The organism is Rhodococcus sp. H-CA8f (assembly GCF_002501585.1).
Classification (GTDB): Bacteria; Actinomycetota; Actinomycetes; order Mycobacteriales; family Mycobacteriaceae; genus Rhodococcus_F; species Rhodococcus_F erythropolis.
The window spans coordinates 4,020,760-4,078,260 of sequence record NZ_CP023720.1; the positions used below are offsets into that span (position 1 = coordinate 4,020,760).

General features: G+C 62.9%; 54 protein-coding genes (2 of these 54 cut by a window edge). 31 read left to right on the top strand and 23 right to left on the bottom strand.

Features of this window, described 5'->3' with window-relative positions:
* Positions 1-217 carry the 3' portion of an FAD binding domain-containing protein gene (locus tag CPI83_RS18745; RefSeq protein ID WP_097388211.1) on the top strand. It extends 593 nt beyond the left edge of the window, so 217 of the gene's 810 nt are visible here — the last part of the coding sequence; its start codon lies beyond the left edge, outside the window; the stop codon is at positions 215-217.
* Positions 214-2,925: a molybdopterin cofactor-binding domain-containing protein gene (locus CPI83_RS18750; protein ID WP_097387544.1), complete on the top strand. Its 2,712-nt coding sequence runs from the start codon at positions 214-216 to the stop codon at positions 2,923-2,925. Before CPI83_RS18745 ends, CPI83_RS18750 begins: the two co-directional genes overlap by 4 nt.
* Here CPI83_RS18750 and lat read toward each other — a convergent pair.
* Together lat and CPI83_RS18760 are read right to left on the bottom strand one after the other, a co-directional pair.
* Positions 2,922-4,250 carry an L-lysine 6-transaminase gene (lat, locus tag CPI83_RS18755; RefSeq protein ID WP_097387545.1) on the bottom strand — a complete coding sequence of 443 codons (1,329 nt, stop codon included), beginning with the start codon at positions 4,248-4,250 and terminating at the stop codon, positions 2,922-2,924. The genes CPI83_RS18750 and lat overlap by 4 nt on opposite strands.
* Before the next feature lie 66 nt (positions 4,251-4,316).
* A complete protein-coding gene (locus CPI83_RS18760; protein WP_019747732.1) occupies positions 4,317-4,781 on the bottom strand; it encodes an Lrp/AsnC family transcriptional regulator in 465 nt (154 codons plus the stop codon).
* A gap of 30 nt (positions 4,782-4,811) precedes the next feature.
* Here CPI83_RS18760 and CPI83_RS18765 point away from each other — a divergent pair, with 30 nt between their 5' ends.
* The gene (locus tag CPI83_RS18765; RefSeq protein WP_097387546.1) at positions 4,812-6,128 is read left to right on the top strand and encodes a VOC family protein; all 1,317 of its coding nucleotides are present in this window, start codon (positions 4,812-4,814) and stop codon (positions 6,126-6,128) included.
* Entirely contained in the window at positions 6,125-7,630 is a 1,506-nt protein-coding gene (locus tag CPI83_RS18770) for an aldehyde dehydrogenase family protein (RefSeq protein WP_097387547.1), read from the top strand. The genes CPI83_RS18765 and CPI83_RS18770 overlap by 4 nt, the downstream gene beginning before the upstream one ends.
* On the opposite strand, the gene CPI83_RS18775 is transcribed toward CPI83_RS18770, so the two are convergent.
* From CPI83_RS18775 to CPI83_RS18785, 3 genes are read right to left on the bottom strand one after another with little or no spacing between them, the layout of a single operon-like run.
* Positions 7,581-8,366 (bottom strand): alpha/beta fold hydrolase, encoded by a 786-nt coding sequence (locus CPI83_RS18775; protein WP_097387548.1) that lies wholly within the window; start codon positions 8,364-8,366, stop codon positions 7,581-7,583. The genes CPI83_RS18770 and CPI83_RS18775 overlap by 50 nt on opposite strands.
* Entirely contained in the window at positions 8,363-9,427 is a 1,065-nt protein-coding gene (locus CPI83_RS18780; RefSeq protein ID WP_097387549.1) for a 2-oxoglutarate and iron-dependent oxygenase domain-containing protein, read from the bottom strand. Before CPI83_RS18780 ends, CPI83_RS18775 begins: the two co-directional genes overlap by 4 nt.
* Positions 9,408-10,784 carry a nucleobase:cation symporter-2 family protein gene (locus tag CPI83_RS18785; protein WP_080909727.1) on the bottom strand — a complete coding sequence of 459 codons (1,377 nt, stop codon included), beginning with the start codon at positions 10,782-10,784 and terminating at the stop codon, positions 9,408-9,410. The genes CPI83_RS18780 and CPI83_RS18785 overlap by 20 nt, the downstream gene beginning before the upstream one ends.
* Before the next feature lie 134 nt (positions 10,785-10,918).
* Between CPI83_RS18785 and CPI83_RS18790 the strand changes: the two genes are divergently transcribed.
* The 3 genes from CPI83_RS18790 to CPI83_RS18800 are packed head-to-tail and all read left to right on the top strand — an operon-like array spanning position 10,919 to position 13,670.
* The gene (locus CPI83_RS18790; protein ID WP_003940980.1) at positions 10,919-11,482 is read left to right on the top strand and encodes a cupin domain-containing protein; all 564 of its coding nucleotides are present in this window, start codon (positions 10,919-10,921) and stop codon (positions 11,480-11,482) included.
* Between the two features lie 57 nt (positions 11,483-11,539).
* The gene (locus CPI83_RS18795) at positions 11,540-12,544 is read left to right on the top strand and encodes an acyl-CoA dehydrogenase family protein (protein WP_060938856.1); all 1,005 of its coding nucleotides are present in this window, start codon (positions 11,540-11,542) and stop codon (positions 12,542-12,544) included.
* A 34-nt stretch (positions 12,545-12,578) separates the two neighbouring features.
* Positions 12,579-13,670: an N-formylglutamate amidohydrolase gene (locus CPI83_RS18800; RefSeq protein ID WP_020907058.1), complete on the top strand. Its 1,092-nt coding sequence runs from the start codon at positions 12,579-12,581 to the stop codon at positions 13,668-13,670.
* A gap of 1 nt (position 13,671) precedes the next feature.
* On the opposite strand, the gene CPI83_RS18805 is transcribed toward CPI83_RS18800, so the two are convergent.
* Entirely contained in the window at positions 13,672-15,003 is a 1,332-nt protein-coding gene (locus CPI83_RS18805) for an anaerobic C4-dicarboxylate transporter family protein (protein ID WP_097387550.1), read from the bottom strand.
* A 106-nt stretch (positions 15,004-15,109) separates the two neighbouring features.
* Here CPI83_RS18805 and CPI83_RS18810 point away from each other — a divergent pair, with 106 nt between their 5' ends.
* Positions 15,110-19,657: an ATP-dependent helicase gene (locus tag CPI83_RS18810; protein WP_097388212.1), complete on the top strand. Its 4,548-nt coding sequence runs from the start codon at positions 15,110-15,112 to the stop codon at positions 19,655-19,657.
* Positions 19,658-19,705: 48 nt separating this feature from the next.
* Entirely contained in the window at positions 19,706-20,497 is a 792-nt protein-coding gene (locus CPI83_RS18815) for a DNA-formamidopyrimidine glycosylase family protein (protein ID WP_069145875.1), read from the top strand.
* On the opposite strand, the gene CPI83_RS18820 is transcribed toward CPI83_RS18815, so the two are convergent.
* Positions 20,484-21,053 (bottom strand): TetR/AcrR family transcriptional regulator, encoded by a 570-nt coding sequence (locus tag CPI83_RS18820; RefSeq protein ID WP_097387551.1) that lies wholly within the window; start codon positions 21,051-21,053, stop codon positions 20,484-20,486. The two genes, CPI83_RS18815 and CPI83_RS18820, sit on opposite strands and share 14 nt — an antisense overlap.
* An 87-nt stretch (positions 21,054-21,140) precedes the next feature.
* On the opposite strand from CPI83_RS18820, the gene CPI83_RS18825 reads away from it, so the two are divergent.
* The 5 genes from CPI83_RS18825 to CPI83_RS18845 all read left to right on the top strand — a co-directional run bounded on the left by CPI83_RS18825 (position 21,141) and on the right by CPI83_RS18845 (position 25,318).
* Positions 21,141-22,082, top strand: coding sequence for an oxygenase MpaB family protein (locus tag CPI83_RS18825; RefSeq protein WP_046378317.1), 942 nt, complete (start codon positions 21,141-21,143; stop codon positions 22,080-22,082).
* 17 nt (positions 22,083-22,099) lie between these two features.
* Complete coding sequence (locus CPI83_RS18830) at positions 22,100-22,636, top strand: hypothetical protein (RefSeq protein ID WP_019747719.1); 537 nt, start codon at positions 22,100-22,102, stop codon at positions 22,634-22,636.
* 147 nt (positions 22,637-22,783) lie between these two features.
* On the top strand, positions 22,784-23,434 hold the full coding sequence (locus tag CPI83_RS18835) for a hypothetical protein (RefSeq protein ID WP_020969177.1): 651 nt from the start codon (positions 22,784-22,786) through the stop codon (positions 23,432-23,434).
* Positions 23,424-24,347 (top strand): hypothetical protein, encoded by a 924-nt coding sequence (locus tag CPI83_RS18840; protein WP_097387552.1) that lies wholly within the window; start codon positions 23,424-23,426, stop codon positions 24,345-24,347. Before CPI83_RS18835 ends, CPI83_RS18840 begins: the two co-directional genes overlap by 11 nt.
* An 86-nt stretch (positions 24,348-24,433) precedes the next feature.
* Positions 24,434-25,318, top strand: coding sequence for an aldo/keto reductase (locus tag CPI83_RS18845; RefSeq protein ID WP_029537905.1), 885 nt, complete (start codon positions 24,434-24,436; stop codon positions 25,316-25,318).
* A 22-nt stretch (positions 25,319-25,340) separates the two neighbouring features.
* Here the strand turns inward: CPI83_RS18845 and CPI83_RS18850 are convergent, their stop codons facing one another.
* Both CPI83_RS18850 and CPI83_RS18855 read right to left on the bottom strand, forming a co-directional pair.
* The gene (locus CPI83_RS18850; RefSeq protein WP_029255017.1) at positions 25,341-26,084 is read right to left on the bottom strand and encodes a 3-hydroxybutyrate dehydrogenase; all 744 of its coding nucleotides are present in this window, start codon (positions 26,082-26,084) and stop codon (positions 25,341-25,343) included.
* On the bottom strand, positions 26,081-27,457 hold the full coding sequence (locus CPI83_RS18855) for an MFS transporter (RefSeq protein ID WP_097387553.1): 1,377 nt from the start codon (positions 27,455-27,457) through the stop codon (positions 26,081-26,083). The genes CPI83_RS18850 and CPI83_RS18855 overlap by 4 nt, the downstream gene beginning before the upstream one ends.
* A gap of 153 nt (positions 27,458-27,610) precedes the next feature.
* Between CPI83_RS18855 and CPI83_RS18860 the strand changes: the two genes are divergently transcribed.
* Positions 27,611-28,558, top strand: coding sequence for a LysR family transcriptional regulator (locus tag CPI83_RS18860; RefSeq protein ID WP_097387554.1), 948 nt, complete (start codon positions 27,611-27,613; stop codon positions 28,556-28,558).
* Here CPI83_RS18860 and CPI83_RS18865 read toward each other — a convergent pair.
* From CPI83_RS18865 to CPI83_RS18875, 3 genes are all read right to left on the bottom strand, one after another.
* Positions 28,527-29,243: a GAF and ANTAR domain-containing protein gene (locus CPI83_RS18865; protein WP_019747714.1), complete on the bottom strand. Its 717-nt coding sequence runs from the start codon at positions 29,241-29,243 to the stop codon at positions 28,527-28,529. The genes CPI83_RS18860 and CPI83_RS18865 overlap by 32 nt on opposite strands.
* Before the next feature lie 50 nt (positions 29,244-29,293).
* Positions 29,294-29,836 (bottom strand): hypothetical protein, encoded by a 543-nt coding sequence (locus CPI83_RS18870; RefSeq protein WP_097387555.1) that lies wholly within the window; start codon positions 29,834-29,836, stop codon positions 29,294-29,296.
* Positions 29,837-29,935: 99 nt separating this feature from the next.
* Positions 29,936-31,678, bottom strand: a complete 1,743-nt coding sequence (locus tag CPI83_RS18875; protein ID WP_047890264.1) for a glycerol-3-phosphate dehydrogenase/oxidase — start codon at positions 31,676-31,678, stop codon at positions 29,936-29,938.
* 108 nt (positions 31,679-31,786) lie between these two features.
* Here CPI83_RS18875 and glpK point away from each other — a divergent pair, with 108 nt between their 5' ends.
* Both glpK and CPI83_RS18885 read left to right on the top strand, forming a co-directional pair.
* The gene (glpK, locus tag CPI83_RS18880; RefSeq protein ID WP_019747711.1) at positions 31,787-33,277 is read left to right on the top strand and encodes a glycerol kinase GlpK; all 1,491 of its coding nucleotides are present in this window, start codon (positions 31,787-31,789) and stop codon (positions 33,275-33,277) included.
* 171 nt (positions 33,278-33,448) lie between these two features.
* Entirely contained in the window at positions 33,449-34,864 is a 1,416-nt protein-coding gene (locus CPI83_RS18885; RefSeq protein ID WP_019747710.1) for an MFS transporter, read from the top strand.
* On the opposite strand, the gene CPI83_RS18890 is transcribed toward CPI83_RS18885, so the two are convergent.
* Positions 34,861-35,757: a LysR substrate-binding domain-containing protein gene (locus CPI83_RS18890; protein ID WP_047890289.1), complete on the bottom strand. Its 897-nt coding sequence runs from the start codon at positions 35,755-35,757 to the stop codon at positions 34,861-34,863. The two genes, CPI83_RS18885 and CPI83_RS18890, sit on opposite strands and share 4 nt — an antisense overlap.
* A gap of 84 nt (positions 35,758-35,841) precedes the next feature.
* Between CPI83_RS18890 and CPI83_RS18895 the strand changes: the two genes are divergently transcribed.
* Positions 35,842-36,756: a CoA-transferase gene (locus CPI83_RS18895; protein ID WP_020907046.1), complete on the top strand. Its 915-nt coding sequence runs from the start codon at positions 35,842-35,844 to the stop codon at positions 36,754-36,756.
* Complete coding sequence (locus tag CPI83_RS18900; RefSeq protein WP_080909722.1) at positions 36,753-37,538, top strand: CoA-transferase; 786 nt, start codon at positions 36,753-36,755, stop codon at positions 37,536-37,538. The genes CPI83_RS18895 and CPI83_RS18900 overlap by 4 nt, the downstream gene beginning before the upstream one ends.
* Here the strand turns inward: CPI83_RS18900 and CPI83_RS18905 are convergent.
* Complete coding sequence (locus CPI83_RS18905) at positions 37,519-38,700, bottom strand: PLP-dependent aminotransferase family protein (protein ID WP_060938877.1); 1,182 nt, start codon at positions 38,698-38,700, stop codon at positions 37,519-37,521. The two genes, CPI83_RS18900 and CPI83_RS18905, sit on opposite strands and share 20 nt — an antisense overlap.
* 180 nt (positions 38,701-38,880) lie before the next feature.
* Entirely contained in the window at positions 38,881-40,284 is a 1,404-nt protein-coding gene (locus CPI83_RS18910; RefSeq protein WP_020969166.1) for an NAD(P)H-quinone dehydrogenase, read from the bottom strand.
* Between the two features lie 154 nt (positions 40,285-40,438).
* Between CPI83_RS18910 and CPI83_RS18915 the strand changes: the two genes are divergently transcribed.
* Positions 40,439-40,909 carry a gamma-glutamylcyclotransferase gene (locus CPI83_RS18915; protein WP_003940753.1) on the top strand — a complete coding sequence of 157 codons (471 nt, stop codon included), beginning with the start codon at positions 40,439-40,441 and terminating at the stop codon, positions 40,907-40,909.
* Positions 40,910-40,922: 13 nt separating this feature from the next.
* Here CPI83_RS18915 and CPI83_RS18920 read toward each other — a convergent pair whose 3' ends face one another.
* From CPI83_RS18920 to CPI83_RS18935, 4 genes are read right to left on the bottom strand one after another with little or no spacing between them, the layout of a single operon-like run.
* Positions 40,923-41,999 (bottom strand): hypothetical protein, encoded by a 1,077-nt coding sequence (locus tag CPI83_RS18920; protein ID WP_020907043.1) that lies wholly within the window; start codon positions 41,997-41,999, stop codon positions 40,923-40,925.
* Positions 42,000-42,054: 55 nt separating this feature from the next.
* Positions 42,055-43,203: a M20 family metallopeptidase gene (locus CPI83_RS18925; RefSeq protein ID WP_003940741.1), complete on the bottom strand. Its 1,149-nt coding sequence runs from the start codon at positions 43,201-43,203 to the stop codon at positions 42,055-42,057.
* The gene (locus CPI83_RS18930) at positions 43,200-44,360 is read right to left on the bottom strand and encodes a M20 family metallopeptidase (RefSeq protein ID WP_020969164.1); all 1,161 of its coding nucleotides are present in this window, start codon (positions 44,358-44,360) and stop codon (positions 43,200-43,202) included. Before CPI83_RS18930 ends, CPI83_RS18925 begins: the two co-directional genes overlap by 4 nt.
* Before the next feature lie 12 nt (positions 44,361-44,372).
* Complete coding sequence (locus CPI83_RS18935) at positions 44,373-45,071, bottom strand: enoyl-CoA hydratase-related protein (RefSeq protein WP_019747702.1); 699 nt, start codon at positions 45,069-45,071, stop codon at positions 44,373-44,375.
* A 67-nt stretch (positions 45,072-45,138) separates the two neighbouring features.
* On the opposite strand from CPI83_RS18935, the gene CPI83_RS18940 reads away from it, so the two are divergent.
* The gene (locus CPI83_RS18940; RefSeq protein WP_097387556.1) at positions 45,139-45,936 is read left to right on the top strand and encodes a purine-nucleoside phosphorylase; all 798 of its coding nucleotides are present in this window, start codon (positions 45,139-45,141) and stop codon (positions 45,934-45,936) included.
* Positions 45,933-47,525 (top strand): phospho-sugar mutase, encoded by a 1,593-nt coding sequence (locus CPI83_RS18945; RefSeq protein ID WP_097387557.1) that lies wholly within the window; start codon positions 45,933-45,935, stop codon positions 47,523-47,525. Before CPI83_RS18940 ends, CPI83_RS18945 begins: the two co-directional genes overlap by 4 nt.
* Here the strand turns inward: CPI83_RS18945 and upp are convergent.
* Positions 47,522-48,145: a uracil phosphoribosyltransferase gene (gene upp, locus CPI83_RS18950; RefSeq protein WP_007727319.1), complete on the bottom strand. Its 624-nt coding sequence runs from the start codon at positions 48,143-48,145 to the stop codon at positions 47,522-47,524. The two genes, CPI83_RS18945 and upp, sit on opposite strands and share 4 nt — an antisense overlap.
* Before the next feature lie 81 nt (positions 48,146-48,226).
* Between upp and CPI83_RS18955 the strand changes: the two genes are divergently transcribed.
* The 5 genes from CPI83_RS18955 to CPI83_RS18975 are packed head-to-tail and all read left to right on the top strand — an operon-like array spanning position 48,227 to position 51,462.
* On the top strand, positions 48,227-48,541 hold the full coding sequence (locus CPI83_RS18955; protein WP_020969162.1) for a type VII secretion target: 315 nt from the start codon (positions 48,227-48,229) through the stop codon (positions 48,539-48,541).
* A complete protein-coding gene (locus CPI83_RS18960) occupies positions 48,538-49,530 on the top strand; it encodes a C40 family peptidase (protein ID WP_097387558.1) in 993 nt (330 codons plus the stop codon). The genes CPI83_RS18955 and CPI83_RS18960 overlap by 4 nt, the downstream gene beginning before the upstream one ends.
* A gap of 8 nt (positions 49,531-49,538) precedes the next feature.
* Positions 49,539-49,880 (top strand): hypothetical protein, encoded by a 342-nt coding sequence (locus tag CPI83_RS18965; RefSeq protein WP_042951376.1) that lies wholly within the window; start codon positions 49,539-49,541, stop codon positions 49,878-49,880.
* Positions 49,877-50,176, top strand: a complete 300-nt coding sequence (locus CPI83_RS18970) for a YbaB/EbfC family nucleoid-associated protein (protein ID WP_029255004.1) — start codon at positions 49,877-49,879, stop codon at positions 50,174-50,176. The genes CPI83_RS18965 and CPI83_RS18970 overlap by 4 nt, the downstream gene beginning before the upstream one ends.
* A 47-nt stretch (positions 50,177-50,223) precedes the next feature.
* Complete coding sequence (locus CPI83_RS18975) at positions 50,224-51,462, top strand: hypothetical protein (RefSeq protein ID WP_020969158.1); 1,239 nt, start codon at positions 50,224-50,226, stop codon at positions 51,460-51,462.
* 15 nt (positions 51,463-51,477) lie between these two features.
* On the opposite strand, the gene CPI83_RS18980 is transcribed toward CPI83_RS18975, so the two are convergent.
* From CPI83_RS18980 to CPI83_RS18990, 3 genes are read right to left on the bottom strand one after another with little or no spacing between them, the layout of a single operon-like run.
* Positions 51,478-52,563 (bottom strand): adenosine deaminase, encoded by a 1,086-nt coding sequence (locus CPI83_RS18980; RefSeq protein WP_097387559.1) that lies wholly within the window; start codon positions 52,561-52,563, stop codon positions 51,478-51,480.
* A gap of 9 nt (positions 52,564-52,572) precedes the next feature.
* The gene (locus tag CPI83_RS18985) at positions 52,573-53,868 is read right to left on the bottom strand and encodes a thymidine phosphorylase (RefSeq protein ID WP_097387560.1); all 1,296 of its coding nucleotides are present in this window, start codon (positions 53,866-53,868) and stop codon (positions 52,573-52,575) included.
* A complete protein-coding gene (locus CPI83_RS18990; protein ID WP_019747693.1) occupies positions 53,861-54,265 on the bottom strand; it encodes a cytidine deaminase in 405 nt (134 codons plus the stop codon). The genes CPI83_RS18985 and CPI83_RS18990 overlap by 8 nt, the downstream gene beginning before the upstream one ends.
* 253 nt (positions 54,266-54,518) lie before the next feature.
* Between CPI83_RS18990 and sdhC the strand changes: the two genes are divergently transcribed.
* The 4 genes in view from sdhC to CPI83_RS19010 are tightly spaced (at most 15 nt apart) and all read left to right on the top strand, a layout consistent with a single transcriptional unit that may run on beyond the window.
* On the top strand, positions 54,519-54,923 hold the full coding sequence (sdhC, locus tag CPI83_RS18995) for a succinate dehydrogenase, cytochrome b556 subunit (protein ID WP_020969155.1): 405 nt from the start codon (positions 54,519-54,521) through the stop codon (positions 54,921-54,923).
* 1 nt (position 54,924) lies between these two features.
* Positions 54,925-55,380, top strand: a complete 456-nt coding sequence (locus CPI83_RS19000; RefSeq protein ID WP_003940699.1) for a succinate dehydrogenase hydrophobic membrane anchor subunit — start codon at positions 54,925-54,927, stop codon at positions 55,378-55,380.
* Between the two features lie 15 nt (positions 55,381-55,395).
* Complete coding sequence (gene sdhA, locus CPI83_RS19005; RefSeq protein ID WP_019747692.1) at positions 55,396-57,147, top strand: succinate dehydrogenase flavoprotein subunit; 1,752 nt, start codon at positions 55,396-55,398, stop codon at positions 57,145-57,147.
* A protein-coding gene (locus CPI83_RS19010) for a succinate dehydrogenase iron-sulfur subunit (protein ID WP_003940925.1) crosses the window boundary here: on the top strand, positions 57,147-57,501 show its 5' end (the start). It continues 413 nt past the right edge of the window; the window shows 355 of its 768 coding nt (coding positions 1-355); its start codon is at positions 57,147-57,149; the stop codon falls past the right edge of the window. The genes sdhA and CPI83_RS19010 overlap by 1 nt, the downstream gene beginning before the upstream one ends.

Genomic DNA, 57,501 nt, shown 5'->3' on the forward strand with positions numbered 1-57,501 from the left:
CTGCGGTGCCGACGGTTTCACACTGGCGATCACCGCCGCGACCCGCCGTCCGTACGCTCTGAAATTCGACAAACTCCCCGACGCCGCTGCACTTGCGGATGCGTTGCACAGCAGGATTCCGGAAGACGCCTACTTCACCGATGTCCATGGAACTGCGCCGTGGCGGAAGGCGATGACTGACCTTCTCGCCGAAGAAATCCGAGGTGAACTGGAATGAAGTACTCGGTGGACGGAGTTCCCCGCGACGATCAGCCCCGCCCAGGACAGTGCCTGCGAACCTTCCTCCGCGAGCACGGAGCGAACTCCGTCAAGAAGGGGTGCGATGCCGGAGACTGCGGCGCCTGCTCGGTTCTGGTCGACGGACACCCCACCCATTCGTGCATATTTCCCGCCCACCGCCTCGGCGGCCGCGACGTCGTCACCGCCGCCGGCCTCGGAACACCGGAGAAACTTCACCCCATTCAACAGGCATTCGTGGACGCCGGTGGGTTCCAATGTGGTTTCTGTACAGCGGGAATGGTAGTCACCGCATCAGCGCTGTCGGTCGAACAAAAATCCGATCTCGCGTGCTCGATGAAAGGTAACCTGTGCCGTTGCACCGGTTATCGGTCCATTCGTGACGCCCTCGCGGGTACATCCAATACCGAGACCGCCAAAACAGGCGGGGCACAAGGGCGTTCCATCGCAGCCCCGGCGTCCGCACGCATCGTCACGGGGACCGAGCAGTACACCATGGACTTCTCCCCGGGTGAGAAGCCGATCGGCCTGCTTCACGTCGCAGTACTCGGCAGTCCGCACGCACACGCACACATAACCCGGATAGACACGGCAGCAGCGGAAGCGGCGCCGGGCGTCGCCGCGGTCCTCACCTTTCAGGACAGTCCGGACGTGCTGTTCTCGACCGCCCGGCACGAGGACCGCAACGACGATCCGGACGATACGCGGGTGTTCGACAGGACCGTCCGTTTCCGCGGCCAGCGCGTCGCCGCGGTCATCGCCGAAACCCCGACGCAGGCGGAACGTGCACTCTCGCTGATCGAAGTCGACTACGAGGTACTCGACGCGGTATTCGAACCAGATCTGGCGCGTTCCCCCGGCGCTCCGCTCCTGCACGGCGACAAAGACGAGAGCTCGCGGATCGCAGAAGTCCCTCGCAACGTGGTTGCCGCGCTTCACGATGGTGTCGGCGATCTGGACCGTGCGCTCGCGGATGCCACTGCAGTCGTCGAAGGTGCGTGGAAAACTGCGCGAGTCCAGCACGTGGCCTTGGAAACTCACGGCGCAGTGGGGTGGCTCGACGAGGACGGCCGTCTCGTCATCAGAAGCAGCACACAGGTGCCGTTTCTGGTTCGGGACGAATTGGCGCACATCTTCGATCTCGATCGCAGCCGAATCCGGGTGTTCGCCAAGCGGGTCGGTGGAGGCTTCGGCGGGAAGCAGGAACTACTCACCGAAGATCTGGTCGCACTCGCCGTCCTGCGAACGGGTAGGCCCGTTGCTTACGAGTTCAGCCGCAGCGATCAGTTCACCATCGCACCGTCACGGCACCCGATGCGAGTTTCGGTTCGCGCCGGCGCCGATGCCGACGGAACTCTCACTGCACTGGCCATCGACGTCCTTTCCGACGCCGGGGCGTACGGGAACCATTCGATCGGAGTCATGTTCCACGGTTGCGCCGAATCCATGGCGGTCTATCGCGCTGCAACCAAACGCGTCGACGCCGAAGCGGTCTACACGAACAACGTTCCGTCCGGCGCCTTCCGTGGTTACGGGCTCGGCCAGATCATCTTCGCCGTCGAGTCGGCCATGGATCAGCTCGCTGATCGTCTCGGCATGGACCCCTTCGAGTTTCGGCGGCGAAACGTCGTCGTACCCGGAGACGATTTTGTCGACTGGCACGTCGAGGACGGTGATCTCGAATTCGGCAGCTACGGACTGGACCAGTGCATCGACCTCGTCGACAGTGCACTGTCGAGCGGACGCGGGGAGGCTGCACCGGCAGGGTCGCGTTGGCAGATCGGCCGGGGCATGGCAATTGCCATGATCGCGACGATCCCGCCGCGTGGTCACTTCTCCGACACCACCGTCGCACTCGAGGCCGACGGTCGGTACGTCGTGAACATCGGCACCGCTGAGTTCGGCAACGGAACCACCACGATTCACCAACAGATCGCGGCCACCGAATTGCGGACGACAGTCGATCGCATCACGATTGTTCAATCCGACACCGATGCCGGCGGATACGACACCGGAGCATTCGGGTCGACGGGAACGGTGGTCGCCGGCAAGGCGCTCCTGATCGCCTGCGAGCGCCTTCGCGAGCGAATACTGACCCGTGCGGTGCGATTGAGTGGCCGCGGCGCGCAGATCGACGATCTTTCGCCGGACGGGGTCGAAACGTCCCACGGTTGCCTCGATTTCGCGACGCTACTCGAAGGTGGCCCGCTCGCCGCTGACGGTCGCCACGACGGAACACCGCGCTCGGTCTCGTTCAACGTTCACGGTTTTCGCGTTGCCGTCGACACGGATACCGGCCGGGTGAAGATCCTGCAGTCGGTTCAGGCCGCCGATGCCGGCACCGTCATGAACCCGGCACAACTGCGAGGGCAGGTGGAAGGCGGTGTGGGACAGGCCCTCGGCGCTGCACTGTCGGAGGAAATCGTCATCGAAGAAGGCCGAGTGATCAATCCTCAGCTACGCAATTACCACGTTCCACAGATCGGAGATTTGCCGATCACCGAAGTACTGTTTGCCGACACGTACGACAAACTCGGGCCTTTCGGCGCAAAATCGATGAGTGAGGCCCCCTTCAATCCGGTAGCACCGGCGTTGGCAAACGCGATAGCCAACGCGTGTGGAGTGCGTATGTACTCCACACCGATGACACCGGATCGAGTGTGGAGCGAACTCCAGGCCAGAGCCTAGACTTCGCGTTCGAGTACTCGCTCTACTGCGTCGACCGCGTCGTCTAACTCACCGGTGGTCACCGTCAGCGCGGGACGGAATCTGATTCCTCTCTTCCCGGTTGGCAGTATCATCACATGCTCGTCTTCTCGCAGTCGCTGGACGACACGATCACGAAGGTCACTGTCCGCCAACGTAATCGCGCACATCAGACCACGACCGCGCGGCTCGGTCGCCGCCGCGTAGCGCCCGCAGACTTCGGTCAACCGGGCAAGGAGATGCGCACCCGTGAATCGCGCGCGGTCGATCAGTCGGTCCTGCTCGATGACTTCGAGTATCCGCCGGGCGCGCACCATGTCGGTGAGGTTGCCACCCCACGTCGAATTGATCCGGGAACTGACGTGAAACACATTGTCGCGCACTTCATCCACTCGACCGCCGGCCATGATGCCGCAGACCTGCGTTTTCTTACCGAAGGCAACCACATCCGGATGCAATCCCAATTGCTGATAGGCCCAAGCGGTTCCGGTGATTCCGCATCCCGTTTGCACCTCGTCGAGAATGAAGAGGGCGTCATTCTCACGACACAGCTCTTGCATCGCCTGCAGGAATTCCGGCCTGAGGTGATGGTCACCGCCTTCGCCTTGGATCGGCTCGGCGATGAAACAGGCTATATCGTCGGGGTTGTCGGAAAACGCTCGGCGCGCTTGCTCGAGAGCTTGCCTCTCCGCAGCTTCGACATCGCGACCGTCTGCGAGATACGGCGAGTCGATCCGGGGCCAGTCGAACTTGGGGAATCTCGCGACCTTGCCCGGTTCGGTATTGGTGAGTGACATCGTGTATCCGCTACGACCGTGGAAGGCCTCGGTCAAATGCAGGACCTTCGCCCCCAGATCGCTTGACAATCCACGGCTTTCGTTCAACCGACTCTTCCAGTCGAAGGCAACCTTGAGCGCATTTTCCACCGCAAGTGCCCCGCCGTCCACGAAGAACAAGTGTGGGAGCGCCGAATCCCCCAGGACCCGAGCGAAAGCCGCAACGAAGCGCGCCATAGGCTCGGTGTAGATGTCGGAATTACTCGGCTTGTTGGAGGCGACAACGGCCAATTCCTGCTGGAATTCCTCGTCGTCGGCGATCGCCGGGTGATTCATCCCCAGGGCGGAAGAGCCGAAGAAACCGAACATGTCCAGAAACTCGGTGCCGTCTCGCAGGTCGCGGAGATACGAACCTTGCGACCTTTGCACATCGAGAATCAGATCGAATCCGTCGACGAGAATGCTGGCCTTCAGCACCTCGTAGACCGGAAAGAGCGCACTGTCACCGAAGTCTCGCATCGCAGTACTCATACTGCGAAGATTATGTCAATTTTACGAAGGTGTCGATAGGAAGCCGTAAAAGTTACGGAACACCCGTCATTCGTCGTAAAAAGTTTGTAGGATGATGGTGCTTCGCGTGTTGACGTTGGCTGCCGTACGGATCTCCTGCAGCAATCGTTCCAACGCGCGAGGTGACGCCACCCGGACCAGGAGGACGTAGCTTTCGCTCCCGGCCACGGAGTGACACGAGACGACGGCCGGTAGATGACGCAAGCGAGCAGGCGCATCGTCGGGCTGCGAAGGATCGAGAGGAGTGATGGCGACAAATGCGGACAGATTATGACCGAGTGCCTCCGGATCGATCTTCGCCGAGTAGCCACGGATCACCTTGCGAGACTCCAATCGACGCACTCTCGACTGGACTGCAGAGATCGAGAGTCCTGCCTTCTCAGCAAGACTCGCGAGAGTGGCACGGCCGTCCAAGACCAATTCACGCATCAAAAGTCGATCGGTTTCGTCGACCGGAACCCCGGCAGCGTCACTGGTTTCTGTTTCTCGCACCTGCGCAGGCTAACGCAATCGGACATTCGTATGGTTGAAACCTGGGAGCTACGTGCACGGTTCGCAGCGGCCCTCGCCAAGATGTATGGGGACGAGGTCCCCGCTTACAACACCTTGGTAGATGTAACGATGCAGGTGAACCGTGATTTTGCCGCCGAGCATCCGCATTCGGCGGAGCGCCTGGGCAGCCTGGCGAGAGTCAGCGCCGAGCGTCACGGCGCCATCAGACTGGGGACTCTCGACGAACTACGTGACGTAGCCACCGTCTTCGGCGGATTCGGTATGTTTCCGGTCGGCTACTACGACCTCCGGCTCACCGACTCCCCCATTCCCGTTGTCTCGACGGCGTTTCGCCCCACCGACCCTGCCGAACTCGCCCGGAACCCGTTCCGTGTTTTCACTTCGGTACTGACCGGCTCCGATTCCAGGTTCTTCGACACCGACCTCGAGCGTCGGATCACCGGGTTCCTGCGTCGCCGCACCCTGTTCTCTCCAGAACTTCTGCAGTGGGCACGGCATGCGAACCGAGAGTGCGGCCTACCGGAGCCCGAGGCGACACAATTCGTCGAAGCGGCGACCTCGGCGTTTCGGCTCGGCACCGATCCCATCGACGCCGGTTGGTATCGCGAACTTGCCACGATCTCACCTGTCGCCGCAGACATCGCCGGCCAGGGCTCGACACATGTCAACCACCTCACCCCGCGAGTGCTCGACATCGACGAGTTGTACCGCCGAATGACCGAGCGCGGCATCATCATGATCGACCGCATCCAAGGCCCACCGAGATGGAATGGACCGCCACTGCTTCTGCGGCAGACGTCGTTTCGCGCACTGGCCGAAGACAGACGTTTTCGGCGGCCGGACGGATCGGTCACCACAGAACCTGTCCGCGTCAGATTCGGCGAGGTGGAGGCACGCGGAATCGCGTTGACCCCCAGCGGGCGTGCGATCTACGACCGACTGATCGCACGGCCCGAGAATGCCGAATGGGGCAGCGAATTTCCGCACACCGAGGACGGACTCGACGACGCGGGGTTGGCGTACTTCACGTACCGAAACGAAGGAACTGTTGTCGTCCGCGACCCGATCGTCTATGAGGACTTCCTACCGGCATCCGCGGCCGGGATCTTCGCGTCCAATCTCGATTCCGTGACCGGATTCGTTTCCGATGCGCCCGGCGCCGAATACGGGCAGGATCGATTGGAGGGCGCCATCGACCGCACCATCGAAGATCCGTTCGAGCTGTACCGCGCACAACAAGAGGCATCACGTGCCCTGCTTTCTCCCGCCAACAACCACTCCCGCCTACAAACACTTCCGCCTTCAAACACAGAGGACTCCCCGTGAACCTGCCTGATCCTTCGAGCCTCGCCGATCGCGCCGAGAGAGCCCTCGCTGCCTGCGGTGTCGAGTGGCCCGCCGGTGATCTGAGCGCGCACACGCCGATCACCGGCACAGAGCTGCGTACGGTCCGGCAGCACTCCGGCCGAGAGGTCGACGACGCCGTCGAGGCGGCTCATCGAGCGTTCCTCACCTGGCGCACCGTCCCCGCTCCGGCGCGCGGCGCGGTGGTGCGGCGGCTGGGCAGCCTACTTACCGAGCACAAGGAGGATCTCGCGGAGATCGTGACGCTGGAGGCAGGCAAGGTCACCTCGGAAGCTCTAGGCGAGGTACAGGAGATGATCGACATCTGTGAGTTCGCGGTCGGTCTCTCCAGGCAGCTCTACGGGCGCACCATGCCGTCCGAACGTCCCGGCCACCGGTTGTCGGAAACGTGGCACCCGCTCGGCGTTGTCGGGGTCATCTCTGCGTTCAACTTTCCGGTAGCGGTGTGGTCGTGGAATACCGCCATTGCTCTGGTCTGCGGCGACTCCGTCGTCTGGAAGCCTTCGGAAACCACTCCGTTGACCGCTCTGGCATGTCATGCGCTCCTGCGGCGTGCGCTCGCGGATTGTGAAGCACCGATCGACGTGCACCAGTTGGTCGTCGGCGGACGAGACGTCGGTGAGGCGCTGGTGGACAACCCACTCGTGGCCTTGGTCAGCGCCACGGGTTCCGTGCGGATGGGCCGCGCCGTGGCTCCGCGGGTCGCCGCGCGCTTCGGACGAAGTCTTCTGGAGTTGGGTGGGAACAACGCCGCGGTCGTCACGCCGTCGGCGGATCTCGAGCTTGCCGTGCGCGGAATTGTCTTCTCCGCCGCGGGAACTGCCGGGCAGCGCTGCACCTCACTGCGCCGACTCATCGTTCACGAGTCGATCGCCGACAAGGTCGTCGACCGCATTGCGTCCGCGTACGCGCAACTCCAGGTCGGTAGTCCCTTCGATTCCGGTGTTCTGGTCGGACCGCTGATCAACGAAGCCGCGTACGAGGCAATGCAGAAGTCCCTCTCGGCCGCGCGCGGCGACGGCGGAACCGTGGTGGGTGGCGGTGATCGCGTCGGCGAATCCGGGTTCTACGTGACACCTGCTCTCGTTCGCATGCCCGCACAGACCGAGGTGGTACGGGCGGAAACATTTGCACCCATCCTCTATGTCTTGACCTACACCGACTTCGACGACGCTATTGCGCTGCACAACGGTGTACCTCAAGGACTTTCATCCTCGATCTTCACACTCGATCAGCGAGAAGCAGAGCGCTTCCTCGCCGCCGACGGCTCCGATTGCGGCATCGCGAACGTGAACATCGGAACGTCCGGTGCGGAGATCGGCGGCGCATTCGGCGGCGAGAAGGAGACGGGCGGCGGACGCGAATCGGGTTCGGATTCATGGAAGGCCTACATGCGCCGAGCCACCAATACCGTCAACTACTCGGACCAGTTGCCGCTGGCTCAAGGCGTCGAGTTCGGCTGAACGCGTTCTGGGCAAAATCGGCGATCGCTTCGATCAACTCCGGGAGCCTCGACAACTGCGGGGCGTGGTCGGTGTCCAGGCTGACCACCTGGGCACCGGGAACAAGTTTCTGCATGGCACGCTGAGCTTCGATCGGCACGGTTCGATCGAGCGTGCATTCGACATACAAACGCGGGACGGTTCCGAATCGTTCTTCCGTCCAGACGGGTGCCATCAGGCGGGCCGACTCCAGTTGTGGAACGAGCATGCGCGCGGCGAAGATCGCATCAGCCACCGGCGCTTCGTGGAAGAACACAGCGGCACCGGCTTCGGGCGGAACGACCGTCGCATTCCCGTCGTCCACGGGGATCAACCAACGTGAGATCCCGACCGGACTTGCCAGACCGACTTCGATGCAGAGCATCCCGAAGTCCATCTGCGATGGAAGCATCATCCCCGCGACGTACACAAGACCCGCTACCCGCGACGGCAGTAACTCAGCCACCTGTGAGGCCACGATGCCTCCGCCGGAGTGACCGACGAGGGTGCACTGCCCGTCCAGGGACGCGACTACTGCCACAACATGTTCGGCAACTGCGTCGAGATCGATCACGTCGTCGGGGTTCCAACTTCCCGAGCCTGGAAGCTCCACCACAACGGGATTGAAGCCGGCCGATTTCAGTGGGCCACACACACGATCCCAGACCCAACCGCCGGCCCACGCTCCGTGGATGAGGACGATGTTCCGTGCACTCACTGCTTGATCTCGAGCTCTGCAGCCGAAAGTACCCGAGCCGCCTCTCGAACTGCGGCGGCGTTGGACTTTCCCTGCCTCGACCCGGCCAATTTGGCCTTGATGTGATCGCGAACGGTAATGGATTCGTACTCCAAGCCGGAGTCGTCCTGAAAACTCGGCAGAGTCGCAATCACCGCGTCGACGTTTCCGTCGTGGAAGAAGGCCGCCGATCGCCGACGCTTGATGGTGCCGTTCACCACCGGAGGCGCAACTCGGTGCAGCGTGGACATCCACCTGTCGTTGGTCAGTCGCGCGGTGAGATCCCCGAGATTGACCAGTAGCGCGCCGTCGACCGGCCAGACATCGTGCCAGCGTCGGTCGCTCCCGAGTACTTGCAAACCTTCGACCTGATCCGCCCACAGCACGGTGACCAGCCCGAAATCGGTATGTTCGCCCATACCCTTCAACTCACCGTCCAATGTCACCGTCCCTTCGGGTAATGCGTAGTTGTTCATCCGCAGTACGTCGATGGAATGGTCGGTGATCGACTCGAAGAATCCTGGGGTCAGACCGAGCGCATCTTCGAAAATAGTTGTCAGTGTGCGTGCCACCCGCTCGCCATGGGCGTAGTAATTCTCCACTCGTTCCGTGAAACCTGGCACTGCGGGCCACAGATTGATTCCGTAATCCTCCTCCGACAGTTCGAGTTCGGTGAATGATCTGGCTTCGGTTCCGACGTTGAAGGCCTCGAAGAAGTCATTCATCCGAGTCGCGGATTCGACGCCGAGGCTCAAGCTCAGCGACTCGCTCTTGGGCGGGCTGTACCCACGGTTCGCGCCCTCGATTCGGTAGCCCGACTTCGTCTCCATCGACAGCCCGAAGAAGTCGTCCATGGCTTCGGCGAGGCCGGAAGAAACATCGGCCGGAACACCGTGGCCCCGAATCTGGATGAAACCGACAGTCCGACAGGCATGGTCGACTTCGGCGGCCACTCGCGCCTTGTCCTGGTCGGCACCACCGAGTACGTAGGGCGAGATGTCGATGACGGGAACTTCGAAGGGATCAGACTGGGACGATGGCACTGGCGTCTCCTGCAGAGCTGGTAGCGGGTTCAGGAAGGCTCTCTCGCGATCGCCTCGCGAGTTCACCGAGTCGGGTGTGATTGAACAGCAGATTGAGTGAAAAGGCAGAGGCCGCAGCCAAGGTGATGCCGCTACCGAGGAGGATCTGAGCCGAGGAGGGGAATCGCTCGAACATCCCCTCCGCAAATTCCGGCAGAATACCGATTCCGACGGACACAGCAGCGATCGTGGTGTTGATCGGGTCACTGAGATCGACCTTGCGCAGTGTGTTGATTCCGACCACGGCGACAGTGGAGAACAAGATGATTCCGACGCCGCCGACCACCGGATCAGGCAGGGCTGCAACCACTTCACCCATTCGCGGGATGAGGCCGAGAACGATCAGAATGGCACCGCTGGTAGCGGTCACGTACCGGCTGTACACCCGGGTCGTGGCAACGGCGCCGACATTCTGCGAGAAAACGGTGTCGACAAAGGCATTGAAGATTCCGCCCAGAACTCCCGACATGCCGTCGGCCACCAGCCCGCGTGCGAGATCTGCTTTTTTCAAAGGCTTTCCGGTGATCTCGCTGACCGCCAGCATGCTCGCCGTCGATTCTGCGAAGACGACTGCCATGACGATACTCATCGCCACCACGGCGGTGACGGGAAACTCCGGAGCGCCGAAGTGGAACGGCATCGGGAAGCCCACCCAGGCCGAGCCGCCCACGCCACTCAGATCGATCAGACCCATCGGGATGGCGATCACGGTACCGATCACCAGTGCCATCAGTACACCGAGTTGCGTCCACATCCCGCGACCGAGGCAGATGAACGCCACCGCGACCACAACGACTGCGGCAGCCAGCGCCAGATTCTTCGGATCGGCGAACGACGGGGAGGTCGGGTCGTTTCCGACGATCAGTCCTCCCGCGACACCGATCAAAGAGATGCCGATGACTGTGAGGACGACGCCGGTGACCAGGGGTGGGAAGTATCGGACGATTTTGGCGAACGGAACGGCCAACGCTATGCCGACCACGCCACCGACCAGCATGGACCCGTACACGGCCTGCAGGCCGTACTCCTTGGCGATCAGAATCATCGGCGTCAGCCCGGCGAACGTCGCACCGCAGACGATCGGCAGGCGGACACCGGCAACCTTGCCGACGCCCAGGCTCTGAATGATCGTGATGATGCCTGCAACGAGCAAGTCCGCACTGATCAGCATCGCGACCGTGCTGCGGTCCAGCCCGACTGCGGCACCGAAAACCAGCGGAACCGTGATGCAACCGGTGTACATGATGAGGACGTGCTGAAGAGCAAAAGCAGACTGGCGGGCAATGGGGAGCCGCTGGTCGACTGGATGGATGGCCATGCGCCGATCTCCGTCCGAAGCTGGAAGTGTTTCGTGTACGGGACTATTCAGCACGTCGATAATTTCTTACCGTGGTCGAATTTGTTTCGTCTGTGTAATCAAAACTTTCACCAGAGCACTGCTATCTTCGGCACATGGACGACGACCAGAGAGCGATAGCGACCGCAATCGGGGCAGCCGTGCGGACAGCGAGAAAAGAAGCCGGTTTGACGTTGCGTGAGGTTGCCGTGAAGTCAGGGTTGTCGCAGCCATTCCTGAGCCAAACCGAAAACGGGCACGCAGTACCCAGCGTCATGAACCTTCACCGCCTCGCGCAATCGCTCGGCACCACGGCGCACTCACTCTTGGCACAGGGCGAGCGAACTCCGTCCAGCCTCGTCCGCGCCGGCGAGGGGCGAACCTTCGAACTGGCACACGATTCGGTGATCCGATTCTGCTCGACCGGCTCACGGACCATGGAACCCAACGAGATCACGGCAGCACCTCACTCCGAGGCAGGTGAGCACACCGAACATGCCGGCGAAGAATTCATTCACGTTCTCGAAGGATCTGTCGAGGTCGAGGTCGGGCTGGACGAGCACCACGTTCTTCATGTCGGCGATACCCTCCTCTACACCTCGACCATCCCGCATCGGTGGTTCAATCGCACCGCTGCAGTTGCGAGATTCCTCATCGTGAGTTCACCGCCGTCCTTCTAGATACGCCACCGCTGCAGTTCCACACCACAACCCCGGCTCGCGGCTTACCCTGACAGCGTGACCAAGTGGCCGGAACTTGCGCGTGAGATCGCCGATACCGTTCTGTTTCCCGTCGCCGACAGCGTCGACGCCGACGGAGAAATCCCCAGCAGCCATTTCGACGCGCTCGCCGCCGACGGCTTCTACGGCATCGCCGCCCTCGGTGACGGTGGCCCCAGCAGCGAAGAACTGGTCGAGGTCCTCGAAACCTTGTGCGGCGGTTGCCTCGCGACGACGTTCACCTGGATGCAGCATCACGGCGTCGTCGGGGCCCTGGCAGCGAGTACCAATACGTCTCTGCGCGAACAATACTGGGACGGTCTGGTTTCCGGCACGATTCGCGGTGGGGTTGCCTATGCCGGCGCCATCCCCCGCCCACCGCTCCTGTGGGCCAAGCGGGTGAACGACGGCTACGTCCTCGACGGGATCGCACCCTTCGTCACCGGTTGGGGCATCGTCGATGTTCTCTTGGTGTCGGCGCGCGACGAGTTCGACAATTCCATCGTTCATTCCGTCGTACCGGTGGGCGAGGCCCCGGGTCTGACGATCGAGGAGCTTCCACTGATCGCGGCGCGCGGGAGCAACACCGTCCGAATCGTGTTCGACGCTTTCGAAATTCCCGATACCGACGTCTGTGCTGTCGTCAGCGACGAACAGTTCCAGAGCACCCAACTCCCCGGCTTGTGGCTCAACGGCGCGATGGCCATGGGCATCACCCGCCGCGCCGTGACCGAACTCGCGGATCTGGGAGTCGACGCCGACGCGTTCGAAGAACAAGCCGCCCGGGCGCGCGCCGATCTCGATGCAGCACTGCGCGGCGGCGGCGACATGTCGGCCGCACGCGCCCGCGCATCGGAACTTGCGATACGAGCATCGGCCGCGCTCGTCACCGCGACCGGAAGCCGCGCCCTCGTCGGCAGCAACACCCCCGAGCGGCTCATGCGAGAAGCCACCTTCACTCTTGTCGCGGCTGGTCGACCGGAGATCAAGACAGCTCTCGTGGAACGACTCAGCGGATACTGAGTCTGCACGGTTGCACTCGATTACGCTGGGGCTCATGACCAGTGGAGAACCAGTACTCATCCCGGCCGGAACCGTGTTCACGCCGGAGGACCTGACGTTCTATGCCGATCGCGACTCCCGCAGTCTCGACGACGCCATCGCCGAAGCCGACCTTCTTGTCAGTTGCCCACACTCGGGTTCCGCGATTCCAGCAGAACTCTCACGTTTTCTCGCACCCGAGTTCACACAGCGGCTGCAATTCGACTTCACCGACATGTCCACCAGTCCCATCGTGCGCCGTTGGGCCGAAATAGATTCGCGCATCGTGTACGTGGAGAATCCGCACCCTCGCATGATTCGCGATCCCAACCGTGCGAAGCCCGAAAACCTGGAAGCGTCACTGCGCGAAGCCTTCGCCCGCGTCCACAAGGCCGGTGCAGGCAACAAAGCAGACCTCACCGGCGTCGACGCAGTTCGCCCTGTCACGTTCTCGTTCTACCCCCTGTTGCTCGAGCCGACCGACGACGCGGGCTGGAAGAACCTCGCCGAGACCTTCACCGAGACAGCCGAACACGGTTTGGGTGTCTACGAAAGAACTCGCGACGCACTGATCGAAGGCATGGTGGAGAAGAGCTTCGAACTCGGTCGATCGTTCACGACGTTGTCGTTCCACGACACGATGAACCACACCACCCGGCGGGACGGCGCCGTCAATGTCGAACGGCCGGAAGCAGATCGACTCCCCGACGTCGTCGCACTCTCCAATCGTGGCGACCACCACGGCAATCGACGCGGCGACAATCCCGTGACGATGGATCCGGAGCTCATTCGCACACTTGCGGTCTCACATCGCAAGGGATTTCAGGTCGACGATCCAGATGCCGTCGCTCTCAATCAGCCGTACCTCGGCAGTTTCGAAATCATCCGAGCCGGAGCCAGATTCGCCGAATTGAGCGCCCGCGCCGCCGAAGCCGGGATCACGTTGAGTGCGGTTCAGGCCGAATTCAAACGAGAATTCCTACTGGGGAACGAACTGGCCGCATACATCATGAAACCCGGCCTCGACTGGCCTACACCCGACGCCGAACGGGTGGACCAGCTCGCCCACGCGTGCAAGGCGAGCTGGGACCACTACCGCAACAGCTGACTCAGCCGAGCACCACTCCGAACACCGCGCCGGCCGCAATCGTCGTGACGGCCAAGATGATGGTCGGCAGGAAGAACGAGTGGTCGACGAGCCTGGAGCCGAGCTTCGTGCTGCCCGAGAGGTCGAAGTTCGCAGCTGCGATCTGCGAACCGTTTGTCGGCAACAGATAGACACCGGCAAACGCTCCGGCCCACATGCCGCTCACCAGGCCGGGTGCAATCCCGGCAGCGAGACCGATCGGCACGATGGTCCTCGTCGCGGTCGACTGGCTGGTCGTCAGGACACAGACCAGGAAGACACCGAGCGCGAAGATCCATGGCGCGGCGTTGACCCAGTCGCCGACGGTGCTCGTGATCAGCTCCGAATGTGCGCTGATGAACGTGTCCGTCAGCCATGCCAGACCGAACAGCGCGATGGCCGAGACCATGCCGGCACGGAACACCGTCGACGAGGGCACGTCGGCAACGTTCGGGCGGCACACCAGCAGGATCAACGTACCCACGACGAACATCAGCATTTCGATGATCGGTGTCATCCCCATCGGGGAACCGTCGGCGGCTTCGGGGCGAATTCCCTTGAACAGGCCGAAGATCACGATGGCCAGAACGCCGGCCAGGAAGATCAGTGCCGCGTTTCGTCCGGTCTTCGTCGAGACGAGTTCGGTCTTGGACGCTGCACCAGGTCCGGCCAATTCGCCCGACTTCATCTTCGCCTGTATGTCCGGGTCGTCGTCGAGATCCTTACCGAGCCTGTTGACCGCGATGGAGGAGAGGACGATGCCGACGACAGCGGCCGGGAAGGTGATCTTGATGATGTCGATGAGTTCGAAATCGTAAGGCGGCACGTCGGTCAGCGTGACCATCGCCGCCATCGCCGCGGACACCGGACTACACGCCAGCGCCACACCGGTCGAGACAACCGACAGCGACAGCGGCCGTGACGGCCGCACACCGTTCTTGTACGAGACGTCGTAGATGACGGGGAGCAGCGGGTAGAGGATGTTGGACGTACCGGCACCGACCGAGAACAGGAATGACACCAACGGCGCGATCAGCGTGATCTGTTTCGGGCGAGATTCGATCAACTTGGCCGCGATGGTGACCATCCAGTCGATACCACCGGCCGCCTGCATCATCGACGACGCGAGGACAACGGACAGGACGATGAGGAGAGCGTCGACCGGCGGACTGCCGACGTCCTCTCCGAAGACGAACACGAGGATGGCAACACCTGCGCCGCCCCACAGACCGAGAGCGACACCGCTCGATCTGGTACCCATGACAATCGCCCCGAGCACTACCGCCAGCTCGAGGACAATCTTGACTGCTTCCATCAGGCACTCGCCTTCTCGATGACAAGAGAATCGCTATAACAGGGCAAATAGTATGCTCTGCACTTCGGCTGCGGGCACGAACACGCTGTCGGTGGGAAGGGGCAATATGGTGGTCGTGACCAACGTCCTCAGTAGGTTCTCGCCCGCCACACGCGAGTGGTTCGGCGGCGCTTTCAGCGCTCCGACTGCTGCGCAGCTCGGTGCCTGGGAATCCATCGCGAGTGGCTCTCACACACTTGTCGTCGCACCCACCGGCTCCGGCAAGACATTGTCGGCGTTCCTGTGGGCCCTCGATCAACTCGCCGCGAAGGACGAAGGCGAACGCGCCACCAAAGTCCTCTACATTTCGCCACTCAAAGCGCTGGGCGTGGACGTCGAACGGAACCTTCGCGCGCCGCTGGTCGGCATCACACAAACTGCGAAACGTCTGGGCCTCACCCCGCCAGAGATCACCGTCGGTGTCCGTTCCGGCGATACGTCCCAGGCCGATCGGCGCTCGTTGATCAAGCGTCCTCCGGACATCCTGATCACGACGCCGGAGTCGTTGTTCCTCATGCTCACCTCCGCTGCCCGGGAAACACTGGTCGGCGTCGACACCGTGATCGTCGACGAGGTTCACGCGGTGGCGGGTACCAAGCGCGGCTCGCACCTTGCGCTCTCTCTGGAACGTCTGGACGGCTTGCTCGAGCGTCCGGCGCAACGCATCGGATTGTCGGCCACTGTCCGTCCCCACGAGGAGATCGGGCGGTTCCTCGCCGGTTCGGCACCGATCCGAATCGTGGCACCGCCTGCCGCCAAGACCTTCGATCTCACGGTCCGTGTCCCCGTCGAGGACATGACCGAATTGGGTATCGCGACGCCCGCCGACGGTTCCGAATCCCCCACCCTGCAAGCCGGTTCGATCTGGCCCCACGTCGAGGAACAGATCGTCGACCTCGTGCTCGATCACCGATCGTCCATCGTGTTCGCCAACTCTCGGCGCCTCGCCGAACGATTGACAGCCAGGCTCAACGAGATTCATGCAGAACGCATCGGTCTGGCCGTCGAGAAAACACCTCGCCCGCCCGCGCAGATCGGAGCTCCCACCGAGGTCAACTACGGCGCAGAACCCCTCCTTGCTCGCGCCCACCACGGATCGGTCAGCAAAGACCAGCGAGCCCTCATCGAAGACGATCTCAAATCGGGTCGATTGCGATGCGTCGTCGCCACCAGCAGTCTCGAACTCGGAATCGACATGGGCGCCGTCGACTTGGTCATCCAGGTGGAGGCGCCGCCCTCGGTTGCCAGCGGCCTGCAACGTGTCGGTCGCGCCGGCCACCAGGTCGGCGAGATCTCACGAGGCGTCGTCTTCCCCAAACATCGCACCGACCTGATTCACTGCGCGGTGACCGTCGAGCGTATGGTCGAAGGCAAGATCGAGGCGATGGCCGTTCCCGCCAATCCCCTCGACATCCTTGCCCAGCAAACTGTTGCGGCCACTGCACTCGAGCCGATCGACGTCGACGACTGGTTCGAGACGGTGCGCCGAAGCGGTTCCTTTGCAACGCTTCCCCGTTCGGCCTACGAGTCGACTCTGGATCTGCTCGCCGGGCGGTACCCCTCGGACGAGTTCGCCGAATTACGTCCGCGCCTGGTCTGGGATCGCGAGTCCAACACTCTGACGGGCCGCCCCGGTTCGCAGCGCTTGGCAGTCACTTCCGGCGGCGCCATCCCCGACCGCGGCCTCTTCACGGTCTACATGGTCGGTGAGAAAGCATCAAGAGTCGGCGAACTCGACGAAGAAATGGTCTACGAATCCCGGGTAGGCGACGTCTTTGCGCTCGGCGCCACCAGTTGGCGGATCGAGGAGATCACCTTCGATCGGGTTCTGGTCAGCCCCGCCTACGGCATGCCCGGTCGTTTGCCCTTCTGGCATGGCGACGGACTCGGTCGTCCTGCCGAACTCGGACAGGCGTTGGGACAATTCGTTCGAGAGACCGCGCTGGGTAACGAAGCCGACGTCGTCGAGCGTTGTCGCGTGGGCGGGCTCGATCACAACGCCACAACCAATCTGATCCAACTCGTCGGTGAGCAGAAGAATGCCACCGGGCAGGTCCCGTCGGATCGAACGCTGGTTGTCGAGCGCTTCCGCGACGAACTCGGCGATTGGCGTCTGGTGCTGCATTCCCCGTACGGCCAACGGGTACACGCACCGTGGGCCCTCGCCATCGGGGCCCGCTTGCAGGAACGATACGGCGTCGATTCCAGTCCGACGGCCTCCGACGACGGCATCATCATCCGTCTCCCCGACACCGAGAACGAACCTCCCGGCGCCGAACTGTTCACCTTCGACGTCGAGGACATCGAAGATCTGGTCACCCAGGAGGTGGGTGGCTCGGCATTGTTCGCCTCCCGATTCCGCGAATGTGCAGCCCGCGCACTGCTTCTCCCACGCCGCAATCCCGGCAAGCGTGCCCCACTGTGGCAGCAACGTCAGCGGTCGGCGCAACTGCTGGACGTCGCTCGCAAGTTCCCGACATTCCCGATCCTGCTCGAGACCGTGCGTGAGTGCTTGCAGGACGTCTACGACCTGCCGGCACTGAAGGAATTGTTCGGCAAGATCGAACGGCGCCAGATTCGAATAGTCGAAGTGGAGACGCCCTCGCCTTCACCGTTCGCAAGTGCGCTCCTGTTCAACTACGTGGGCGCGTTCATGTACGAGGGCGACAGCCCCCTGGCCGAGCGACGCGCCGCCGCACTGTCGTTGGACTCCACGCTGTTGGCCGAACTCCTCGGCCGCGTCGAACTGCGCGAGCTGCTCGACGCCGGAGTGATCGAGCAGGCAGAACGTGAACTGCAACGGCTCGCTCCGGACCGCAAGGCCAAGGACCTCGAGGGCGTCGCCGACCTCCTCCGCATGCTCGGCCCGCTGACCACCGAAGAAGTCACCGAACGCTGTCTCGAAGATCCGGTCTCGTGGCTCGACAAGTTGGTCGCAGACAAACGTGCCCTCCACGTCTCCTATGCGGGCGAGAGTTGGTGGACCGTCGTCGAAGATGCAGCGCGCCTTCGCGATGGACTCGGCGTTCCCCTACCCATCGGGGTTCCGGCCGCGTTCATCGAGCCGGTCGATCAGCCACTCGACGACCTCCTGAGCCGATACGCACGCACCCACGGACCATTCACTCTCACGGATGCGGCTGCACGCTTCGGTATCGGAGTATCCGTCGCGCGTGACGTTCTCGGTCGGCTCGCGCTCGAAAAGCGTGTTCTCGAAGGAGAATTCCGACCGTCTGCAACTGGGAGCGAATGGTGCGACGCCGAAGTCCTGCGCCGCTTGCGGCGTCGCTCGCTCGCCGCGGCACGGCAGGAGGTCGAGCCGGTCAGTACCGCAACGCTCGGACGTTTCCTTCCCGGTTGGCAGCATGTGGGCGGCACGCTGCGCGGAATCGACGGTGTTGCAACGGTAGTCGATCAACTTGCGGGCGTACCGATTCCGGCGTCCGCCCTCGAATCGTTGATCCTGCCGAGCCGAGTCGCCGACTACTCCCCCGCGATGTTGGACGAACTCACCTCGACGGGCGAAGTCCTGTGGTCCGGATCCGGAGCAATCTCCGGCAAAGACGGGTGGGTAGTGCTGCACCCCGCCGACCTGGCACCGATCACGCTCAATTCGCCCGCCGACACCGACGTCTCGGAGTTGCAGAAACGCATCCTCGACCTGCTGTCCGGCGGCGGTGCCTACTTCTTCCGCCAGTTGGTCGACGCGTTGCAAACTACGGAGTCGGCTGCGGACACGGTCGACAGTGCGGTGACGACGGCACTGTGGGAGTTGGTGTGGCTCGGACACATCGGTAACGACACCGTGGCACCGCTGCGCGCACTTCTCTCGGACACCACCAGAACCACCACAAGTCACCGATCGCCTCGACGTGTTCCTCGTGCCCGTCCGTACCGCGGAATGGCGCGCGCTTCCACCCCGGCGCGCACGGGACCGGCAACCGCCTCCGGTCGGTGGTTCCAGCTGCCAGGTATCGAACCTGACCCCACTATCCGGGCGCACGCCACGGCTGATCTGCTGCTCGAACGGTACGGCGTAGTCACCCGCGGTTCTGTGATGAGCGAGAACGTGCCGGGCGGTTTCGCGTTGATCTACAAGGTACTGAGCACGTTCGAGGACAACGGGCGCGCTCGACGCGGATACTTCGTGGACACCCTGGGCGGCGCTCAATTCTCGACGCCTCCCGTGGTCGACCGCTTGCGCACGTTCGGTGATTCCATCGAGGGGCGCCACACCTCCTCGGCTGCAGTCACTCTCGCGGCGTGCGACCCGGCCAATCCATACGGCGCAGCACTGCCGTGGCCGGCGTCGGGGGGCGAAGAGTCACCCGGACACCGGCCCGGGCGTAAGGCGGGAGCACTGGTGGTTCTGGTGGAGGGCGAGTTGGTTCTGTTCGTCGAGCGAGGCGGTCGCACCATCCTGACATTCACCGACGACGGCGGAACTTTGCGCCTGGCAGCGCTGTCGCTTGCCCAGAAGGTGACTTCTCGCGCTGTCGACAAATTGGTAGTGGAGAAGGTCGACGGAGAGACCATCCACGGCAACGATTTTGCTCCCGTCCTGGTCGAAGCCGGCTTCGCCGCCACTCCTCGCGGATTCCGGTTGAGGTCATGAGGATTGAGGTCATGATGGTTGCGATCGTGAAGTGCTGGAGCGGCGACCATGCCTGAGGGCGATACCGTGTGGCGGGCCGCCAACGATCTGCGCGCAGCCCTGGCCGAGAAGGTACTCACCACTTGCGATGTCCGCGTTCCTCGCTATGCCACCGTGGATCTGTCGGGTCATCGTGTGGATTCCGTCGCCAGCCGCGGAAAGCATCTGCTGATCCGCGTGGGCGAAGCGTCCATTCACACGCATCTGAAGATGGAGGGTCAGTGGCAGATTTATCGCCCCGGCGAGCGCTGGCGCAGACCCGCCCACCAAGCGCGCATAATCTTGGCCACCGAAGACTCTGTAGCAGTGGGCTTTTCACTGGGAATCACCGAGATCCTCGAACTGGGGCAGGAACAGGAGGCCGTCGGGCACCTCGGACCAGACCTGCTCGGGACCGATTGGGACAGTTCCGTGGCCGTCGAGAATCTTCGCGCTGCAGACTCCGTACCGATCGGAATCGCGCTCCTGGATCAGCGCGTGATGGCCGGACTGGGCAACGTGTACCGCAACGAGATCTGCTTCCTACGAGGCATTCACCCGAAGACGCCGACACACCGCGCCGGGAACCTCGACGCGATTGTGGATCTGTCATTCCGCACCATCAACGTCAACAAGTCGCGTCGCATCCGGGTCACCACCGGCGACACCCGCCCAGGTAGGCAAACGTGGGTGTACGGCAGACGCGGAAAACCTTGCCGCCGATGTGGAACCCGCATCAGAGAAGACACCCTCGGACCGGATCAGCTCACCGAGCGAAATATCTTCTTCTGCCCCGCGTGCCAGCCGTTCACGCCTGGTTAGCGTTGATCAGCAGCCGGACGCAATGGCGCACAAATCGCTCGCGCTCGACGACGATCGAGCCGTCCAGATAACCGATGAACAGTGTGAACAACGCCCCGACCAGCCCGACTGCCACCAGCTGCTTGTCCACCGGATCAGCAATCTCGGACAACTGGTCGTACACCAGGTCCACGAACGCCGGCATCGATTCGATACCGCGTCCGCTCAGCACCGGCTCCGAGAGCGGAGCGATCAGAAGCACTCGCCCCATTGCCGGGTCGTCGACCATCAGCTTGACGAAAGCGTCGACCGCAGCGGTGGCGACTGCCTCGGATGTCGTCTCGGACTCCACTGCCGTCGCGAGCGCCGACTGCGCGCGCTCGGCGACAAACGTGTGGACCGCGACAACGTACTGATCGCGATCGGTGAAGCTCTCGTAGAAGTACCGCTCGGTCAGACCAGCGGCCTTGCAGACCGCTCGCACGTTGACGGCCGGACCGTCGACCGCACCGAGCAGTGTCACTCCGACGTCGAACAACGTCGCCTTTCGAGTGGCCCTGCGTTCTTCGATGCCCACAACTTCCCCACTTCGCCGACACTTGTTCTTCAATGCACCCGGTATTCGATCCTTGACTACCGCTGTTGTCGATCCTAATCTGACAACATGCGTAGTCAACTTGGCGACAGCAGCACCCCGGTTCCCCTCGGTCCGGATTCCCTGACCTGGAAGTATTTCGGCGACTGGCGCGGGATGCTCCAAGGTGTCTGGGCAGGTTCGATGCAAAACATGCACCCTGGTCTCGGCGCCGGGGTCGAGGAGCACTCGCAGTTCTTCGACGAGCGCTGGGAACGGCTGTACCGCTCGCTGTATCCCATTGCCGGCGTGGTCTTCGACGGCGATCGCGCGCAGCAGACAGCCGAAGAAGTCCGTGGCTATCACACACGGATCAAGGGCATCGACAAGCTGGGACGCCGGTACCACGCCCTTGATCCCGACACCTTCTACTGGGCGCACGCGACATTCTTCATGGGCACCATCGTCACCGCCGAGAACTTCTCCGGTGGCCTGACCGAGGCCCAGAAACGACAACTCTTCACCGAGCACATTCAGTGGTACCGCCTGTACGGGATGAGCATGCGCCCAGTTCCCGAAACCTGGGAGGCGTTTCAGGAGTATTGGGACCACATGTGCCGCAACGTACTCGAAGACAACAAAGCGACCCGCGACGTCTTGGATTTGTCGGGGCTGGGAAAGCCCCCGTACATGACGTGGCTACCCAATCCGTTGTGGCGGCTCACGCGGATTCCCCTCGCCCGCGGATTCGTGTGGCTGACAGTGGGCATGTACGACCAACCGGTTCGCGACCTTCTCGGCTACTCGTGGACCAGTCGCGATCAGAAAATTCACAACGCTGTCGGCCGCACCGTCAACGCCGTCTTCCGCCTGGTGCCGTGGCGATACCGGTATCAACCGCGCGCTCGCGCGGGATGGGACCGAGCCAGCGGCAGAATTCCCGCCGGGGCTCCACTGGTCCACACGCCGGCCCGCAATCTACCGCCGCTCGAGCAGCGAGATAATCCGATGCACTACAGCCCGAGGGTCTGATCTGCCATGCTCTGAGCATGGAGTGGGACCTGCGAACACTGCTGAACCGGCCGATCACGTCTCACGGTGCGCCGCTGGGACAAGAACGTGTGGCGGCGAGAACCACCGCGTACATCTACGGCAACATTCTTGTCCTCGCCGCACTCGTCCCGGTGACAAAATCTCAGGAATCACTGGGTGCCGCGATTGTGGTCGGCACGGCATTGTCGACGTACATCGCCCACACATTTGCCGAGAGCGTCGGCGAGAGCATTCGCAACGACCGCCGTCTCACCACCGCGGAGAGAATCGACTCGCTGCGCGATTCTGTCCCGATCCTCACCTCCGCGGTTGTGCCTGTCGCCATTCTCGCGACGGCGTGGTTCAACTTCCTGGAACCACGGACGGCGCAGTTGATCGCGGAAATCGTCTTGATCCTGCGCATCGGATCCACCAGTTACGTGATCAGCCGTCTTCACGGCGAGAAAGTCAGCACGAACACACATCTGGCAGCCTTCGGCCTCGCTGCCGTCGCCACCCTCATAGTCGGCTTGAAGATAGTGCTCACTCATTGACGAGCCACAAGTGCAAAAGAAGTCAGACCGGTCGTATATAACTAAGACGGGCAATTCGCAGAAACCTAACAATCGGTAATTTCGATGTGCGGTGATCGACGACTAACTCGGCCCACTTCTATCAAGTAGGCAGAGGAGCAGCCCGAAATGACAACACCACAGCCGCCGTATCCCTGGAACAACGACCCCAACCACACGACGCCTCTCCCTCCGCCCCCTCCTCCGCCGCCGGGCATCACACCCGGTCAGGCGCCGTACTCGGGACATCAGCCTGCTTACACCCCGCCCCGGCCCCCATACGGTCAAGGCACTGGATATTCGCCGATGCCTCCCCGCCCGCCGAAATCGTATGCATGGCTGTGGGTCTTACTGGGAGTTGTCACAGTCGCACTCGTCGCCGTCGTGGTCTACGTATGGGTTCTCCCTCTTGTCTTGAACGACAATTCCGACGAGAACTCCGCACGCACGGAAACCGTGGTGATCACCTCACCCGCGGCCGCGCCGCAAAACGGCGTCGTCACACCCGCGCCCAACGAGTCGGTCCCTGCAAGCGCAGCGCGTTGTGGATCGGTGTTCTCGAACAACGAATTCACAACGTCCGCCGTCGGCACCAGCGTGACGTCTTGTGAGTTCGCCGAAGAAGTGCGCTACCAGTACGTGAGCCAGGGCCGACGCGGCGGCCCGGTCTCCATCAGCGCGGTCAGTCCGGTCACGGGAACTCGGTACTCGATGAACTGCGCCGGCAACAAAGTCGTCACGTGTACCGGCGGAAACAACGCGGTGGTCTATGTCTATTGAGCAGTGCGTCGAGGCTCGTAGCGGGACGCGCCGACGACTCCTGGCGGTTGCACTCGCCACTGCTTCTGCAGCAGCCCTCGCGGGCTGCACGATTCCGACGCGAGACGAGTCGTCGGAGAAGGTCGAGACGATCACCGAGATCGTCGTCGTTCCACCGGAGCCGACAGAGACTCCTGCCGCCCCGGGCAACGGTGTCGGCCCGCTCGCCGGATTCGAGGCCCTGGGCAACACCCTCGGCGGCGCCGTGGGTATCGCACTCGTGCCCGTCGGCGGCGGTCAGTCACTCGTTGCCGGCGAGTGGCAGAACGGAGTCGCCTGGTCCACCATCAAAGTCCCACTGTCCATCGCAGCCCTCCACGAAACCGACAACACACAACTCACCACGGTCGAGCAGGCGATCACCACCTCCGACAACGAGTCAGCCGAAGAACTGTGGCGAGGCCTCGGCGATCCGACCACTGCCGCAGCGAAGGTCGAGTCAGTCCTCGTGGCCTCCGGCGATATGTCCACCACCGTGGAATCACGCACGCTACGACCAGAATTCAGCTCGTTCGGTCAAACACAATGGCCACTTGCCGTCCAAGCGCAATTCGCCGCCACTCTGCCATGCCGGAGCGACGCCATCGAAGTCTTCGGGCTCATGGGCAGCATCAGCCCCGACCAACATTGGGGCCTGGGAGTGATCCCAACCGCTCGATTCAAGGGTGGGTGGGGGCCGGACGACGACGGCGGCTATCTGGTCCGCCAATTCGGGATCATCAGCAGCGGCACCGGACAACTCGCTGTCGCCATCGCAGCCAAGCCGGACTCGGGCACTTTCGCCGACGGTACTGCGATGCTCAGCGACATCGGCCGCTGGGTAGGCGAACGAGCGCAGGCTTTACCCATCGGCGGCACCTGCCAACCGAGCTGAAGTACTGCCGGTTGAGGGAGGTACTGCCGTTACCCGGCTGAGCAGTCACTCCCACCGAACCAGTGGCCGCCGCTACCGTGGACGACATGAGCATCCCGAGCCTGAAACTGAACAACGGCGTCGACATCCCCGCGCTGGGCTTCGGCGTCTACCAGACCCCGCCGGACGAAACTGTCGCCGCAGTCGAGTCCGCGCTTTCGGTGGGTTATCGCCATATCGATACGGCTGCGGCCTACGGCAACGAGAAGGGTGTCGGCGAGGCGATCCGGCGATCCGGTCTCGATCGCGGTGAGATCTTCGTCGAAACGAAAGTCTGGATCACCGACTACGGATACGACGAGACCTTGCACGCCTTCGACAAGAGCGCAGGCAAACTCGGAGTCGAGCAACTTGACCTCCTCATCCTTCACCAGGCGTTGCCGAGCGAGTTCGAGCGCACCATCGACGCATACAAGGCCCTGGAAACACTTCTCGCAGACGGCAAGGTTCGTGCCATCGGAGTCAGTAACTTCATGCCGGATCACCTCACCCGACTATTGGACGCAACGTCCGTAGTGCCGGCGGTCAACCAGATCGAGGTCCATCCATACTTCAGGCAGTCGACCTTGCTCGAGGCCGACGCCGATCACGGCATTCTGTCTCAGGCATGGTCACCGATCGGCGGAATCACGTTCTATCGCGACGGCTCTCACGGCTCAACCCTCGAGGACGCCACCATCGGTGCTATCGCTTCCTCTCACGGCAAGTCTCCCGCACAGGTGATGCTCCGCTGGCACCTCCAGCAGGGCCGCCAGGTGATCCCCAAGTCGGTGACTCCCTCACGCATTGCGGAGAACTTCGACGTGTTCGACTTCGAACTCACCGCCGAAGAACTCTCCGCAATCGACGCACTCGACACCGGAGTTCGCGGTGGTCCCGAACCCGAGGTCATCACTCGCGAGAAGTTCGGAATCGAGATCCCCGAAGCGTGAAAAACCCAGCAGCTCGCGTGGTCTAGCTGGCGCTCCACCCTCCGTCGATGGTGTACGACGCCCCCGTCACCATCGACGCCTCGGTCGATGCCAACCAGCCCACCAGCGATGCCACCTCCGCAGGCTCGACCATCCGTTTGATTGCGCTCTCGGTGAGCATCACCTTTTCGACAACCTCGGATTCACTGATTCCGTGAACCTTTGCCTGGTCGGAGATCTGGGATCGCACCAGTGGCGTCAGGACGTAGCCCGGATTGACGCAGTTGCTGGTGACACCGTGTGGGGCGCCTTCGAGCGCAACAACTTTCGACAGTCCTTCGAGTCCGTGCTTAGCCGTGACGTATGCACTCTTGAATGCCGAAGCGCGGAGCCCGTGGACCGAGGAAATGTTCACGATGCGACCGAAACTGTTGCGGTACATGTACGGCAGGGCGGCCCGAGCGAGGAGGAATGGCGCTTCGACCATGAGGCGCTGAATCTTCCGGAAGTCCTCGACGTCGAAATCCTCGATAGGACTGACCCGTTGAATGCCGGCGTTGTTGACGAGTATGTCCGTCTCGAGTGACAGATCCACGAGTTGGTCGGTGTCGAGGAGATCGACGGCCCACGCCGTGCCGTCGATCTCGTCGGCCAGCGACTTCGCGGCGACGTCGTCGAGATCGGCGACGGTCACGTGCGCGCCGCGGGCGGCAAGGAGTCGAGCGCACGCCTCGCCGATCCCGCTGGCACCACCGGTGACCAGAGCAGACTTTCCGGTCAGCGTCATACAGACACACCGGCCCGCTCGTCGGCGAGAACACGGGCGTCAGCGGCGTCGACGGACTCGAGCGAGATTCCCTTGGTCTCCCGCGCGAAAATGACTGCAACGATGGTGACCAGGGATGCCAGCAGGAGATAGATCGCGATGGGGACCGAGGAGTCGAACTTGCTGAGCAATCCGGTCGCGATGATCGGAGCCAGTGAACCCGCCACGATGGACGTGACCTGATAACCCAGGGAGACACCGGAGTAGCGCATCCGAGTCGGGAACATCTCGGCCATGATCGCGGGTTGGCCGGCGTACATGAACGCGTGGAACACGAGCCCGATGATGATTGCCGACAAGATGACTGCATTGTGCCCGCTGTTCATCATCGGGAAGGCGAAGAATCCCCACGTTCCGGCGGTGACGGCGCCGATCATGTACACCGGGCGTCGACCGATCGTGTCGGACAGTTTGCCTACCAACGGAATCACTGCGAAGTGCACGGCATGTGCCATCAGCATCCACCAGAGGATGTGCGCCGTGTCCGCATGAACGACGACCTTGAGGTAAGTGATCGAGAAGGTCACCACGAGGTAGTACATGACGTTTTCGGCGAAACGCAGCCCCATCGCGGTCAACACTCCGCGCGGGTAACGCTTGACGACCTCGAAAACGCTGTACGAGGTTGCCTTGACCAGTTCTGCTTCCTTCTGCGCCGCAATGAAAATGGGAGCATCGGTGACCCTGGTCCGAACGTAGTACCCGACCAGAACGATCACCGCGGAGAGCCAGAAGGCAACGCGCCAGCCCCAACTCATGAAGGATTCGTCCGAGAGCGTCGACGTCAGGATCAACAGCACGACCGTCGCCACCAGGTTGCCCATCGGCACGCCGGCCTGAGGCCACGACGACCAGAATCCGCGCGATCGATTCGGGCTGTGCTCGGCGACCAGGAGTACCGCCCCACCCCATTCGCCGCCGACCGCGAATCCTTGGATGAAGCGCAGCGTGACCAGCATTGCCGGCGCCCAGTAGCCGATCTGACCGTAGGTAGGCAGGCAGCCCATCAAGAACGTTGCGGCGCCGACCAACAGCAAACTGAACTGCAGCAACTGCTTTCGGCCGAATTTGTCTCCGAAGTATCCGAAGACGATTCCGCCGAGTGGCCGGGCGGCGAATCCGACGGCGTAGGTGATGAAAGCCGCGATGATCGCATCCAGCTCGTTGCCGCCGCCGGGGAAGAAGACCTTGCTGAAGACCAGCGTGGCCGCCGTGCCGTACAGAAAGAACTCGTACCACTCGACCACGGTGCCCGCCATCGAGGCGCCGACCACCTTCTTCAGCCCCGATGGTGGGGCTTGGCTCTCGGGTTTCGGCATGTTGTCGACGCTCATCGTGGACTCCCTCGTCTTCAGTTCGCGATTCGCCTGCTCTTCACGATCAGGAATGTGACCGCTCGCACATTTTTTGTGACTCGATGAGTATCAGTGCAGATTGATGGCACGACAATGACAAATCTCGCACCATATAGGTGCAAAAATGCAGATATGACTCTCGGACCGAGCCCGGACGACCTACTGGTGCTTCTCGCGGTCGGTCGCACCGGTCGCTTCAACACCGCCGCCGACGACCTCGGCCTCAATCACACCACCATCTCGCGCCGCATTTCCTCGCTCGAGAAGTGTCTCGGCGGCCGTGTCCTGGTTCGCTCGTCCGGCGGCTGGGAGCTGACCGACCTCGGCAGACAAGCCCTCAGCGCGGCCGAGCGCATCGAGGCCGCGGTGAACGAACTGGCGCTCGACTCCACCGGTCAGCAGCAACTCGACGGCGTCGTGCGAGTCTCGGCGACCGACGGATTCAGCGCATACATCGCGGCGCCCGCCGGCGCCGCGGTTCGCAGACGCCATCCCCGCGTCAGCGTCGAAATTGTTGTCGCAACCAGAAAGGCGTCGCAGATACGCTCGGGCCTCGACATCGAGGTTGTGGTCGGCAAGCCTCACGTTCACCGCGCCGAAGCAGTCCATCTGGCCGACTACGCGCTGGGTTTGTACGCCTCCCGAGAGTATCTACGGCAGAATGCTGTTCCCGAAAATGCCGAAGATCTGGCCGAACACTCGCTCGTGTATTTCATCGACTCGATGCTGCAGGTCGACGAACTCGATCTGGCTCGCAAGCTCACGGTTTCCATGCGCGAGGCCGTCACGTCCACCAACGTGTTCGTCCACATCGAGGCAACGCGCGCGGGTGCCGGCATCGGCCTTCTCCCCTGTTTCATGGCCGAGCAGCACGACGATTTGATTCGCGTTCTACCGGCTCACATCGAAGTCAGACTTTCGTACTGGTTGGTGGCCCGTTCGGAATCCTTGCGACGCCCGGAGGTCGCAGCGGTGGTGACAGCTCTTCGAGAGACGGTGGATCGCAAGCGATCTCAACTCCTCGGCGCTCCCGGGACGAACGAAGCGCTCAGTCCAGAGTCGAACGATGCTGGACGATGACCTTGCGCGCCAATTCGGCGATCTTGACGTTCATGTTTTGTGAGGTTCGCACCAGAATGTCGAAGGCCTCGTCGTCGGACACACGATGCAGTGCCATCAGCAGACCGACGGCCTGACCGATTTCGCGGCTGCTTGCCAGACCACGTCGCAGCGAGTCGGCGTCCTCGCCTCGCGTCAGCGCAGTGACGGCCACGGATGCAAATGACGCCAACATGATCGCGTGGTCGGCAACGGTTTCGGTGAAAGCCCCCGGAGTGTCCGAGAAGAGGTTGAGGGCACCGAACTTCTGACGATCTACCATCAGCCGGAACCCCATCGATCCGCGAATGGGTGTCTCTGCCACTACTTTCCGAGCGAACTCGGGCCACTGATTCGGGGTGCGAAGGTCCGACTCGAGTTGCGGCGCCTCCGTATCGAGGGCGTCGATGCACGGCCCCTCACCGGTGGCACGCTCGAGATCGTCTGCATAATCGGCGATCTCGTCGCTCGCCGCTACGGTGACGTTGGTGTTTCCACGTCGCAGCATCAGACTTGCGTGGTCGCAACCGGGAATCAACTCGACAGCCGCCGAACAGATCGCGGAGTACACCTCGGCGCTGTCTGCCGCGGAGTAGAGGATCTCCGCCAACGCCGCGAACACTGCCTTGGGTTCTGTCAGTGCTTGGTCGCGCTCAGCCATCTCCATACACCTCGGGGTCTACCGTTCATCGAATTCTTCATCGAACGGTACAAACCTTACTTACTCGACCTGATGGGGTCGCCGCCGCTCGCCGATTCCCGCCCGTCCGTCCCCTGAAAAGCCTCCGTAGCTGCGCGGTGATGCAGCGCAGTGACCGTCGTGATCTGCTTGGACACCAGGTCGTTGAGTTCGCGATACTGCTCCTCGGTCTCCCCTGCCGGAATGTCTCGCAGGACCTCCCACATCGCACTCTTGCCGCACAGCGCGGTCCGCATGATCTCGAGCGTTGCCAACTTCACGAGGCGATTACGCCAGATGGCGTCGACATGGACGAGACGTCTGATCCGATTGACCGTCGCGTCGATCTTGGAGTACCGGGGCAGAGATATGCCCTGGGTGTCCTCGATCAGTTGCAGCAGCTGCTCGATCTCGTACTCGAGCTCACGCGGCAACGAGTCCAGCTCACCGTCGGCCCAGACGCCGTACGAGTCCGAGAGTGACCGCGAGAGTTGCAGCCCCACCATCGCTCCGCACAGGTGAGTGACCAGATAGCCGGTAGCTATGTGTTCCTCAGCAGATCGCGACCGATTACCGAACATTGAGATCCTCCTGGGCGACGCTCGACCGGTCTGTGCTGACACGGGTGGTGGTTCGCCATCCGCCTACCCGCGACAGACCGAGAACAAACGACAGGCGACTCAGACCCGATCCGGCACCACGACGACGGGCTCGAGGATCTCGGCCCGCGACTCCGGCGCTGCGGCGCGTAATGCGTCCGCCGACTCGTCGTCCGGCTGGGTCTGAGACTCGATTTCGGCTTCGACACGCGCTCGGTACGTGTCGACCTCGCGTTCGACGGTGGCGGCATCCCAACCGAGAATCGGGGCAACCAATCCGGCGACCTGCTGTGCGCAGTTGACACCACGATGCGGATATTCGATTGCGATACGCGTACGGCGGGCGAGGATGTCGTCGAGGTGCAGTGCCCCCTCGGCCGCGGCGGCGTACACAGCTTCGACCTGAAGGTAATCGGGCGCGTCCGTGATGGGCTGCAACAACTCCGGTGTCTGCCGGCCGAGTTCGAGGACCTCGGTGATGAGCGAACCGTAGCGGTCGAGCAGGTGCTTGACGCGATACGGATGCAAGCCGTACTGCTCGCCCAGTTGCACGGTCTGGTTGATCAACGCGAAGTATCCGTCGGCGCCGACGAGCGGTACCTTCTCCGTGATCGACGACGCAACCCGCGCCGGAATGTCTTCTGCTGCGACGTCGACGGCGTCTTCCGCCATGACCCGGTACGTCGTGTACTTTCCGCCGGCGATGGCGACCAGACCTGGAGCCACACGGGCAACGGCGTGCTCGCGCGAGAGCTTCGACGTCTCGTCGCTTTCACCGGCAAGCAGCGGGCGCAGGCCGGCGTACACACCGTCGATGTCGGCGTGCGTCAACGGCGTGACCAGGACGGAGTTCACGTGGCCGAGGATGTAGTCGATATCTGCTTTGGTTGCCGCCGGATGTGCGAGATCCAGGTTCCAGTCGGTATCAGTGGTGCCGATGATCCAGTGACTGCCCCACGGAATGACGAACAGCACCGACTTCTCGGTACGCAGGATGATGGCGGCTTCACTGACGATGCGATCGCGCGGGACGACGATGTGTACGCCCTTCGACGCTCGCACCCGGAACCGTCCGCGCTGACGTGAGAGCGCTTGGATCTCGTCCGTCCAGACACCGGTCGCATTGATGACGACGTGACCCTTGACCTCGGCGGTACGGCCGTCTTCGCAGTCCCGAACACGAACTCCCGAGACCCGATCCGCTTCCCGCAGAAAGCCGACGACCTGCGTCGACGTTCGGACGACCGCGCCGTAGTGTGCAGCGGTCCGTGCGACGGTCATGGTGTGCCGAGCGTCGTCGACGACGGTGTCGTAGTACTGGATGCCACCGGTCAGCGAACTGCGCTTGAGGCTCGGCGACATGCGTAGCGCGCCCGCCCGCGTCAAGTGCTTCTGGGAGGGGACCGACTTTGCGCCGCCCATTCGGTCGTAGAGGAAGATTCCCGCCGCCATGTACGGGCGCTCCCACACTCGGTGAGCCAGAGGGAACAGGAACTTCAGCGGCTTGACCAGGTGTGGAGCGAGCGTGGTCAGCGAGAGTTCGCGCTCACGCAATGCTTCACGAACGAGGCCGAATTCGAGTTGCTCTAGATAGCGGAGACCGCCGTGGAACATCTTCGACGAGCGACTGGACGTGCCGGATGCGTAGTCACGGGCCTCGACCAACGCAACCTTGAGTCCGCGGGTGGCCGCATCGAGCGCAGCTCCGACACCGACAACACCGCCGCCGACAACGACGACGTCGAATTGCTCGGTCTGAAGCTGTTCCCAAGCAGCTTCACGCTGCTGCGGGCCGAGAAACTGCGCACCTTGCTGCTTACTCAACCCGGTCTCCTGTAAGTCGACGACGAATCCGTTTACAGGCTAGTAGCTTGATCCACATACTGCGACAGCGCACGGATAACTGCGAACGCGCCCGAACATAGGAGCACAGTGAATCAATACATCGCCGCCATCGACCAAGGCACGACGTCGAGCCGCTGCATGATCTTCGATCACGACGGCGCCGTGGTGAGCGTTGCGCAGAAAGAACACGAGCAGATTTTCCCGCGTGCCGGTTGGGTCGAGCACGACCCGGTTGCGCTGTGGATCAACACCCGGGAGGTGGTGGCCGGCGCTCTCGCGAAGGTCGACCTCACGCGGGCCGACATCGCGGCCGTCGGAATCACGAATCAGCGTGAGACGACCGTCGTTTGGGAGCGTTCGACGGGCAAGCCGATCTACAACGCGATCGTGTGGCAGGACACGCGCACGGATCAACTGTGTGTCGAACTGGGCGGCGACGAGGGTCCGGACAAGTACCGAGACAAGACCGGGCTGCCGCTCTCGACCTACTTCGCCGGGCCGAAGATCCGGTGGATTCTCGACAACGTGGACGGCGCGAGAGCCAAAGCGGAGGCCGGAGAATTGTGCTTCGGCACCGTCGACACGTGGATCGTATGGAACCTGACCGACGGTGTTCACGTGACAGATGTCACCAATGCGTCACGCACGATGCTGATGGATCTCGAGACCCTTCAGTGGGACGAATCGATCTGCGCGGACTTCGGAATCCCGATGTCGATGCTCCCGGAAATCCGTAGTTCGTCCGAGGTCTACGGCACCGGCCGTCCTCGCGGCAATCTCGCCGGTGTGCCGGTCGCGGGAATCCTCGGTGACCAGCAGGCAGCCACATTCGGCCAGGCCTGCCTCTCCGAGGGTGAAGCCAAGAACACCTACGGCACCGGCAATTTCATGCTTCTCAACACCGGAACGAAGCCGGTGCACAGCAAACACGGACTGCTGACGACCGTCTGCTACAAACTCGGCGAAGCCCCTGCCGTCTACGCACTCGAAGGTTCCGTCGCGGTGACCGGCTCCTTGGTCCAGTGGCTTCGGGACAATCTCGGAATCATTCAGAACGCCAAGGACATCGAGCCGCTCGCCGCGAGTGTCGACGACAACGGCGGCGCCTACTTCGTACCCGCGTTCTCAGGACTGTTCGCTCCCCGGTGGCGACCGGATGCACGCGGCGTGATCGTCGGCCTGACGCGGTTCGTCAACAAGGGACACCTGGCTCGCGCGGCGCTCGAGGCGACGGCATACCAAACCCGTGAGGTCATCGACGCCATGCGTGCGGATTCGGGAGTCGAACTGTCCGCGCTGAAGGTCGACGGCGGCATGGTGGTCAACGAAACCCTGATGCAGTTCCAGTCGGACATCCTCGGAGTTCCCGTCATCCGTCCGGTGGTCAACGAAACGACAGCACTCGGCGCTGCGTATGCAGCGGGCCTCGCCATCGGTTACTGGGCCGACACCGAAGACATCCGCAACAACTGGGCCGTCGGCCAAACCTGGGAACCGGCGATGGACGAGTCCGAAAGGTCACGGCTGTACGCGGAGTGGAACAAGGCCGTCGAGCGGACGTACAACTGGTCCGAGTAATCACCCCGATCCTTCCATACCGGAAGAGCTGATCATGGCCGCCTATTGATACTCCTGAGGTATCAATAGGCGACCAAGTTGGTATTGGACGTGACCTACACCACTCTGCGAATCTCATTCAGGCGCGCCACGTTTCGGCGCCGCGAATGTTGCAGAGAAAGGTCGCCACGCATGAGTTCACCCACTCGCAGTTCCGAGGAGATCAACGCCAAGGCACGAAGAGCCGGTATCGCTTCATTCATCGGAACCACCATCGAGTGGTACGACTTCTATATCTACGGCACCGCGGCTGCCCTGGTATTCGGCGAGATCTTCTTCTCCGACACGCTGCCGAACGGAGTCGGCACGCTCCTCGCCTTCATCACCCTGTGGGCAGGGTTCCTCGCCAGGCCGATCGGCGGGATCATCTTCGGTCATCTCGGAGACCGGATCGGGCGCAAGAACACTCTGGTCATCACCTTGATGATGATGGGCGTCGCCACTGTCGGGATCGGACTCCTCCCCACCTACGCGCAGGTCGGCATGTGGGCCCCGATCGGTCTGGTCACCCTTCGCGTGATCCAAGGAATTGCGGTCGGTGGTGAGTGGGGTGGCGCGGTACTCATCGCCAGCGAGAACGCACCGAAGGGCAAGAGCATCCTCTACTCCGCGTTCGCTCAGCAGGGCTCCCCCGCGGGAAATCTGTTGGCAACCATCGCATTCTTCCTGCTGTCCTCGATGCCGACGCCGTCATTCCTTCTCTACGGCTGGCGAATCCCTTTTCTCGTTTCGGCAGGCCTGGTCATCCTCGGCATGATCATTCGCCTGAAACTCGAAGAGTCCGACGAGATGAAGGCCGTTCTCGCCCGCAAGAAGGTCGTCAAACTTCCGCTCGCCGAAGTATTGCGCAAGCATTGGGTGCTGGTTCTCCTCGGCGCCGGCGCACTCCCCCTCGCCCAGGTCACCTATTTCAAGAACACCTTCGCATTGTCCTGGGCTACAAAAGAACTCGGATACGACCGCGGCACATTCCTCGCCGCTATCGCGATCGCACTTGTCGTGCAGTTCATCGTCCAACCGTTCGGGGCCGTTCTGGTTTCCAAGATAGACATGCGGAAGGCCATGTGCCTGATGGTGATACCGGAGTTCGTTCTCATGCCCGCGATGTTCTTTGCCATCAGAACCGGAAACTTCACCATCGCAGTCGTTGCGATGTGTCTCGCCACGATCCCGCACTCGATGTTCTACGGCGCCATCGCCGGCGTTCTCGCTCGCGCCTTCCCTGCGAACATCCGTTACACGGGTCTGTCGACGGCGTATCAACTGTGTTCCCTTGTCGTCGGCGGCGGAACTCCGGTACTGGCGCAGTGGATGCTCAACACGTCAGGCAACATCGTCGGGGTCGCGATCGTGTCCGGACTGTACGCACTTGTCTCGCTGATCTGCACCCTTCTCCTGCTCCGACGTACCGGCTACAACGCAAGCGAACTCTCGACGGCCGAGCAAGCGGATTACGACGAGCTCGAACTCGAGAACGCTCTTGCCGATACTGCAAACTCGCCGAAGTCCGAAGCGGGTGAAATTCCTACCGGTCGGGCAACCGTCTAAGCCAGGGACGGCAGCGCCTGCTCGGACAATTTCAACACTTCGAGAAGCGCAGGTCTGTCGTCTCCATCTCGCCAGGCGATACGCAGTTGAAGGGGAGGAGGTGGATCCATGACGGGAACAAAGACAACATCAGGGTTCACGATGCTTTGGGCCACCGACGAAATAGTCAACGAGCATCCGATTTCCGCGGACACCAGCGCGATCAACGACATCGAATCCGGTGCCGTCTGCACGATTCGAGCCAGGAATCCTGCGTTCTTCGACGCAGAGAGCAGAGACTCCCGCAGAATCGAACCCGGCTCCGCCGGAAGCGTCACCCAATTCTCGGACTCCAATTCGATCAACCGAACCGATTCCCTCGACGCCATCGGATGGTCTTTCGACATGGCAACCAGAAAGTTCTCCTCGGCGATCAATCTCGACGTGATCCCGAGCGGCGGGACGGTCCACCGGACCATCCCGATGTCGAGGCGTCGATCGAGCAACATCAACAACGCCTCGTTCGCGAAAGCGGAACTGTCGAGTACAAATTCGATACCGGGATTCGTCTTTCTCACCAATTTCGCCCACCGCCCGACGAGTAGGTGCGACGAGGTTCCCGCGAAGCCCAGGCGAACGCGACCTGTCGTTCCCTGGCCTGCCGCGGATACCGCGATCTCGGCCATCCGGCACGCGTCCAGAATCTCGCGCGCCGGAAGCAGCAGTGCTTCACCGGCAGCAGTCAACCGCACAGTTCGAGTACTTCGATCGAACAACGGCGAACCGAGCTGTTTCTCGAATTGCCTGATGGTTCGACTCAGCGGCGGTTGCGCAATCCGAAGCCGCTGAGCCGCACGGCCGAAATGTAGCTCCTCAGCCACCGCGAGAAATGCGTTGATCTGATGAATTTCCACCCGACATTGTTGCGCCACACCGGCCGACCATGTCAAGTTTCCGAAACCGACCAAGTGCGCGAGAACGTAAGAAGAGGTACACACGTGGACAAGACGCTCTCGATGAAAGAGGCCATCGGTCGATACGTCGGCGACGGAATGACTGTTGCGTTGGAGGGCTTTTCGCATCTCATTCCATTTGCCGCGGCACACGAGATCATCCGGCAGGGCAGGAAGGACCTCACGCTGTGCCGGATGACGCCGGACATCGTTTCCGATCAACTCGTCGCCGCCGGCTGCGTCCGAAAGCTGGTCGCTTCGTTCTTCGCCAGCGGCTCCGCAGGTTCTCTGTACGAGTTACGCAGACGCATCGAGAACCAGGACCCGCTCCCCCTCGAAGTCGAGGAATACAGCCATTACGGCATGGTGTGCCGGTATCAGGCGGGAGCCGCCAGGCTTCCCTTCTTCCCGCTACGGTCGTACGCCGGTAGTGATCTACCCGCACTCAACCCACAACTGAGACTCGTCGAGGACCCGTACGGCGGCGGGAGCGTCTACGTTGTGCCGCCATTGAATCCGGATGTCACGATCATCGGCGCACAGCGAGCGGACACGTCCGGGAACGCGCAGATCTGGGGCATCGCCGGGGTGCAGCAAGAGGCCGTGTACGCCGCGAAGAAGGCAATCGTCGTTGTCGAAGAACTGGTCGACGACGAGGTCATCAGGTCAGACCCGAGCCGAACTCTGATTCCCTCGCATGCAGTCGACGCGGTTGTCGTCTGCCCGCGCGGCGCACACCCGTCGTACGCGCAGGGATACTACGACCGCGATTGCGGCTTCTACCGGCGCTGGACCGAAATCTCCAAAGACCCTTCACGGCTGAGAAATTGGCTCGACGAATGGGTGTACGCACTCGACAGTCACGGCGAGTATCTCGCCAAACTCGGAGCCGACTACTGGTCGGATCTCGAGGTCGGACCAAAACTCTCCACACCAGTCGACTACGGGAGCAGACTATGACCACCACGATCGACACCGGTAACACCACCTCCACCGAAACGATCGTCGCCGTCGCGGCACGCGAATTGGCGGGTAAGCGCCGGGTCTTCGCCGGAGTTGGGCTACCCACGCTCGCAGTCGATCTCGCGCGGCACACGTCGAATCCGGACGTCGAGCTGATCTACGAATCCGGAGTGTGCGGTGCACATCCGTCGGCAATGGCCGAGGGTATCGCGGACTCCGTGGTTGTCTCCGGTGCCGAATCCGTGCTGAGCATGGCCGCGCTCTTCGGTTACGTCCTGCAAGGTGGCAACGTCGACGTCGGATTTCTCGGGGCCGCTCAAATCGATCGAACGGGCAGTCTGAACACAAGTTTCATCGGTGACTGGAAGAACCCGACGGTCAGACTGCCCGGAGCGGGCGGGGCCGTCGAGATCATCGCGAACGCCGCCGAGATCTTCGTCGTGATGCGTCGCCACGATCTCAGTTCCTTTCCGGCCGAGCTCGACTTCTGCACCTCACCCAGCCCCGCCCGCGCCCACGCCAGCGGTAAGGGCATCATGCCGGCAGGTGCAGGAGTGACCAAGGTATTCACCAACCTCGGCGTCCTGACACACCAGGGCCCCGGCGGCGACTTGGAGTTGACCAGCGTCCACGAGGGAATCTCGGTCGATCAAGTCCGAGAGTCGACGGGATGGGACCTCGCCGTCGCCGAGCACGTCACCATCACCACCCCACCATCGAGCACGGAGATCGATCTGCTCCGCAACACTATCGACAAGGTCAGGCTGTACCTGCGGTAACACTCTTCCGGAGCCTGCCGACGGCATCGACCAGCACGGCTTCGGGATACGTCGCGAAACACAGTCGAGCGCTTCGACCGAGGTCAGCTTCGACCGCGAAGGCCGAACCTGGGACAAATGCCACGCCGTGCTCGAGCGCGGCACCCAGGAGTTCGGTGGTGTCGACGTCGTCGACGAAATCCATCCAACAGAACATCCCGCCGCGGACCTCGGAAAAGCGTGCACGCCCACTCAATTCCGTCTCGGCGGCGGTGACCAACGCCTTCGCTCTGGCGCCGTAACCCTCCCGGAGCTTGTCGAGGTGCGTTTCGAACCATTCGACGTCGGAGAAGAGGTCTGCGGCGATCTGCTGGGTGAGCGAAGACCCGCACAGGTCAGCGCCTTGCTTGATCAGTTCGACCGCCTCGCAGACCTTTCGGTCGCCGTGCAGCCAGCCGACGCGCAGCGCCGGTGCCAACACTTTGGAAGCACTGGACAGCCGAATCACCCTGTCCGACAACGCCGCCAGCGGTGCGGGCGGTTTCTCGCCGAAGTACAGTTCGCCGTACGGGTCGTCCTCGAGAACCCAGAACCCGTATCGGTCCGCCAGCGCCGCCAAGTGCGCTCGCCGCTGCGCCGAAAGCACCGCGCCCCGCGGGTTGTGGAAATTGCTCACGGTGTGCACGACTTTGGGCCGAAGACCGGCGGCGAGTTTCGTCTCGAGCGCGTCGGTGTCCATTCCGTCCTCGTCCAGCTGGACGGGAACGAGACGAGCCTGCGCCGTCCGAAAGACCTGCAGCGCACCGGTATATGCCGGTTCCTCCACGACCACAACGTCACCGGCGTCGAGGAGGACCTGCGCGAGCAGGCTCAAACCTTGCTGAGAACCGTGTGTGATCACAACTTCGGACACGTCGAGTGCCCGCCCGATCTTGGAGGATTCGCGCTCGGCGATCACCTCACGGAGGCGCCGCAGGCCTGACGTCTCGCCGTATTGAACGGACGAGGGGTCACCGAGTGCGTCGTGGGCTGCCTTCGAGATTCGTTCCCGCGGAATGAAATCAGGATCGGGTAGTCCGCCGGCCAAGCTGATGACGTCGGGTCGGGCAGTCAAGGTGAGCAGATCGCGAATTGCAGAACTACGGAGTCCGTCCATACGAGCGGACAGCGCGGCGTGTGTCATGTGAAGCTCCCAGGCACGCAGAATGAAGGTCAGAGGAAAACACCCTGAGCCGTCCTGGGTCAACGGGGCGGGAGAGCGCCGAGATACCGACCCTTGATTCGGTCGGTATCTCGACTATCTCACCAATACTTCAGTATGTGAAACAGACTTCTCACATTGTAAGAAGACTCTGGTCCGTTCTCAGTCCAGGTCGTCGTGACGCATGAGCTGACGAGCTGCCTCGGTGATCGATCCGGTCAGCGACGGGTACACCGAGAACGTCTGAGCCAGGTCGTTGACCGTCAGGTTGTTCTGCACGGCGATCGCAATCGGCAGGATGAGTTCCGAAGCGGTGGGTGCGACCACAACACCGCCGATGACCACGCCGGTAGCCGGGCGGCAGAAGATTTTCACGAAGCCGCGGCGCAAACCGGACATCTTGGCTCGCGGGTTGGTGTTGAGCGGCAACATGACGGTGCGAGCAGGCACCTCTCCGTTGTCGATCGCGGCCTGCGAAACACCCACCGTTGCAATTTCGGGGCGCGTGAAGACGGCCGATGCGACGGTCTTCAACTTGATCGGGCTGACGCCTTCACCGAGTGCGTGGTACATCGCGATACGTCCCTGCATCGCAGCCACCGACGCGAGCGGGAGCAGTCCGGTGCAGTCACCGGCGGCGTAGATACCGGAAACCGTGGTGCGCGAGACCCGGTCGACACGCAGGTAGCCGCCCTTGTCCAACTCGATGCCGACCCGCTCCAGGCCGAGACCGTTGGTGTTGGGGACGGAACCGACGGTCATCAGTGCGTGGCTTCCTTCGACCGTGCGGCCGTCGGAGAGCTTGACGATGATGCCCTTCTCGGTGCGCTCGACGGCGTCTGCGCGGGCGTGCTTGACGAGGGTGACACCGCGCTCGGCGAGGGCGTCCTCGAGCACGAGCGCCGCATCGGCATCCTCGCCGGGCAGAACACGGTCACGACTGGACACGAGTGTGACCTTGACGCCCATCTCGGTGTAGGCGGAGACGAACTCGGCACCGGTGACACCGGAACCGACCACGACCAGGTGCTCGGGCAGCTCGTCCAAGTCGTAGAGCTGACGCCACGTCATGATTCGCTCACCGTCGGGCTCGGCTCCCGGGATGATGCGGGGGCTGGCGCCGGTGGCGATCAACACGACGTCTGCGTCGATGGTCTTCTGCTCGCCGCTTCCGAGCGTCGCGCGAACCTGGTGTGCTGCCATACCGAGGAGCGGATCGGTCAGTTCGGCGGTGCCGGAGAGAACCTCGACGCCGACCGTCTGCAACCGTGCGCGAATGTCCGAGGACTGGGACAACGCGAGACTCTTGACTCGGGAGTGGATCTTCGGCAGTGACACCGAAGCCTGCTCCGGATCCAGAGTGATGCCGAGGTCGGATGCACGACGCATGTCGGTGCGGATTCCGGTGGACGCGATGAACGTCTTCGACGGGACACAGTCGAACAGCACACACGCGCCGCCGACGCCGTCCGAATCGACCAGGGTGACCGTGGCCCCGTGCTGCGCGGCTACCAGTGCCGCCTCGTAGCCGGCGGGTCCGCCACCGATGATCACGATCCGGGTCATGTGTCCTCCAAGTCCTCGCGTGGCCGGCAGGGGTCTCCCGTCGACCAGTGTCACGCTATTCGAGCACCACGTGTCGCGCAGTGCTTGTACCAGATTACTTGCGTCCGGTGGTCCGCTTCGCCACACCCTCGGACCACGGTTTAGGCTTGCGCCCGTGTCGATTTATGCCGCCTACGGTTCCAACATGCATCCCGAGCAGATGTTGTTGCGCTGCCCACACTCGCCCATGTCCGGGACAGGGTGGCTGCGAGGCTGGCGCCTGACCTTCAGCGGCGAGGACCTCGGCTGGGAGGGGGCTCTCGCCACCGTGGTCGAAGACCCCGATTCCAGTGTTTTCGTGGTCCTCTACGACGTCCCGGAAGAGGACGAAGTGAGTCTGGACCGCTGGGAAGGTGCCGAACTCGGTCTGCACCGCAAGATCCGCGTGCGGGTCGACACCGCAGGCGATGCGGTGCTCGCTTGGCTCTACGTCATGGATGCGTACGAAGGCGGACTGCCGTCGGCCCGCTACATCGGCGTGATGGCCGACGCCGCCGAGATTGCCGGAGCGCCGGCCGAGTACGTGCGAGAGTTGCGGACGAGAAACAGCCGCAACGTGGGTCCGGGTAACGGTGTTACCGATTAGATAGCTGTCCTGCTCAAAGCAGCAGGAAATACGCGAGCACTGCAAGTGCTGCGAGTACCACCACAATCGTCAGGCCGATGAGCACACGCTTGGAACCGCGTGACTCCGATTCGCCTGCGGCAACTGCAGTTTCCGGCTCGACTGTTGCCACCCCGGTTGCAGTTTCAGCCGCCACCTTCTCACGTCCGAGAGTGTCGAACACCTCCGTCACGTCGTGTGAAGGCGGCAAACCGATCGGAACGATCGTGTGCGACGTCGAGGTGAAACCGGCAGCCAGAATTGCGGCTCCCAGCGCGGCCGACTGCTCCGGTCCGGGCCCGAGTTCACATCTGACACCGAGCTTTTCGGCGATTCCGGCCGCTATGGACATCATGGCTGCTTTGTCTGTCGCCGGTTCTCCGTCACCGGTGACGACTACGGCGTCCAGGTTCTCCGGCATCCAACCGAACGCACCTAGTGCCGTCGCGAGGCGTGAACTCGGTGAACTCCCGTCGCCGGCGAAGCCGAATGCGCGGCCGGCGGCGACGCCCGAACGCACCAGCGTGACCGCTGCCCCGGTGTCGTCGACGTGATAGATGCCGATGAGCGTGCCGGCGAGTGCCGCGATTTCCGACTCGAACCACGCCGAGACCGCCTCGGCGTCCGAGACGAGAGTGACCCGCTCGAGGCCTGCATAGACCAGTGAATCCTGCATGAGGGCCGCTGTGGACGAGTCCCAGCGCGACGGGTAGGTCGCGACGATGTCGGGCGCTCCCCCACTTCGACCACCACGATCGGGCAGCGGCTCGCATTCCTGCAATAGGCAGCGAATCGACGTCGCCACCAAATCCTCGGCGCGGTAACGGGTATCGGCCGTTCCGGAGACGCCACTCGGGTCCCCCACACGGCCGACAAAACCTGACCATGATTCCGAGAATTCACGGCCGGCACCCAATTGCTCGGTACCGCCGAGCACGGTCGTTCCGTCCTTGCGTTGATTGAGAATCGTGTCCCTGACCAACACCACCGGATCGGCCGAACCCGGATCGTTGGACGCAACTACAGCCGTCGACACCAATGTGCCGATTCGCACTCCCACACCTATGGACATGCCCGTACCTTCACTCGAACGACACGAAAAACGGTACCCCCGACGGGAACCGGAACTATCCCAGAACCAGGCTCGTCAGAACCTTCACACCGACGCCGAGTGCACGCTCGTCGAGATCGAAAGTGGGTTGGTGGATGTCGAGCTGATCGCCTTCACCCGACCACACGCCGAGCCGCGCCATGGCACCCGGCACGGTTTCGAGGTACCACGAAAAGTCTTCGCCACCACCGGATTGCGGGGTGTCCGCCAAAGCATCTTGTCCGACGGTCGCGATGGCGTCCTCGAACATCCGAGTGGACACCTCGTCGTTGACGACCGGTGGCACTCCGCGACGATAGTTGAGTTGGTAGCGAACTCCGGTGGGCGCGAGCAGTCCGTGGACGATTTCTTCCACGAGCGGTTCGAGCAACTCCCACGTGTCGTGATCGCCGGTACGTACCGTGCCCGTCATCATGCCGGTCTGCGGAATCGCGTTGGGCGCCTGACCTGCACTGACCGCACCCCACACCATCACGGTGCCGGTACGCGGATCGATACGACGGCTGAGCATTCCCGGCAGCCCGGTCACGACTGTGCCGAGTGCGTAGATGAGGTCCGTGGTCAGGTGCGGCCTCGACGTGTGCCCACCCGGAGAGTCGAGAACGACCTCGATCGTGTCTGCAGCAGAGGTGATCGCGCCAAGACGCATTCCGACCTGGCCCGCCTCGAGTCGCGGATCGCAGTGCAGAGCAAAGATTCTGGACACGCCGTCGAGCGCGCCGGCAGCGATGACGTCGAGTGCACCACCAGGCATGACTTCCTCGGCGGGCTGGAAGATCAGCCGAACCCCGACGGGAAGTTCGGGCAGCGTGGCCAGAGCCAATCCGGCGCCGAGCAGGATGGTGGTGTGGGCGTCGTGCCCGCATGCATGAGACACACCGGGGACCGTGGACGAGTACGTCGCCCCGGTCGCCTCCTGCATCGGCAAAGCGTCCATGTCGGCGCGAAGTGCGATTCGCGGCCCCTCAGGTCCGATGTCGCACGTGAGCCCGGTGCCACCGGGAAGGATCTTCGGCGACAGCCCAGCGGCGGTGAGGCGGGTCGCGACGAATTCGGTGGTCGCGTATTCGCGGCGAGCCAACTCCGGGTTGGCATGGATGTGTCGACGCCACGCGACGAGGTCGTCGGTGTGCGCGTGAATCCACGTGTCGATTGCCGCGTTCACCGGCGATCTACCCCTTCCAACAGACGGGTGCGTTGTTCTGGATCGGACGCTACCCGGACAGCAGTGCGGGCCAACGCAATTGCACCGTCGACTACCGCTCGATCTGCGGAGGTGGTGATACACGCGGCCGCGAACTCCGGCTGATGTGTCACTGCCCCCGATGAATCCAAGCCTATGACCGGGTGAATTCCCGGAATCACATTGGTCACATTACCCATATCCGTACTACCCAGTGGACGGGAGCGCTCCCATTCCGCTGCCAGTGGCACCCGCCCGAGGTCGACGATCTGTTCACGGTACGCCGCCGCCAGCCACGGATCGGGGGTCAACTCGGTGTAAGTGGGCGATACCGTGCGGATTTCGTGGGTGCATCCGGTGCCGAGTGCGCCCGAGGCGAAGCAGGCGTCGGCACGCTCGGACAGATTGGCCAACGATGCGGCCGTCTCGGCACGCAGGTAGTACAGCAGTTCGGACCGAGCCGGAACGATGTTGGGAGCAGTGCCGCCATCACTGACGATTCCGTGAATCTGTTGCCCTGGCTGGAGGTGCTGGCGCAACAATCCGACCGCCACCTGCGCGAGCGTCGCGGCATCGGCGGCATTGCGACCGAATTCCGGCGCAGCAGAGGCGTGCGCTTCGCGACCGTGATAGCTGACGGCGATGTCCGCCAGGGCCAGCGAGGTGGCACCGATGATGTCGATCGGTCCTGGATGAACCATCATGGCCGCGCCGACGCCGTCGAATGCACCACGCTCGAGCATCAGAACTTTGCCGCCACCGGTTTCCTCCGCGGGAGTACCGATCACTCGGACTGTGATCCCCAGTTCGTCGGCCACGGTAGCCAACGCGATGCCGGCCCCGACCGCGGCGGCGGCAATGATGTTGTGCCCACAGGCATGACCGATCTCGGGCAGCGCGTCGTACTCGGCGCAGATCGCGATGACCAACTCTCCACTGCCGTAGGTGGCATCGAAGGCCGTCGGCAGATCGACGATCCCGTGAGTGACCGCGAAACCGTGCTGCGCCAGCAGGTCCGACACTTTGGCAGCGCTGCGGAACTCCTCGAAGGCAAGTTCCGGATCGCTGTGAATCGAATGCGACAGCGCAATCAGATCGGCCTCTACGGACCTGACTGCGCTGTCGACATTCTGGTTCACGCGATCATTGTCTCACCCGAAGGAGAAGTTGCTCTTGTCAGTCACCTGAGCGAGGTCCGCAAGAGCATCGCGGTGGATGCCTGCCTTGATTCCCGCCAAGTTCTTGCCGTGAGTCGACGTCAGTGCCGACGCCTTGGTCACTGCTGCGGCGAGTACTCCGTCGCCGTCGACCGTTTCCTGCACGATGCCGGCAGCAAGCGCGTCGGCGCCGCCGAATCGACGCCCCGTCGTCATCGCGTCGACTGCCGTCTGCTTGGGCAGACGACTGTTCAACAGTGCTGACATGCCGACAGTGAACGGCATGTTCAGTCCGACCTCGGGGAGGCAGTAGAAGCCGCGGTCCGCGCGCATGATCTGGAAATCGTGTGAGGACGCGAGCATGGCGCCGGCGCCGAACGCGTGCCCCTGCACGGCCGCGACCGTGGCCATCGGGAAGGTCAACAAACGGCTGTAGATGGTGTGGACCTTGTCCAGGTAGCCGGGCAGACCGTCGAGATTGCCGAAGATCCACGTCGTGTCCAGGCCGTTCGTGTAGAACTTGCCCGTCGCCGTCGTCACCAGGGCTGCGGGTCCCTCGTGCGCTTCGACTTCGTCCAACTTGCTGTGAACAGCGTCGATCCACTCAGGGCCGAAGCGGTTCTCGTTGTCCGTTTCGCCCTCGTTGCCGAGGTACAGGATGAATACGTCGCCGTCGCGTTCGAGATAAGGCATGGATGGGAGAGTAACGCCCGCCAACTCACCCGGCGAACCGACCCGACTCCTCAGTAGGGTTGCTCACATGGGAACGATCGCCGAGGCCGCCGCCGCTGCTCTGTCCGCCATGACTGGCTCTTCGTCACCGTCAGTCGCCATCGTGCTCGGGTCGGGGTGGACCGATGCCGCAGACGTGTTCGGCGACGCCGGTGCGGACGTGACAGCCGAAGTCTCGATGGCGGATCTTCCTGGCTTCGCCCCACCGTCCGCGCTCGGTCACGCGGGCAGCATTCGTTCGGTGCGCGTCGGAAACACCGAAGTCCTGCTGCTGCTCGGGCGTGCGCACGCATACGAGGGCCACGATCTCGGTACCGTCGTCCACCCGGTCCGGACAGCCATTGCTGCCGGCGCCGACACGGTCATCCTCACCAATGCGGCCGGCGGTATCCGCGAAAACTACACAGTCGGTCAACCGGTGCTGATCAGTGACCACCTGAACCTGACGGCCCGCTCTCCCCTCGTCGGCGCAGAGTTCGTCGACCTGGTCGACGCCTATTCGCCGGAACTGCGTGCGCTGGCTCGCTCGATCGACCCGGACCTTGCCGAGGGTGTTTACGCCGGGCTTCCCGGTCCGCACTACGAGACTCCGGCCGAGATTCGAATGCTTCGTACACTCGGCGCCGATCTGGTCGGCATGTCGACGGTTCACGAGACCATCGCGGCTCGCGCGCTCGGCGCCCGCGTTCTCGGCATCTCCATGGTCACCAATCTGGCCGCCGGAATCACGGGCGCCCCGCTCGACCATCAGGAAGTGCTGGCGGCAGGCAAAGCATCGGCGGCCCGGATGGGAGTGCTGCTGCGTCAACTGGTCGAGCAGCTGTGACACCACTGAACGTCACCGAGTGGATCGACGCCGATCCGGACCCAGTTACCCGCGCAGAATTAGCAGCCCTTTCCGAACATGAACTGGCCGAACGCTTTTCCGCACCACTGACGTTCGGCACTGCTGGGCTTCGCGGGCCGGTGCGCGGCGGGCCCAACGGCATGAACCTCGCGGTCGTCATCCGGACCACGTCCGGTCTGGCGGCCTGGCTGACAGCTCGCTGCCAGGGCGGGTCCCGCGTTGTGGTCGGCCGCGACGCCCGGCTCGGTTCAGAGGCATTTGCTCTCGCCGCCGCCGAGGTCATGGCAGCGGCCGGGTTCGAGGTGACCCTGCTCCCCCGCCCACTGCCGACACCGCTGGTGGCGTTCGCGGTGCGCAGGCTCGGGGCAGCGGCAGGTATCCAGATCACCGCCTCCCACAATCCTGCCGCCGACAACGGTTACAAGGTGTATCTCTCGGGCGGAGCGCAACTCGTCTCCCCCGCCGATCGTGAAATCGAGAGCGAGATCGCCCGCATCGGTGGTGCCGCCGACGTCGCGCGAGCATCGGTGATTCCGGCCGACGATTCTCTGGTCGAGGAGTACATCGCCCGCATCGCGACCCTCCCGCACGGCGACGCCCGCTCGATCCGGATTGCGTTCACGGCAATGCACGGCGTCGGCGGGGAGACTGCGACAGCGGCTCTGCGAGCAGCAGGGTTCGACGATCTGCACGTCGTGGCGGAGCAGTTCGATCCCGACCCCACGTTTCCGACCGTCGAGTTCCCCAATCCCGAAGAGCCCGGTGCCGCAGACCGCCTGCTCGCCCTTGCCCGAAGTGTCGACGCGGATCTGGCGATCGCACTCGACCCGGATGCCGACCGCTGCGCCGTCGGAGTTCGCGACGGTGATCAGTGGCGCATGTTGCGCGGCGACGAAACCGGGGTGCTCCTGGCCGACCACGTACTGCACACGGCGCCCGAAGATTCGTTGGTGGCGACGACGATCGTCTCCTCGACTCTGCTCTCGAAGTTGGCGAAAGCTCGCGGAGCCAGGTTTGCGCAGACACTCACCGGATTCAAGTGGCTCACGCGCGCCGGCGACGGACTCGTCTACGCCTACGAGGAAGCGATCGGGCACTGCGTCGATCCGGATGTGGTGCGGGACAAGGACGGAATCTCAGCTGCCGTCCTGGTGGCCGACTTGGCTGCCACCCTCGCGGGCAGCAACAGAACCCTGTTGGACGTTCTAGGCGACTATGCCGTCGAATTCGGACTGCATCGCGGGGACCAAGTATCCCGCCGCGTCGAGGATTTGAGCGACATCGCCGAAATGATGAAACGACTACGCGCCGATCCTCCTGGCCAACTCGCGGGTGAGCCGGTCACGACCGAGGACTTGTCCCTGGTTCGCGGTGGTATGCGCACCGACGCAGTGATATTCGACGGGCCGTCGATCCGCGTGGTAGTTCGACCGTCCGGAACCGAGCCCAAGCTCAAGTGTTATCTCGAAGTTGTCGTCCCGGTGGCGAACCGCGACGACCTCGCGAACGCACTAGAGCAGGCGAAGGCCCGGCTGGCCGAACTCCGAACCTTCGCCCTTTCGCTCTAGCGGGGTCCGAACTGCCGATCGCCGGCGTCACCGAGACCGGGGACGATGAAAGCGTTCTCGTCGAGTCCGTCATCGATGCTCGCGATGACCAGACGAACCGGGTGGCCGGACGCTGCCAGCGCGTCGACGCCGGCCGGAGCGGCCACGACGCACACTGCCGTGACATCCGTCGCGCCACGCGCAACCAGCAAGTCGATGGTGTGCACCATCGAGCCACCGGTGGCGAGCATCGGATCGAGCACGAACACCGGGATACCGGACAGATCCGCAGGCAGGGATTCGAGGTACGGAACCGGTTGATGAGTCTCTTCGTCACGTGCCATTCCGACAAAGCCGACGCCGGCCGACGGAATCAGCGCACTCGCCTGTTCGACCATGCCCAGACCGGCCCGCAGCACGGGTACCAACAACGGCGGCTTCGCGAGCCGGATGCCCGTCGTCGCTGCTACCGGGGTGTCGACCGGAAACTCCTCGACCTCCGCGTCACGCATGGCCTCGTAGACCAGCATGTGCGTGAGCCTGCGAAGTGCGGAACGAAAAGTTGCGTTCTCACTGCGTGCATCACGCATTGTCGTCAAGAGGGCCGCCGCGAGCGGATGGTCGACTACGTGCGTCTGCATGACCATCAGAATAGTTCCTCGGGAACCGGAGCACCCCGCGCGGCGTCCAAGAAGGAGTAAGCGCAACGGGGGGAAGACAAGTTGACAAATCTGGATCTGGACACTGAAAGCATCGCGGAGTTCGCCACGCGGTTGGGCACTGTTGCCGACAACGTCGCGCAAGCGCGACAGGACGCGGCGGGTGGCGATCACTTGGCTCTGTCCACTGTGCTGGGGCTGATCGGCGGCGACTTCGTCGATGTCGCGAGCCGAGCACAGCAAGCGCACATCGACGACATCGATCGACTGTCCGCTGTGATCTCCAGCGTCCAGTCAGCCACCCGCGACGCTCACGCCGTCTATCTCGACTCCGAGGAATCGGTACGAACGACTCTCGCTGAAGCCGCACGCTCATGATCGACGTCGACGCACTCGCACGACCGATCATCGATCTGGTCGACATTGTCGGGACTGGCGTCCCCAGCGCAAGTGGACCCGACGTCGGCATCCGAATCGCTACGGACGCCCTCGAGATCGCATACCAATTGGGAAGCACTGCTCTGAGCGAACTGGCGTCCTCTCAGAGCTCGTCCACGGCACTCACCGCTGCGGTGACCAAAACCGAGCAGACGCAGACGTCGACGCGAAACCTCGCCGATCGTGGGACCGACATCGCCGGCGTCGTGGACGAAGCAACAACGTCCGTGTACGCGGGAATGACCGAACTCGGTGAGATTCTCCAGTCCTTTCTGACACTCGCGATCAAGGCCGGGCCGACGCTGATGACACCGACGGGCCAATTGATGTTGTTGTCGGCCGCGTTGGAGCACCTCGGACGCGCGGTATCGGTTATCGAGCGGGTACGCGGTGAGCTGGCGGGGTCGACCGACAAGATGTCCGCACTCGTCCCGTCCGTCCCGATACCCGATCCCGCACCTGGAGTCTCCGGTTCGGTGGGTGGTTCCGGTTCCGTCGGTGGTTCCGGTTCCGTCGGTGGTTCTGGTTCCGTCGGTGGAGTAGAGGTCGAACTTCCCGACGGCTCGATTGCCACCGCACCGAACGCCGAGGCCGCTGCTGCCGTACGCAACGCGCTTACTCAACAGGGTGTCCCGTACGCCTGGGGAGGCACGACACCCGGAGTCGGTCTGGACTGCAGTGGTCTGACGCAATGGGCGTACGGCCAGGCCGGAGTCGATATTCCGAGGTTGGCTCAGGAACAGGGAATCGGGAACCAGGTCGATCAGAACAATCTGATGCCGGGCGACCTCGCGGTCTGGGACGGCCACGTCGCGATGGTGATCGGCGGCGGCCAGATGATCGAAGCCGGCGACCCAGTCGAAATCAGCGCCATCCGAACCACGAACAGCGGCATGGGCTTTCACGGTTTCTACCGTCCGACAGAATGACAGGAAACATGAACGAGAACATGCGGGAATCACCGCCGATCATCACAGCCGTCGCCGTCAACCGCGCCGGAACCATCGCGGTCCGCGCCACGGAGCACGCCGTGCCCGTGGACCTGCGGATCAGCCAGGAGGAACTGCGGTACGGCGGGGAACGGTTGGCGCAACAGATACTCACGCTGTGCTCGAAAGCAGCAATCGAGGCCGGCGCCCGCCATCGTGTGGAGCTCGAAGAGACCGGAGTCCCGGCAGCGATCCTCGATCGGCTCGGTCTCGCGACCCGAGACGAACTGGCCGATGTCGACGCCGCCGAGGGCCAGATCCTTCCGTCGAGCTGGATGCGTTCGATATGAGCGAGATTGATCGAATCATGGAGTTGGCGAAACACCGGACCGGACTCTTGCAGGACGCCGTCGACGGGGTCGGCGCTCTGCGGGCGGTCGTCTCGAGCGAGGGTGGGATAGTCACGGCGACTGTCGACGGGCTGGGCGCTCTGGTCGACCTACGGATTACCGACGCAATCACCGCGATGAATTCTCGCACTGTGGCCGCATTGACGGTGGCAACAATTCACCAGGCAGTTCGACAGTCCAACGACGAACGAGAGCGACTGGTCAGTGAGCTCCGAGTGGCACTGAAACAAACGTGACGAACCCCCGCTATGCCTTTCGCTCTGCGGTGGATAGGCTTCCGCCCATGGCTGGAGACATCGTCCCTATCGAAATCGGACTCACCGACGGAGACCTCGTCACTTTGTGGGCACCCCGCTGGCGCGAGGGCGACGACGAGTGGGAAGCGTTCCTCGGCCATGAGGAAGACCTGTACGGGTTCTCCTCCGTCGCAGAACTCGCGGCCTTCATCCGAACGGACTCCGACAACGACCTGGTCGAGCATCCGGCGTGGGCCGTCGTCTCCGGGCTGTCGGCAGCCGAGCTCGAACCGGAAGAGAACTTCACCTTCGACTTCGTCGGCGTGCCGGAACTGGCCGCAGGTGACCCTGAGGCACTGGCGGTCTCGGAACTCGAAGACACCTTGAACATGGCTCGCAACATCGGCGAGGTGTGCGAACTGGACGCGGTCATCCGCTTCTTCAGCGGCCATCCGGTTCTCGGCGCGCTTGCGACCGGCGCCGGCACCTTCGAAGGTCGCGAAGGCCTGGAGCTGTGGGACCAGGTCGGCGCTGCGATCGTCAAGGACTGGGACGCCGTTCTCGACGCCATCGACAAGGTGGTCACCTCCCCGAAGGTCGACGCAGCTGCCGTCGCGGTCGCCGAAGCTGAACTGCTCGCTGCCGCCGAGAACACCGTCGACGCCGACGATGTCGCCGAGGAGGGCGAGGACGAGGAATTCGACGAAGACGACCTCGACGAGGAGGAAGACGAAGTCGAGACCTTCTGGGGCGAGGTCGGTGTCGACCCGATCCGCATCATCACCTCAGCCGAGACGTTCTACACTCTGCGCTGCTACATGGGCGATCAGGCGATCTTCCTCGGCAAGGACGGACTGATCACCGTTTTCCGTAGCGAGCGCGCACTCGCTCGCTACCTCGCCGACAACCACGAACACGATCTCTCGCAGGTCAGCACGTACGGCGAAATTCAGAATGCGGCCGTCGACGGTTCACTCGAAATCGAGGTCACGGACGAGAACGTCTACGTTCTGCCCGGCATCGCCGACGACCTCGCCCAGGGCCCGGACGTCGTCGACGCCGAGCAACTGGAACTTGCCGTCGAATTGTTCACCGATGCAGCGGATTTCGCCGACGACGACTCCACCGAGGAGGCTCTGTCCGCGTCGAACGAGCTGGGTTGGTACGTCTCGTACCTCCTCAACCCCGATCCGTCGCGGATGGCTCCGAGTGCGCCGTTCACCAAGGAATCCGAGGCCTGGCGCGAACTCGAGCGTGAGTTCGAGGCCCGGCTGCGATCTGAGTAGTCGGGTGCACGTCAGCTAGCCGATGAGCACGGCGTAACCCGGCTTGATGACGTCGTCGATCAACGCGAGGCGCTCGTCGAACGGGATGAAAGCCGACTTCATCGCGTTGATGGTGAAGCGTTCCAGATCGGTCCAGCCGTAACCGAAGGTCTCGACCAACGCGGCCATTTCCCGGCTCATGCTGGTGTCGCTCATCAGTCTGTTGTCAGTGTTGACGGTCACGCGGAAGCGCAAGTCCGCCAACAGTCCGAACGGATGGTCCGCCAGGGCCGCTACGGCTCCGGTCTGCACGTTCGAACTCGGGCACAGTTCCAGGGGAATGCGCATGTCACGGACGTAGTTCGCGAGTCGACCCAGCTCTGCCCCACCTTGGCCGGCTACGTCGATGTCGTCCACGATCCGCACGCCGTGGCCCAACCGATCCGCTCCGCAGAAGGCGATGGCTTCGTGGATCGACGGCAACCCGAATGCCTCCCCCGCGTGAATCGTGAAGTGGGCGTTCGCATCACGCATGTATTCGAAAGCGTCGAGGTGCCGGCTCGGCGGGTTACCGGCCTCGGCACCGGCGATGTCGAAACCGACGACGCCGCGGTCCCGGAATCGCACAGCGAGTTCGGCGATCTCTCGTGACCGGGCGGCATGCCTCATCGCCGTGAGAAGACACCCGATTCGGATCTCCCGTCCCGCGACCCTGGCAGCGGATTCGCCGGCCCGGAAACCTTCGAGAACGTGCTCGACGACCTCGTCCAAACTCAGGCCTTGTTCCAGGTGCTGCTCGGGCGCAAAACGGATTTCGGCATAGACGACGTTGTCGTCGGCCAGATCCTCGGCGCATTCGCGCGCGACCCGCGCGAGCCCTTCGGGAGTCTGCATCACGGCGACGGTGTGGGCGAAGGTCTCGAGATAGAGCTCGAGCGAACCACTGTCAGCGGCAGTTCGGAACCATTGCGCCAGTTCGGATGCCGTATTCGCCGGCAGCTCGTCGTAGCCACACTGCTCGGCCAGTTCGAGGACAGTCTCGGGTCGGAGTCCTCCGTCGAGATGATCGTGGAGAAGAACTTTGGGTGCGCTGCGGATCGTGGTCAACTCCGGTGCGTTCATTCGCCAACGCTAACGCGAATCACCCACAATTCGCTCGATGAGCAACGGTCGCGAAACGGTGTCGGAATCGGCCCCGATCGACCAGCCTCCGTCGAGGCTCCGCCGCGCAGCATCAAATCTCTCGGGAGTGTCGGTGTGCAGTGTCATCAGCTTCTGTCCGGCGCGGACCACGTCGCCGGGCTTCGCGTGCATCTCGATGCCGGCACCGGCCTGAACGGCTTCGCCCTGTCGTTCGCGTCCGGCTCCGAGCTTCCAGGCCGCGACGCCCACCGCCATGGCGTCGAGTCGGGTCAGTACGCCGTCTCGGTCCGCGGTGACGACGTCGCTGTGCCGAGCTGTCGGCAGCGTCGCGTGTGGGTCCCCACCTTGTGCGGCGATCATCGCGCGCCACCGGTCCATGGCTGTGCCGTCGGCCAGTTTGTCTGCGGGGTCAATACCGTCGATCCCAGCCGCGGACAGCATCTCCCGAGCCAGGACCAGCGTCAGCTCGACGACGTCGGACGGCCCGCCGCCTGCCAGTACCTCGACGGATTCACGCACCTCGAGAGCGTTGCCAGCCGTCAATCCCAGCGGGGTGTCCATCCCGGTGATGAGAGCACTTGTACGCACGCCGGCGTCGTTGCCCAACTCGACCATCGTGCGTGCCAACTCTCGCGCGTCGCCGAGGTCCTTCATGAACGCTCCGGAACCGACTTTGACGTCGAGCACCAGGGCGCCGGTTCCCTCGGCAATCTTCTTGCTCATGATCGAACTTGCGATCAGCGGAATGGATTCCACCGTTCCCGTCACGTCGCGCAGCGCGTAGAGCTTCTTGTCGGCGGGGGCCAGGTTCGCTCCGGCAGCGCAGATCACCGCGCCGATTTTCGGGTCCGCGAGAATGTCTACCATCTCCGTCGCCGTGAGATCGGCTCGCCAACCTGGAATGGCCTCGAGCTTGTCGAGAGTTCCACCGGTGTGGCCGAGTCCGCGTCCCGACAACTGCGGGACTGCAAGTCCACATGCCGCGACGAGCGGCGCGAGCGGAAGGGTGATCTTGTCCCCAACGCCACCGGTCGAATGCTTGTCGACGGTGGGCAGCGGCAAGTCCGAAAAGTCCATCCTCCCGCCGGATTCGATCATTGCCTCGGTCCATCGGCCGGTCTCTGCTCGTGACATTCCTCGGAAATAGATCGCCATCGCGAGCGCCGACATCTGCTCGTCGCCGACGACCCCCTCAGTGAACGCCTGAACTATCCAGTCGATCTCGGTTCCCGACAACTCGCGGCCGTCACGCTTGGCGCCGATGATGGAAACTGCGTCAAACATGGCGGAGCCCCTCTGCTTGTTCCGGCCCGAAAGCATCAGGCAACAGCTCGCTCAGCGGCTTGAACCCACTGCTCGTGTCGACAAGCATCTCACCCCCGCCGTGCTCGAGAAGAAGCTGTCTGCACCTGCCGCATGGCATCAGAATCGAGCCCTTCGCGTCGCAGCACGTGAAGGCAACCAGCCGCCCGCCCCCGGTGGCGGCTAAGTTACCGACGAGTCCACATTCGGCACACAGGCTCAAACCGTATGAGACATTTTCCACATTGCATCCTGAGACGATCCGACCATCGTCTACCAGGGCAGCTGCACCCACTGCATAGCCCGAGTACGGTGCATAAGCCTGCCGCATGACCACTTGCGCGTTGTGCCGCAACAACTTCCAGTCGATGTCACCCATGGTTCGTTATCCAATCACGCCGACTGAATGGATGCAGAAACCACGCCGAAACCGACTAGGTGAGATTGGAAAGGCAAACCTTACAAAGAGTTTGGTACGAGTACGAATCCCGCATCTGATTAGTTCCCGGTTTCACATAGGTTTAGAGTCTGAGTCAAGTCGGTTCAGGATCCCGTCGAGCCCGGGCTGAGGTACATCGAAGCTCTCTGCAGGCTCGACGCGTCCACCAATGACGTTGGAGGCACAGCACTCGATGAGTACTACGACTGAAGCCGCTCCTCAGAAGGAGCGCACGAGGTCGCTTTACCGGGGCGACCCCGGAATGTGGTCCTGGGTTCTACACCGGATCACAGGCGTCGCTACTTTCTTCTTCCTATTCGTACACGTTCTCGATACGGCACTCGTTCGGGTCAATCCCGATACGTACGACGCCGTCATCGACACGTACAAGAACCCCCTCGTCGGCCTCATGGAGATCGGCCTCGTCGGCGTAGTCCTCTACCACGCCCTCAACGGCGTGCGCGTGATGTTGGTGGACTTCTGGTCGAAGGGCCCGAAGTACCAGCGCGTCATGCTCTGGACCATTCTGACGATCTGGTTCCTGGTGATGATCCCAGGCGCCGGACGCATCCTCATCAACATGTTTGCGGAGCACTGACATGGCGACTACTCACGGACCCGAAGCCAAGAGCCTGGGCACCTCATACGACCGTCCCGCAAGCCTGGACAACCCGCGGTCCCCGCGCGCGAAGGCTCGGAACAACTTCGAGTTGTACGCATGGCTGTTCATGCGCTTCTCCGGCGTCGCCCTGATCGTTCTGGTCCTGGGCCACATGTTCATCATGCTGATGCTCGACGGTGGCGTTCACCGTCTGAACTTCGCATTCGTCGCAGGTCGCTGGTCCAGCCCGTTCTGGCAGTTCTGGGATCTGACGATGTTGTGGCTGGCACAGCTGCACGGCGGCAACGGCCTGCGCACGGTCATCGCGGACTACTCCCGCAAGGACTCCACGCGCTTCTGGCTGACCACGATCCTCGTTCTCTCGATGATCCTGATCATGGGCCTGGGCACGTACGTCATCTTCACCTTCGACCCCAATATCTCGGCGAGCTAGGGGAGCACAGACTTCATGCAGGAACATCGTTATGACGTGGTCATCGTCGGCGCCGGCGGCGCAGGCATGCGTGCGGCAATCGAAGCTGGCCCCCGTGCCCGCACGGCCGTACTGACCAAGCTCTACCCCACCCGCAGCCACACCGGCGCGGCCCAGGGCGGCATGTGTGCCGCACTGGCGAACGTGGAGGAAGACAACTGGGAGTGGCACACCTTCGACACCGTCAAGGGCGGCGACTACCTCGCCGACCAGGACGCCGTCGAGATCATGGCCAAAGAGGCCATCGACGCGGTGCTCGACCTCGAGAAGATGGGTCTGCCGTTCAACCGCACGCCCGAAGGCAAGATCGACCAGCGTCGATTCGGTGGCCACACACGTGACCACGGCAAGGCACCCGTCCGCCGTGCGTGTTACGCAGCGGACCGCACCGGTCACATGATTCTGCAGACGCTGTACCAGAACTGCGTCAAGCACGACGTCGAGTTCTTCAACGAGTTCTACGCGCTCGACATCGCCATCACCGAGACCGAGGACGGCCCGGTTGCCACCGGTGTCATCTGCTACGAGCTCTCGACCGGCGAGCTGCACATCTTCCACGCCAAGTCGATCATCTTCGCGACCGGCGGCTCGGGACGTATGTACAAGACGACGTCCAACGCGCACACCCTCACCGGTGACGGCATGGGCATCATCTTCCGCAAGGGCCTGCCCCTCGAGGACATGGAGTTCCACCAGTTCCACCCGACAGGACTCGCCGGTCTCGGCATCCTGATCTCGGAAGCCGTCCGTGGTGAAGGTGGCATTCTCCGTAATGCCGACGGTGAGCGCTTCATGGAGCGCTACGCCCCCACCATCAAGGACCTCGCTCCGCGTGACATCGTGGCCCGTTCGATGGTCCTCGAGGTTCTGGAAGGCCGCGGCGCCGGCCCGAACAAGGACTACGTCTACATCGACGTGACGCACATCCCCGAGGAAGTTCTCGACGAGAAGCTCCCCGACATCATGGAGTTCTCGCGCACCTACCTTGGCGTGGACCCCGTCAAGGAGCCCGTGCCCGTCTACCCGACGTGCCACTACGTCATGGGCGGTATCCCCACCAAGATCAACGGTGAGGTTCTGCGCAACAACGACGAGGTCGTCAAGGGCCTGTACGCCGCCGGCGAATGTGCCTGCGTTTCCGTGCACGGTGCAAACCGCCTCGGCACCAATTCGCTCCTCGACATCAACGTGTTCGGCCGCCGCGCCGGCATCGCTGCCGCCGAGTACGCGAACTCCACCGAGTTCGTCGACCTGCCGGAAACCCCGGCTGCGATGGTCGAAGACTGGGTCGGCGTCATCCTGTCCGATCACGGCCACGAGCGCGTTGCGGACATCCGCACCGAGCTGCAGCAGTCGATGGACAACAACGCCTCCGTCTTCCGCACCGAAGAGCGCCTCACCCAGGCACTCAAGGATGTGCGTGCTCTCAAGGAGCGCTACAACCACATCACGGTCCAAGACAAGGGCAAGCGCTACAACAGCGACCTGCTCGAGGCCATCGAGCTGGGCTTCCTCCTCGAAATGGCAGAGGTCACCGTCGTCGGCGCCCTCAACCGCAAGGAATCGCGCGGCGGCCACGCTCGTGAGGACTTCCCGGATCGCAACGACGCCGAGTACATGAAGCACACGATGGCGTACAAGGAGGGTGACGGCCTGCTCTCCGACATCCGTCTGGACTACAAGCCGGTGATCCAGACCCGCTACGAGCCGATGGAGCGTAAGTACTGATGTCTGCGCCTGCTGTAGATGCACCCAAACTCCCCGCTGTTCCCGAGGGGGCCGTCATGGTCACTCTCAAGATCGCGCGGATGAACCCCGAATCGGGCGAAGGCCAGCACTGGGACAGTTTCCAGGTCCCGGCACTGCCCACCGACCGTCTGCTCAACCTGCTGCTGTACGTGAAGGGTTACCTCGACGGCACCCTCACGTTCCGTCGCAGCTGCGCACACGGTGTCTGTGGATCGGACGCCATGCGGATCAACGGTGTGAACCGTCTGGCCTGCAAGCTGCTGATGAAGGACATGCTGCCCAAGGACGGCAAGCCGGTCACCATCACGGTCGAGCCCATCAAGGGCCTGCCCG

What these genes read in the sequence shown, in the direction of transcription:
- CPI83_RS18980 (WP_097387559.1), bottom strand. Translation starts at nt 52,563, where the DNA reads ATGAACGCACCGGAGTTGACCACGATCCGCAGCGCACCCAAAGTTCTT.
- CPI83_RS18885 (WP_019747710.1), top strand. Translation starts at nt 33,449, where the DNA reads ATGAGTTCACCCACTCGCAGTTCCGAGGAGATCAACGCCAAGGCACGA.
- CPI83_RS18975 (WP_020969158.1), top strand. Translation starts at nt 50,224, where the DNA reads ATGGCTGGAGACATCGTCCCTATCGAAATCGGACTCACCGACGGAGAC.
- CPI83_RS18840 (WP_097387552.1), top strand. Translation starts at nt 23,424, where the DNA reads ATGTCTATTGAGCAGTGCGTCGAGGCTCGTAGCGGGACGCGCCGACGA.
- CPI83_RS18845 (WP_029537905.1), top strand. Translation starts at nt 24,434, where the DNA reads ATGAGCATCCCGAGCCTGAAACTGAACAACGGCGTCGACATCCCCGCG.
- CPI83_RS18965 (WP_042951376.1), top strand. Translation starts at nt 49,539, where the DNA reads ATGAACGAGAACATGCGGGAATCACCGCCGATCATCACAGCCGTCGCC.
- CPI83_RS18805 (WP_097387550.1), bottom strand. Translation starts at nt 15,003, where the DNA reads ATGGAAGCAGTCAAGATTGTCCTCGAGCTGGCGGTAGTGCTCGGGGCG.
- CPI83_RS18830 (WP_019747719.1), top strand. Translation starts at nt 22,100, where the DNA reads ATGGAGTGGGACCTGCGAACACTGCTGAACCGGCCGATCACGTCTCAC.
- sdhA (WP_019747692.1), top strand. Translation starts at nt 55,396, where the DNA reads ATGCAGGAACATCGTTATGACGTGGTCATCGTCGGCGCCGGCGGCGCA.
- CPI83_RS18985 (WP_097387560.1), bottom strand. Translation starts at nt 53,868, where the DNA reads ATGTTTGACGCAGTTTCCATCATCGGCGCCAAGCGTGACGGCCGCGAG.
- CPI83_RS18800 (WP_020907058.1), top strand. Translation starts at nt 12,579, where the DNA reads ATGACCAGTGGAGAACCAGTACTCATCCCGGCCGGAACCGTGTTCACG.
- CPI83_RS18765 (WP_097387546.1), top strand. Translation starts at nt 4,812, where the DNA reads ATGGTTGAAACCTGGGAGCTACGTGCACGGTTCGCAGCGGCCCTCGCC.
- CPI83_RS18750 (WP_097387544.1), top strand. Translation starts at nt 214, where the DNA reads ATGAAGTACTCGGTGGACGGAGTTCCCCGCGACGATCAGCCCCGCCCA.
- CPI83_RS19000 (WP_003940699.1), top strand. Translation starts at nt 54,925, where the DNA reads ATGGCGACTACTCACGGACCCGAAGCCAAGAGCCTGGGCACCTCATAC.
- CPI83_RS18810 (WP_097388212.1), top strand. Translation starts at nt 15,110, where the DNA reads ATGGTGGTCGTGACCAACGTCCTCAGTAGGTTCTCGCCCGCCACACGC.
- lat (WP_097387545.1), bottom strand. Translation starts at nt 4,250, where the DNA reads ATGAGTACTGCGATGCGAGACTTCGGTGACAGTGCGCTCTTTCCGGTC.
- CPI83_RS18815 (WP_069145875.1), top strand. Translation starts at nt 19,706, where the DNA reads ATGCCTGAGGGCGATACCGTGTGGCGGGCCGCCAACGATCTGCGCGCA.
- CPI83_RS18970 (WP_029255004.1), top strand. Translation starts at nt 49,877, where the DNA reads ATGAGCGAGATTGATCGAATCATGGAGTTGGCGAAACACCGGACCGGA.
- CPI83_RS18835 (WP_020969177.1), top strand. Translation starts at nt 22,784, where the DNA reads ATGACAACACCACAGCCGCCGTATCCCTGGAACAACGACCCCAACCAC.
- CPI83_RS18785 (WP_080909727.1), bottom strand. Translation starts at nt 10,784, where the DNA reads ATGGCCATCCATCCAGTCGACCAGCGGCTCCCCATTGCCCGCCAGTCT.
- CPI83_RS18870 (WP_097387555.1), bottom strand. Translation starts at nt 29,836, where the DNA reads ATGTTCGGTAATCGGTCGCGATCTGCTGAGGAACACATAGCTACCGGC.
- upp (WP_007727319.1), bottom strand. Translation starts at nt 48,145, where the DNA reads ATGCAGACGCACGTAGTCGACCATCCGCTCGCGGCGGCCCTCTTGACG.
- CPI83_RS18850 (WP_029255017.1), bottom strand. Translation starts at nt 26,084, where the DNA reads ATGACGCTGACCGGAAAGTCTGCTCTGGTCACCGGTGGTGCCAGCGGG.
- CPI83_RS18935 (WP_019747702.1), bottom strand. Translation starts at nt 45,071, where the DNA reads ATGCCTTATCTCGAACGCGACGGCGACGTATTCATCCTGTACCTCGGC.
- CPI83_RS18910 (WP_020969166.1), bottom strand. Translation starts at nt 40,284, where the DNA reads ATGACCCGGATCGTGATCATCGGTGGCGGACCCGCCGGCTACGAGGCG.
- CPI83_RS18920 (WP_020907043.1), bottom strand. Translation starts at nt 41,999, where the DNA reads ATGTCCATAGGTGTGGGAGTGCGAATCGGCACATTGGTGTCGACGGCT.
- CPI83_RS18825 (WP_046378317.1), top strand. Translation starts at nt 21,141, where the DNA reads ATGCGTAGTCAACTTGGCGACAGCAGCACCCCGGTTCCCCTCGGTCCG.
- sdhC (WP_020969155.1), top strand. Translation starts at nt 54,519, where the DNA reads ATGAGTACTACGACTGAAGCCGCTCCTCAGAAGGAGCGCACGAGGTCG.
- CPI83_RS18860 (WP_097387554.1), top strand. Translation starts at nt 27,611, where the DNA reads ATGACTCTCGGACCGAGCCCGGACGACCTACTGGTGCTTCTCGCGGTC.
- CPI83_RS18940 (WP_097387556.1), top strand. Translation starts at nt 45,139, where the DNA reads ATGGGAACGATCGCCGAGGCCGCCGCCGCTGCTCTGTCCGCCATGACT.
- CPI83_RS18990 (WP_019747693.1), bottom strand. Translation starts at nt 54,265, where the DNA reads ATGGGTGACATCGACTGGAAGTTGTTGCGGCACAACGCGCAAGTGGTC.
- CPI83_RS18905 (WP_060938877.1), bottom strand. Translation starts at nt 38,700, where the DNA reads ATGACACACGCCGCGCTGTCCGCTCGTATGGACGGACTCCGTAGTTCT.
- CPI83_RS18960 (WP_097387558.1), top strand. Translation starts at nt 48,538, where the DNA reads ATGATCGACGTCGACGCACTCGCACGACCGATCATCGATCTGGTCGAC.
- CPI83_RS18865 (WP_019747714.1), bottom strand. Translation starts at nt 29,243, where the DNA reads ATGGAGATGGCTGAGCGCGACCAAGCACTGACAGAACCCAAGGCAGTG.
- CPI83_RS18790 (WP_003940980.1), top strand. Translation starts at nt 10,919, where the DNA reads ATGGACGACGACCAGAGAGCGATAGCGACCGCAATCGGGGCAGCCGTG.
- CPI83_RS18855 (WP_097387553.1), bottom strand. Translation starts at nt 27,457, where the DNA reads ATGAGCGTCGACAACATGCCGAAACCCGAGAGCCAAGCCCCACCATCG.
- CPI83_RS18900 (WP_080909722.1), top strand. Translation starts at nt 36,753, where the DNA reads ATGACCACCACGATCGACACCGGTAACACCACCTCCACCGAAACGATC.